Consider the following 55,050-nt stretch of genomic DNA (forward strand, 5'->3'; position numbering starts at 1 on the left):
GACTTCTGCCAGGATCGCCGCGAAGAGGTGATCCGCTATGTGCAGGAGAAATACGGGCGCGATCAGGTTGCGCAGATCATCACTTTCGGAACCTTGCAGGCCCGCGCCGTGCTGCGTGACGTCGGTCGCGTGCTGGAAATGCCCTACGGTCAGGTCGACCGTCTTTGCAAGCTGGTGCCGCAGAACCCGGCCAATCCCGTGTCGCTGGCGCAGGCCATCGAAACCGAACCGAAGATCAACGAGGAGCGCGAGAAGGAGCCGGTCGTCGGTCGTCTTCTCGATATGGCGCTCAAGCTGGAAGGGCTTTACCGCCACGCATCGACCCACGCCGCCGGTATCGTCATCGGCGACCGCCCGCTGTCGGAACTGGTGCCGATGTATCGCGATCCGCGTTCCGACATGCCGGTCACTCAGTTCAACATGAAATGGGTGGAGCAGGCGGGGCTGGTGAAGTTCGACTTCCTCGGCCTCAAGACGCTGACGGTGCTTCAAACGGCGGTCAAGCTCGTCGCGCGCAAGGGGATCGACATCGATCTGTCGCATGTGCCGCTCGATGACGAACTGACCTATGAAATGCTGTCGCGCGGCGAGACGGTCGGCGTGTTCCAGGTTGAAAGCGCGGGCATGCGCAAGGCGCTGCTCGGTATGCGCCCGGACCGGATCGAGGACATTATCGCGCTCGTGGCGCTCTATCGCCCCGGCCCGATGGAGAACATACCCACTTATAATGCGCGCAAGAACGGTGAGGAGGAGATTGCCTCCATTCACCCCAAGATCGACTATCTGGTGAAGGAAACGCAGGGCGTTATCGTTTATCAGGAACAGGTGATGCAGATCGCGCAGGAGCTTTCCGGCTATTCGCTCGGTGAAGCTGACCTTTTGCGCCGCGCGATGGGCAAGAAAATCCGCGAGGAGATGGACAAGCAGCGCGTTCGTTTCGTGGATGGCGCCATTGAGGGCGGCGTCGACAAGGCGCAGGCGAACATGATCTTCGATCTGCTCGCCAAGTTCGCCGACTACGGCTTCAACAAGTCGCATGCCGCCGCCTACGCCATCGTCTCCTACCAGACGGCCTATATGAAGGCGCATCATCCGGTCGAGTTTCTCGCCGCGTCGATGACCTACGATATGTCGAACACCGACAAGCTCAACGATTTCCGCCGCGAGGCCAACCGTCTCGGCATCGAGGTCGTGCCGCCTTCCGTCCAGACATCGTTCCGTCCGTTCGAAGTGGGCGAGAAGCAGATTTTCTATTCTCTTGCCGCCATCAAGGGCGTTGGCGAGGCCGCCGTCGATCACATCGTGGAAATGCGCAGCCAGAAGCCTTTCGAAAACCTTGAGGATTTCTGCGAGCGGATCGATCCGAAGATCGTCAATCGCCGTGTGCTGGAAAGCCTGATCAATGCTGGCGCGATGGATTGTTTCGGACGCGATCGTCCCGCAATGAGCGCGGGCATGGACCGCATCATGGGGTTTGCCCAGCGCACGCAGGAAAATGCGGCCAGCGGTCAGTCCGATATTTTCGGCCTGTCCGGCGCGCCCAGGGAAACGCTCATTCTGCCGCAGGCAGCCCCCTGGCTACCCTCGGAAATGCTGCATCGCGAATTCCAGGCCGTCGGCTTCTATCTGTCGGCGCATCCGCTCGATGAATATCGCGCCGTACTGGACCGTATGCGCGTTCAGAACTGGGCCGATTTTTCTGCCGCCGTCAAACGCGGCGCGAATGCCGGCCGTCTGGCAGGCACCGTGACGGCGCGGCAGGAGCGCAAGACACGCACCGGCAACAAGATGGGTATCGTGTCCTTGTCGGATGCGAGCGGGCAATTCGAGGCCGTGCTGTTTTCGGAAGGGCTTGCGCAATATCGCGACCTGCTGGAAAGCGGTAAGTCGGTGGTGATCACGGTTCAGGCGGAAAACCGGCCCGAAGGCATCGGCCTGCGTATCCAGACGGTTCAGTCGCTGGAAGACGAGGCCTGCCGGATGCAGAAGGCCATGCGGCTTTATCTGCGTTCGGCGGAAGCTGTTCGCCATATCGCGCCGCATTTCAACACGCGGGGCGACGGGCAGGTGAGCCTCATCGTCATCAAGGATAACGGGCAGCGTGAAGTCGAGATCGAGTTGCCGCACCGTTATCGCGTCAGCCCGCAGATCGCCAGCGCCATGAAAGCCATTCAGGGCGTGGTGGACGTCGAGCTGGTTTGAGGTAATTAAGGCAAAACGGGGGCACACCCGTTTTGCGGTCTGTTTGTACGAAAGAACCGGTGGAGATACGTCTGTTTCACCACCGATATTGTGTCAATCTCGTGTCAAAAGCATGGCATTTGTGTGGCTGATACTCAATAGGCGACCGTGAAGCGCTTGCGGATGTGCTTGCCCTGTTCGGCTTCATCGACAATGGCAGCAGCCAGGTCGGCAACGGAAATCTTGCTTTCTCCCTTGTCGTCGAAGACCGGTTCGTCCGTTCCGAGGCGATATTTGCCGGTTCGTTCGCCGGGCTGGAGAAGGATCGCCGGAGAAACGAAAGTCCAGTCGAGATCGTTTTCGTTGCGCAACGCGTTGAGCGCTTCGCGTGCGCCGAGCGCGCCTTCTTTCCATTCCGCCGGAAAATCCGGCGAGTCGACAAGCTGCCTGCCATTGATCGAGAGGCTTCCCGCCCCGCCGACAGCGATGAGACGCCCGATGTCGGCCTTCCGGGTTGCCTCCGTTATGGAGCGGCTGCCCCTGATGTGATTTTCGCGAATATTGGGATCGCTCCAGCCCGGATTATAGGCCGAGATGACGATGTCGTGTCCTGCCAGAAGCCTTGCAAGCGCGTCGGTGTCGGACACATCTGCCTGCACGGCGGTTACATTGTCGAGTTTCTCGACTGTTTCCGGGTGGCGGACGAGCGCCGTAACAACATGCCGACGCGCTGCGGCTTCCTTCAGAATTGCGCTGCCCACGAAGCCGGTTGCGCCGATCAGTGCGATTTTAGCCATGGCATTTTCCTTTCCAGCCCTTTTCGTTGCGGGCGATACAAGGTATGTTTCATAAGTAGGTTATTTATGGTAACTGCATTACGAAATGCTGCCGAACTTGTGAAGAACGCACTTTTACATGGTCAGGATACATGGAAGTAACCGCCTGCAAGGCAAGGCAGACAGGTGCGAATGACGGGCGGCCGGTATCCGGTATGCCCGTATTCAGTTTTTCGGAGACAGAATGACGATGCCGACGCGCCCGGAAGGGGATATGCCTTTGCTTTCTTCGACGCCCGCCTTCGAAACGGACGATGGAGGTTCTTGTCCGATCCGCGAGGTGCTGGACCGTATCGGCGATACCTGGAGCATTCTTGTCATTTTCAATTTGCAAGGCGGTTCGATGCGCTTCAACGCGCTGCGCCGCGCTATCGAAGGCATTTCGCAGCGCATGTTGACGGTTACGCTGCGGTCGCTGGAACGCGACGGCCTTGTTTCGCGGCATGTGCGCCCGACCTCTCCACCGGAAGTGGAATATGCCTTGACCGATCTGGGGCACTCCCTGGCCGGACCGGTCGATGTTCTGGGGCAGTGGGCCGTCAGGAACCGCGCCGCCCTTCGGGACGCACGTTCACGTTTCGATGGACATGACGAATAGAAAGGAACCGGCCAACCCTGTTTGCGTTTGCTTGTCAAACAGGAGAAAATCCCATGCCCGCAAAATCCCAGGCTCAGCAGAAAGCGGCTGGCGCCGCACTTGCCGCCAAGCGCGGCGAAATGAAGAAGAGCGAACTCTTCGGCGCGTCGAAGGAAATGTATGAATCGATGAGCGAAAAGGAACTGGAAGAATTCGCCGGAACCAAGCGCAAGGGCTTGCCGCAACATAAGGAAGACGGGAAGAAACATTGACTGGCTGGCGAGCGCCTTCCACGAGAACTCGCCAGACTGGCCGCAGAGGCCTTATTTGCCGACCGTGTTCGGCACCAGTTCTATGGCTTTGAGCTTGCCGTGGGCGATGCCGCAGCGAAGCACGATGCTGTCCCATTTCGCGGATGCATTCCTGTTCCGCGCTTCGCCGGCGACAGAAATAACCGCCGACATCTTGCGCGCGTCGCCGGTGCTGAATTTCGATGGTTTATCATTGGTTTTGGCGCCAGAAATATCGTCCTTGGTGAAGCCGAGACGATCATATTTCTTGCTTTTCTTCACATAGTCATAGGCGCTGGCGATGCAGTCGGCGATCCGTGGGGCGGCTTGCTGGTCCTTGACGAGTGTCTGATAGTTTCCCGCAAAATCTTTCGAATGCGTGGGAACGGCGTCGGCGTGAGCGACGGCGGAAAAGCCGAGCGCGAAAATGGATGTAAGTATGATTTGGGTCGATTTCATGCCTTATGTCCTTCTAAAGTCCGCCGCTTGCCGGCGGATGGCGTAATCGAATCGATAAACGGTGGCAGAATATAAGTCCGATTTTGATTTTTTAATGAATTTCCGATGCTTACGATATCTTATTGGCAAATGCGTGCAAGACAGGATTTGCCATGGCATCCCTGATCGAGATGCATGTTCGTGCTATGCGCGGCATCGCCGTCCGGGCCGATTACGGTCATGAAAAGCCCGCAGCTTGCGCCATGCACCGCACGCCAGAAGGTCTTTTCCTTGTCCGATCCGTTCCAGCCGGTTTCAAGCTCCGTTTTGCTGCCGTCCGAGAATTTGAATGACATGATATCGAGGGCATTGGCGAATGCATGTTCCGAAACGCGGCCCGTGGCCCCGCCATTGACCTTGCGGCACTGGTAATCCGAACCCGTGCCGATTTCGCTGATCTTCACGTCAGTCCCGTAAACGTCCCGCACGGCCTTGTTCACTTCGACGCTCCACTGCGCCAGCGTCACGGCCATGGCGCAATTCGTGGTGATCGCATTGGCGAGTTTCAGCGGTTCTTCCTTGCCGATGGCGGTCAGGGAAAGCGGAGAATGCGCACCGCATTGCTCTCCATCCTCGATTGGCGGCAGCAATTTGCCCGCCACATCGCCCGAAATCAGCGCAGGACAAGACACCTGATAGACCCGCTCGTCCTTCTCCGGCTTCGCCTGCGGCGGCGCAGGCTCGGTCGTCGGCGCTTCGGGCTTTTCCGCCCGGCGCGGTGGCTCGGCGGGAACCGGTGCTGTTTCCCTTTCCTCCGGCTTTTCCGGTGTATGGGCGGGGCGAGGGGCAGGGGTTGAAACAGGTACGGTCCCGGGACCGGTATCTCTTTTTTCGACCGTCTGGCCGCGTCTCCTGACCGGTGCCTTGCCGCTGCGTTCTGCCGATGGGGCCTTGCTGCGCTGCCTTGCCTTGTGTGCATCCTGCTTCAGCATCTTTTCGATAAACGTTTCGGCCTGCGCGGCGTCGCCGGATATATGCGGTATGGGAATAAAGCCCAGTATCAACAGAACCGCCAACAGAACCCCCAACAGGACCATTGCCATGCGCTTGAGGGGGGTGAAGGAGAAGACAGCCATGAACGCCTCTTGGATGATAAAGCCTTGTCACTAATGATAAAAAGGCCGAGACGTTCCTTCACGCTTGATGGCAGTTCGTTGCAAATGGTAGGAAAAGCATAGGGCAGGCCGGTTTTTCCGGCTTTTGCGGCACTGCGATCTTGACAAGATGACAGTTGCACGACTAAACACCCGCCATCGCTGGTGCGCATTCGCGCCGGTGGTTCATTTGACGTGTCCCGTGGATGAAGTTGCGCTCGCGCGCTTTCATCCTGTCAGTCCTCGAAAACGGAGGGCAGAGGAGGGCGCGTTTCCTCCAGCGTCTTCGGGCGCTATAACTTTTTGAAGGAAATGCGATGAGCAAGCGCGAATCCGCTAAGTACAAAATTGATCGCCGTCTCGGCGAAAACATCTGGGGCCGTCCGAAGTCCCCGGTCAACCGTCGTGAATATGGCCCGGGCCAGCACGGCCAGCGCCGCAAGGGCAAGCTTTCGGACTTCGGCGTGCAGCTGCGCGCCAAGCAGAAGCTCAAGGGTTTCTACGGCGACATCTCTGAAAAGCAGTTCCGCAAGACCTATGAAGAAGCTGCTCGCCGCAAGGGCGATACCGGCGAAAACCTGATCGGTCTGCTGGAATCGCGTCTGGACGCCGTCGTTTACCGCGCCAAGTTCGTTCCGACGATCTTCGCTGCCCGCCAGTTCATCAACCACGGCCACGTGAACGTGAACGGTCGCCGCGTCAACATCCAGTCTTACCGCCTGAAGGTCGGTGACGTTGTTGAAGTCCGCGAAAAGTCGAAGCAGCTCGTCATCGTTCTGGAAGCTGTTCAGCTCGCCGAACGCGATGTGCCGGACTACATCGAAGCCGATCACAACAAGCTGGTCGCGACCTATTCCCGCGTTCCGACCCTTTCGGATGTGCCTTACGCCGTCCAGATGGAACCGAACCTCGTGGTCGAATTCTACTCGCGTTAATCCTGAGCGCGTTCAGGCGCGCCGGATATATGCCGAAATCGAAAGCCGCGCTGTATATGCAGCGCGGCTTTTTCTTTACGCGGCATCTCCGTGCAAAGAATTGCGGTTTGCCGGTTTTCCCTGCGGCCAGTTTTCGCTATTAAGCCTTCAACATCCTCAATTTTTCGGGAAGCACCATGAACGCTTTCGATCCTGATATTGCCGAAGATACCGACGGCAGCGGCTGTCACCCGCTATTTCGCGATGTGCCGGCCACGGTGGAATTCAACAAGCTGCGCAAGCGGCTCCTGCGTCTGACACGTCAGGCCATCGAGGATTTTTCGATGGTGAAGCCCGGTGAGCGCTGGATGGTCTGCCTTTCGGGCGGAAAGGATTCTTATGGCCTGTTGGCGCTTTTGCTCGACCTGAAATGGCGCGGCCTGTTGCCAGTCGAGTTGCTGGCGGTCAATCTGGATCAGGGCCAGCCCAATTTTCCGAAGCATATTCTGCCGGATTTTCTCAATCGTTATGGGATCGAACACCGGATCGAATATCAGGACACCTATTCCATCGTCACTGACAAGCTGCCGGAAACGAGCACCTATTGCTCGCTCTGCTCGCGGCTGCGTCGCGGCAATCTTTATCGTGTCGCGCGTGAGGAGGGCTGTTCTGCGGTCGTTCTGGGCCATCACCGGGAAGACATTCTCGAAACCTTTTTCATGAACCTGTTCCATGGCGGACGCCTTGCCGCAATGCCGCCGAAGCTGGTCAATGACGAAGGCGACCTGATGGTGTTCCGTCCGCTGGCCTATGCCGCGGAGGAGGATCTGGAAAAATTCGCCATGGCCATGCAGTTCCCGATCATTCCGTGCGATCTGTGCGGCAGTCAGGACGGCTTGCAGCGCAACGCCATGAAGGCGATGCTCGCCGACATCGAAAAGCGTATGCCGGGCCGCAAGGATACGATGATCCGCGCCATGACCAATGTGCGCCCCAGCCACCTGCTCGATCGCAAGCTGTTCGATTTCGCGGGGCTGACACTGAATGACGGGGGCGATGATGCGCTTTGATGAAGGAAAGATCGATTGGCTGGCCGACCTGCTTGCGGAAGCGGCCGGGCGGGAAATCATGCCACGTTTTCGCCAGTTGGGCGAAGGCGACATTCGCCAGAAGACATCGCCTGCCGATCTCGTTACCGAGGCCGACATCAATGCTGAGCGCTTCATTACGGACCGGCTGAAGGAGACTTTTCCAGACGCAGTGATCGTGGGCGAGGAGGCTTGCTCCGATAATCCGGCTCTGCTGGCCGGGCTGGGCGATGCGGAACTTGCATTCACCATCGACCCTGTTGACGGGACGTTCAATTTCGCTTCCGGCGTGCCGCTCTTTGGCGTCATGCTGGCGGTCGTGTCCAGAGGAGAGACGGTCGCGGGCATCATTCACGACCCGGTCGGCAAGGACTGGATCATGGCCGTGAAGGGAGGCGGCAGCTACATCCGTCATGCCAACGGACAGCGCAGCAAGGTCAATGTCGCCCCTTCGGTCGATATTTCGCGCATGACCGGCGGCGTTTCCTGGCAGTATACGGAGGAGCCGTTGCGCTCGCGTCTGGCACGCAATCATACCAGGTTTCTTTCGCAGATCGGTTATCGCTGCGCCGCACACGACTACCGTATTCTCGCGACCGGCGGCGCGCATTTTCTGGTCTATAACAAGTTGATGCCGTGGGATCATCTTCCCGGCGCGCTCATCCACCGCGAAGCAGGCGGCTATTCCGCCCGCTGGGATGGTAGCGAATATCTGCCGTCGCATACCGGAGGCGGGCTGCTGGTCGCCCCGGACAGGGAAAGCTGGAACGCCATACAGGCGGCGCTCTGGGAGGAGTAGCAGGAAGTCCGCCAGCTTGCATTTTTGGTGCTTGGGCATTATGTTGGCGGAGTGGGTTGGAAGCGCGAACTCCCAACCCGTTTCGCTTACGTAAAGAATGTGACCCGCACGTAGCATTGCCAGCCCGTGCGGGTTTTCTTTATCGTCAGCGTGATACTAACGGGCATGAAACCCATTTGTGTCACTCCGGTTCGACGGCAAAGCCCTTGCCGAGGTCGGAGTGGCTCATCCTCTCCGATGCGCCTGCTGGCGGGCGCGTTCTGCTTTTCCCGTTGAAACACCAACTGATAGCATGTGCATGGCATAATAAAAGCCCACTAACTATGAGCGGGCTTTTATTGTTTATTCCTGATTTATAATCAGATCACGTGATCGGCAGGAGGGTTCTGGACCCGGAACAACCGGCCGCGTTCGGCGATGAGGACGCATCCAAGGGCGATAAAGCCAAGCACGCAATAGCCGGTCGCGACCGGCGTGGTCGTGCCGTCGAACGCCTGGCCGATAATCGCGCCAAGTGCGGCGCCGATCACCGTTTGCGCAAATCCGAGCACGGAAGAGGCGGTACCGGCGACCTCACCGAGCGGCTCCATGGCCAGCGCGTTGAAATTTGCGGTCACGAGGCTGAACGAGAACATGATCGTCATGTAGATCGCCATAAGGATCGGGAAGGGTACCGGGCCTTCCACCGTGACGGACAGCACCATCCATAGCAGGCTGAAGCCGGTGAAGACCAGGAGCATGGTCTGCGAGATCCTGCGCATCCCGTAACGGCCCACAAGGCGCGAATTCAGGAACGAGGCAAGCGCCAGCGTCATGGCAACGGCGGCGAAAGCCAGCGGAAACAACGCGCCAAGCTTGTAGATGTCGACGAAAATCTGCTGTGCCGAATTGATATAGCCGAACAGCGCTCCGAGGATGAAGGAGGTTCCGAGCATGTAGAACAGCGCGACGCGGTTGGAAAGAACGATGCCGAAGCCGCCAAGCACACTTTTCACCGTCAACGGGCGGCGGTGGCTGGCGGGCAGGGTTTCGGGCAAGCGGACATAAGCCCATATGCCGACGACCAGCGCCATGAGGGCCATCGACAGGAAGATGAGGTGCCATTCGCCAAACAGCATGATGAGCTGGCCGGTGGCGGGCGCAACGACGGGCAGGATCATGAAAACCATCATGACGAGCGACATGACCTCGGCCATCTGGCGCCCGGCGAACTTGTCGCGAACGACGGATACGGCGATGACGCGCGTCGCTGCCGCGCCCAGCCCCTGCAACACGCGCAGGACGATCAGCGCTGTGAAGTCGGTCACGACAGCCGCGCCGAGAGCCGCAACGATATAGATTGCCAGTCCGCCGAAAAGCGGCAGGCGGCGACCGAAACGATCGCTCAGCGGCCCATAGAACAGCTGCGAAACACCGAAACCGAGCAGATAGGCGGTAATGACGAACTGGACGTGATTCTCGGACTGGACACCAAGGCTTGCGCCGATCTGCGGCAAACCGGGCAGCATGATGTCGACCGCCAGCGCATTGATGGCCATGATGGCGGCGATGAGAGCGATGAACTCACCCCTCCCGTGCATGGAGGTCTTCTGGTCCGGCGAACCGTTCTTGATGTCGAGCGGCATGACTGGCATTCCCTGGCAAAGTGGTGCTTCGCGTCTGAAAGACACGATGCAAGAAACAGATTAGAAAGCAGAAGCCGACAGATGAAAATCTGTCGCACAGCATCTAGCAAATACAAAAGGCGCCGCGGAACGGCGCCTTTGAAAAAAGTGAGGCTAAAGCCGTATAACCGGCAATTAATCCTCAAGCAGCCTTGGTGGCAATACCCTTATCGGTAAAAAGTGCCTGCAATTCGTTGGACTGGAACATTTCACGCACGATATCGCAGCCGCCGACAAACTCGCCCTTCACATAGAGCTGAGGGATGGTCGGCCAGCTCGAATATTCCTTGATGCCCTGACGCAGGTCGTCGGAGGAGAGGACATTGACGCCCTTATAATCCACGCCGAGATAGTCGAGAATCTGGACCACCTGACCGGAGAAACCGCATTGCGGGAAACCCGGCGTGCCCTTCATGAAAAGCACGACGTCGTTGGTCTTTACTTCATTATCGATGAAATCACTCATGCCAGCCATTTTGTGGTCCTTTCATAACGCCGAGGCAAGTTTCGGCGCAAAAAACGAGAATATGCTCCCAATATAGTCACTGGAATGGTGGTAACCACCCCGTCGCGTTGAAAGCAAGTCAAATGCGCGGGAAGAAGGCTGCCAAGGAAGCATCATCTTGCCGCAGCAGGTTTTCCTCACTCCGGTACGCTTGTCTGCAATGCGAGTGCGTGCAGTATGCCGCCCATATTGCCCTTCAGCGCATCATAGACCATCTGGTGCTGCTGCACACGGGACTTTCCGCGGAAACTTTCCGCGACCACCTCGGCGGCATAATGGTCTCCGTCACCGGCAAGGTCGCGGATCGTCACCTTTGCGTCGGGAATCCCCTCGCGTATCAGTTTTTCGATCTCATGTGCGTCCATAGCCATGTAAAATCTCCTGCCGTTTCCGGCTTTTTCTTATTGCTTTGTCGAATCGTAACGCACCATCGTGGTACGTCAACAACCATCTGTCTAACCTTTAAATGGCAGACAATCAAACGCCCGGACGGTGACCGTCCGGGCGTTTATCATGGAGCATTTTATAGCGATCAGTTGTCGCTGACAGGTTCACTGCTCATGAAACCGGGGAACCAGCCTTCGAATGCCTGGGTCAGACCGGCAACGCTGACATCGACAATGCTGCCGAATTTCACGCGGTCGCCGCTGACTGTGCCAAGCACGCGGAATGGAACGCCGGCGCCTTCGGCGTTGAGGGCGACCAATCGCGCCATTTCCGGCGTGGCGGCAACGACATAACGCCCCTGATCCTCGCCGAAGAGAAGCGCGTGCGGAAGGCCGTCGCCCGCGTCGAGTGCCGCGCCCTTGCCGGATTTGATGGCCATTTCGGCAATCGCGACCGCCAATCCGCCATCGGAAAGATCGTGGCAGGCCGTGACCTGATTGTTGCGGATGGCCGAGCGAACGAAGTCGCCATTGCGCTTTTCAAGCGCGAGATCGACCGTCGGGGCCGGGCCGTCGGCGCGGTCGAACAGATCGCGCAGATAGACCGACTGGCCAAGATGCGTACCGTCACCGCCGAGAAGCAGCAGCGTATCGCCGTCCTGCATGCCGCCGATCTTCGCCGTCTGCGACCAGTCCGGGATCAGGCCGACACCGGCAATGGTCGGAGTGGGGAGAATGGCCTGACCGTTGGTTTCGTTATAGAGCGAGACATTGCCCGAAACGATCGGGAAATCGAGCGCGCGGCAGGCTTCCCCAATGCCTTCGATGGCCTTGACGAGCTGGCCCATGATTTCCGGCTTTTCCGGATTGCCGAAATTGAGATTGTCCGTCGAGGCTAGCGGTTCCGCGCCGGTGGCGGTGATATTGCGCCAGCATTCGGCGACGGCCTGCTTGCCGCCTTCGAACGGGTCGGCCTCGCAATAGCGCGGCGTGACGTCGGAAGAGAAGGCCAGCGCCTTTGTGTCATGGCCTTCAACGCGGATGACACCGGCATCGCCACCCGGAATTTGCAGCGAATTGCCCTGAATGAGCGTATCGTACTGCTCATAAACCCAGCGGCGCGAGGAAAGATCGGGCGAACCGACCAGTTTGAGAAGCGCTTCGGAATAGTCCTCCACCTGCGGAACATTGGCAGCGGGAAGCGGCGCGTGTTTGCCCGGCTCCATCCATGGGCGATCATATTCCGGCGCCTGATCGCCAAGATCCTTGATCGGCAGGTCGGCGACTTCTGTGCCCTGGTGAATGACGCGGAAACGCAGATCGTCCGTCGTCTTGCCGACAATCGCGAAATCGAGACCCCATTTGCGGAAAATGGCTTCGGCTTCGGCTTCCTTTTCAGGCTTGAGAACCATGAGCATACGCTCCTGGCTTTCCGAAAGCATCATCTCATAGGCGGTCATGTTTTCTTCGCGAACCGGAACATGATCGAGATTCAGCTCGACGCCGAGGTCGCCCTTGGCGCCCATTTCGACCGCCGAGCAGGTGAGACCGGCCGCGCCCATGTCCTGAATGGCGATAACCGCGCCCGAAGCCATCAGTTCGAGGCAGGCTTCCAGCAGGCATTTTTCGGTGAACGGATCGCCAACCTGTACGGTCGGGCGCTTTTCCTCGATGGACTCGTCGAATTCGGCCGAGGCCATGGTTGCGCCGCCAACGCCGTCGCGGCCCGTCTTCGCGCCAAGGTAAACCACCGGCAGGCCGACGCCCTTGGCTTCGGACAGAAAGATGCCGTCCGTCTTCGCCAGACCGGCAGCGAATGCGTTGACGAGGATATTGCCGTTATAACGCTTGTCGAAATTCACTTCGCCGCCAACGGTCGGTACGCCGAAGGAATTGCCATAGCCGCCGACGCCCGAAACGACGCCGGAAACGAGATGACGGGTCTTCGGGTGGTCAGGCTCACCGAAGCGCAGCGCATTCATCGCCGCAACGGGGCGCGCGCCCATGGTGAACACGTCACGCAGGATGCCGCCAACGCCGGTCGCCGCACCCTGATAGGGCTCGATATAGGACGGGTGGTTGTGGCTCTCCATCTTGAAGACCACGCAGTCGCCATCGCCGATGTCCACGACGCCCGCATTTTCGCCCGGACCCTGAATGACGCGCGGACCGCTGGTCGGCAGTGTGCGCAGCCATTTCTTGGAGGACTTGTAGGAGCAATGCTCGTTCCACATGGCCGAGAAAATGCCGAGTTCGGTGAAGGTCGGCTCGCGCCCGATCAGCTCAAGGATGCGCTGATATTCGTCCGGCTTGAGGCCATGCGCTTCGATCAATTCCGGCGTGATGTCTCGCGTATTGGAAATAGTCATGGAAATGGGGAACCCCGTCGCAGGCTGCGGTACCCGAAAGCCTTCTCCCGAAGGCTGGCACCTAAGGTTTCAAGGCGCCTCTTTAACCCATGTTTCCAAGAAGTGCGATAGGAAAATGCCAGTTTCCCAGCCTCATTCGGCGATGAATCGTCATTGAGTGCTAGCATTACAGTTGCAAATTCGTCAGGCCGTGGTGAAAAGAGTGATTTTCGAGTACCGGAGCGGAGCGTACTTGAAGGTACGTGAGCGCTGGAACACAGACAAATTGCTCTTTGCAGCCCGGCATCACGAAGAATGCAACTGTAGTGCCAAAACATCGAAGCTTCACACCGTACCCTCATATCCGGCCTGTTCATTTTCCAGAAGCCTGCGCAGCGTGAGGAAAGCATTTTCGACGATGTCGCGGTTCGATGGCGACGAAAATGCAATGCGGACACGGTGATAAATCTGGTCAACGCGTCCGGCTTTGAATTCGTCCTCGTCGTCGATCAGTATGCCGCTTTCGTAGGCTGCGGCCTTGAACGTTCCCGAGAGCCAAGGCTCGGGGAGGCTCATCCAGAGAAACGGAATATTTGGCCGGGAAACGAAATCGAAACCGGCGAAAATCTGCCGCGCCATTTCTTCACGCGCCTGCGTCTCCGTCCGGCATTTCTGGTGGATCATATCGGCTGCGCCCGAAAGCACGAGCTGTGCGCCCGTTTCAGCCAGAAGAAAGGGCGCGCCGCCCGTCATCATCTTGTGTGTCACCCGCACACGCTGCGCGCAGTGCGCCGGGCAGGCCACCCAGCCGCTGCGGACCCCGGCTGCGACGGCTTTCGACAGGCCGGATACGACGAAAGTCCTTTCCGGGGCGAATGTGGCGAGCGGAGCGATGTCGTTTTCCGACATGACGCCGTAAATGTCGTCCTCGATCAGCCACACATTGTAACGCCGGGCAATTTCGGCAATCTGCTGGCGGCGTTCCTGCGGCATACAGGCGAGGGTAGGGTTGTGCAGCGTGGGCATGAGGAAGGCGAGCGTGGGATGCTGCTGGCGGCACACGCGCTCGAACTCTTCCGGGATCAGGCCGTACGCGTCATTCGCAGCCTGTATGGTGCGGCGACCGAGCAGCCGGACCGAACGGCTGATCTGCGCATAGGTGAGGTTCTCAAAGAGGATACGGTCGCCGGGATTGGTGAAGGCGGTGATGATGGCGATGCTCGCGGCCTGTGCGCCATTGGTGACGACAATCGTGTCGAGGCCGGGTTTCCAGTCGTTTCGCGAAAGCCATTTCTGCCCGGCTTCCAGCCAGTGCTGCGGGAAATAGCGCGAATAGCTCGCAATATCCTGCGGAAAGTCGCGGTGAATATCGGCGCTGATTCTGGCGAGCACTTCGTGTTGCCCGACATCCGGGGCAGCCGTCGTGTCGAACCGGACCTTGCCCGTCGGAACGTCCGCGTGTTTCGTGCCCGCAAGCGAGGAAGCGCTCAGTTCCGTTTCGGTCGTTTCGTCGCCGAGGACATAGGTGCCGCGACCGACTTCCCCGGTCACGAGACCGCGTTCGTGCGCAAGCGCATAGGCGCGCCCGATTGTACCGATTGTCACCTTGAGATCGAATGCCAGATTGCGCTGCGGCGGCAGCTTCATTCCGGCGGGCAGCGACCCGTTGCCGATGGATTCTTCGATGGCATCCGCCAGTTGCAGGTAAAGCGGGCCAGTTTTGCTCGAAAGATCAGGTATCCAATTTGTCATGGTGACAACTTATAAATTGTATCCATTGTTCGGTCAATTATAGAGTCATTCCAGCGTCAGGAAGTGTCGCCTGTACGGCGAAACTCCATCTTTCGACAATGAAAGGACCCGGTTATGTTCTACTTCAGGCCACAGACAGAGACAATAGATACAATTTTGCCCATGCCGAGCGCCGATCGTTTCAGCGATCTGCCGAAAGGGCTGCATCCCCATCTGATGTCCGCGCCGGAGGCTCCCCATTCCCTTGGACTGCTGATGCGGTTCTGGAACTGGCTGGCCTATCGCCTGATGCTTCGGCGCAGCCGTCTTGCATTATTCGATCTGACGGATGACCAATTGCGGGACATCGGCCTGCGGCGGTCCGAGGCGGAGCGCGAAGCGCGCAAGGTGCGCTTCCATCTGCGATAGAATTTTTGGTGGGCCGATTACTGGCAGTCCTTCCGGCCGGATGCCCAGCGATTGACGTCGCTTGCAATTCGGCCGCCATGGCTTTCCTGCATCATCGGGCCGAAGGCTTCGACCTTGGCCGGGTTGCCCTGAGCCTGAACGACGAGCAGCGGACGCGAGGCCGGATTGCGGGCGGGAACGACCAGAATACGCGGGCGACCGGTAAAGGAATTCAATTCCGGCGCCAGCGAATAACCGCGGAAATCCTTGTCCCCGGATTTGAACCAGCAGCTATTGGCGGACAACGCAATCCGCTCCATTGTCGGCAGCGCCGCCTTGCTGGCGTCAACGGAAATGGGACCGGTGGGCTTGCCGGACATGCAGGCGGAAAGAAACGCCAGTGCTGGCAAAGCCAGAAACGCGAGGGTCTTTTTCGTCAAGGAGTGGCTCCGAAAAAGCATGTCTCCCCCTCCCACCACGGGGGAGCCTGTTCCCAAAGCCGCCACATGTGCCGCTTTTGAACTCAGGCTCCGGGGATTTGCAGGAGACATGCGCAGAAAACAGATATTTGTGGGATCAGGCAAGTTGGGGCATGAAGGCTTTCAGGCCGTCGCTCATTTCATTCCAGACGCGCTCGAAGGCCGGATGTTGCTTCGCCTTTGCGGCATATGCATCGAATTTGGGGAACGCGTCCAGCAAATCCGTCCGGCCCGACAGTTTTTTCAGCGGTTCCATCAGAAAGCGCACCGGCAGCAGCCAGCAATCGGCAAGTGTCGGCTCAACGCTGACCGCATAAGCCCCGTCCGACAGCCGCGCCTCGATCACGGTCAGGCCCGTATGCAGTCTCTCGAACAGGCGGTCGATCGTCGTCCGGTCCTGTTCCGGTTTGCTCAGCAGGATGAACAGCTTCATCGCCGGACCGAGAATTTCCAGTTCGGTCACCCGCGCCACAAGCCGGATCAGCGCGCGCTCGCGCGGCGTACCGGGCAGAAGGGCCGTTTCGGGGAAATGGTCTTCCAGATATTCGGCAATGACCGTCGCTTCGAACAGCGTTTCGCCCGAACCGGTGATGAGGACGGGGATGCGGCGCAGCGGTGTCACGTCACCGAAATCGGCGGGAAACGGATAGGGCAGGCTCATCGGCTTGAACGGCAGGTCTTTCAGATAGAGAACGCCGCGCACGAAAGATGAGTAGGGGGAGAGAGGCCTGGAATAAAGCTGCATCGTGTTATTCCCCTGATTCGCTTTTCGCTGAAAATTCTATAGGCAAAGCTGCCATGAAAACGGGCGGTGAACAACATCACAAGAAGCAAAAAGGGCGCCCCGGCCGGGACGCCCTTTCAGTTCGTTCATTTTCGTCAGGTCAGGCCGCGATGCCCAGCGCACCGGCAAAAAGAGCGCGGCCATCGTCGCCGCCATGGGCCGATTCAATCAGGTTTTCGGGATGCGGCATCATGCCGAGCACATTGCCGCGCGCATTGACGATACCGGCAATGTCGTTGACCGAACCATTCGGATTGGTGCCCTCCGCATAGCGGAACACGACCTGGCCCTCGCCTTCGAGGCGCTTCAGCGTTTCCGCGTCGGCAAAGTAGTTGCCGTCATGATGCGCGACCGGGCAGCGAATGATCTGGCCGGGCTTGTAGCCGCGAGTGAAGGCGGTATTGGCGTTGGAAACTTCCAGCTTCACTTCACGGCAGACGAATTTCAGCGATGCGTTGCGCATCAATGCGCCGGGCAGGAGGCCTGCTTCCACGAGTATCTGGAAGCCGTTGCATACGCCCATGACCATGACGCCCTTGTCAGCCTTCTCGCGCACGGCCTGCATGACCGGCATACGCGCCGCGATCGCGCCGCAGCGCAGATAGTCGCCATAGGAGAAGCCGCCGGGGATGAGGATCATGTCCACATCGTCTGGAATGCTCGTATCGGTCTGCCAGACGGTCACCGGCGCCTGACCGGTGATCTTGGTCAGCGCCGCGATCATGTCGCGGTCACGATTGAGGCCGGGAAGGAGAATGACTGCGGATTTCATGGCTTCTGCTTTCCGATGGGATTAGCTGATGGCGATGGAGAAGTCTTCGATCACCGTATTGGCGAGCAGCTTTTCGCACATGGCCTTCAGGTCGGCTTCCGCTTTCGCCTTGTCCGAGCCTTCCAGTTCAAGATCGAACACCTTGCCCTGACGCGCGGAGCTGACGCCTTCGAAGCCGAGGCTGCCGAGGGCTCCGACGATGGCCTTGCCCTGGGGGTCGAGAACGCCGTTTTTCAGTGTAACGGTGACGCGTGCCTTGATCACTCTGTAGTTCCTGTCGCTTCTGGATTGGATCGCAAATAAAACAGCCCGGAACGTTTATTCTAGCACGTTTCCGGGCTGAGTGTTTTTCACTTCACAAGCGTGGGACCGGAAGGGCGGGGCGTGTCGTTCTCGTTCATGATGCCGAGACGGCGCGCGACTTCCTGATAGGCCTCGACCAGCCCGCCCATATCGCGGCGGAAACGGTCCTTGTCGAGCTTGTCGTTGGTGGTGAGGTCCCAAAGACGGGCGGAGTCCGGCGAGATTTCGTCGGCGACGACGATACGCATCATGTCGCCTTCCCACAAGCGCCCGCATTCCATCTTGAAATCGACAAGCTGGATGCCGATGCCGAGAAAGAGGCCGGTGAGGAAGTCGTTGACGCGGATGGCAAGCGCCATGATGTCGTCGATTTCCTGCGGGCTTGCCCAGCCGAAAGCCGTGATGTGCTCTTCGGTGACCATCGGGTCGTCGAGCGCGTCGGCCTTGTAGTAGAACTCGATGATCGAGCGGGGCAGGATAGTGCCTTCCTCGAGGCCGAGACGCTTTGCAAGCGAGCCGGCGGCAACGTTGCGCACGACCACTTCAAGCGGAATGATTTCCACTTCCTTGATCAGCTGCTCACGCATGTTGAGGCGGCGGATGAAGTGCGTCGGGATGCCGATGCGGTTGAGCTGGTTGAAGATGTGCTCGGAAATGCGGTTGTTGAGCACGCCTTTCCCATCGATGACTTCGTGTTTCTTGGCGTTGAACGCGGTTGCGTCATCTTTGAAGAACTGGACAAGTGTGCCGGGCTCTGGGCCTTCATAAAGAATCTTGGCCTTGCCCTCGTAAATACGGCGGCGACGGTTCATGGTTTTTCTCGGATTTCCATATCTGATGGTCGGCTTCAAGCCGCTATTCTCGCGGGCTACCTATAGCAATTGTGGGCTTTTAACAATCCTGCTTTGTGCCCGTCCCCCTGTTTTCGCTGTTTCTGATGCGAGATTATGCTCGAGTCGCAAGAAAGTGGGCTTTATCCCTTGTATAATCTTGCGCTCCTTGCCAGCTTTAGGCAAGAGAACGGATGACGATCTCTTCTAACTTGGAAGTCTGGGAGCTTTATGAATGACCACTGGCATGGATGATCGCCGCGACGCTTTTGAAAAGAAATTCGCACTGGATGCGGAGTTGCGTTTCAAGGCCGAAGCACGTCGTAACAAGCTTCTGGGGCTCTGGGTTGCCGAACAGCTCGGCAAGAAGGATACGGATGCCGAAGCTTATGCGAAGGAAGTCGTTGCCGCGGATTTCGAGGAAGCGGGCGACGAGGACGTTTTCCGCAAGGTGCGCGCCGATATCGACGCTGCCGGCGTCAGCGTGACGGATGAGGCAATCCGCGAAAAGATGCTCGCTTTCCTTGAGGAAGCGGTTCGTCAGGTGAAGCAGGATTGACGAAATACGGGGCGGAGAGACGAAAGTTTCTCCGCCCTGGTCTTATGAAATGAAGGAAATACCCATGTCGTTGTCTTCGCGCCTTCGCGCAGGCGAGACTTTGCTTTCCGCATGGTCTTCCCTGCCTGAACCCCTGACGGTAGAAATTCTCGCGCACAGCGCCTTTGACGCGGTTACGCTGGATATGCAGCACGGAGGGCACGATGAAGCCAGCATCCTGCGCTCGCTCGGCCTCATCCTCAATGCTGGCAAGCCGCCGGTGGTGCGTATTCCCGTCGGACGGTTCGATATGGCCAGCCGTGCCCTGGATTTCGGAGCTGAAGCAGTGATCGCGCCGATGATCAATTCGGTCGAGGATGCACGCAGATTTGCAGCGGCGATGAAATATCCGCCGGTAGGCGAACGCTCTTGGGGTGTATTCCGGGCCAAGGCCGATTATGGCGCGCCGGGGTCCAACGATTATCTGACCACCGCCAATCGCGACACGCTGGCTTTTGCGATGATCGAAACACGCGATGCCTATGACGCGCTGGACGCCATTCTGGACGTTCGCGGCATTGACGGCGTTTTTGTCGGCCCTGCCGATTTCTCCATCGCCTGGAGCAACGGGCGCGAGGCCAACCCGCATTCGGATGCAATCGTGGAACCGGTTGCCAACATTGCGCGCAAGGCTGCCGCTGCGGGCAAGTTTGCAGGCATCTATTGCCCGTCGCCGGAATTTGCGCGGCGCTATATGCCGCTTGGCTTCCACTTCCTGACGCTCGGCAACGATAGCAGCTATATCCGGCTTGCAGCGGAAACGCTGACAAAGGCAGTCCGCGATTGATGCGATAAAAAAGGCAGGGTTTGACCTGCCTTTTTGTTTTGACTGACCTTCAGTGTTGCTTTGGGGCCTGCAACTGCGTCATGAATTCGGCAAAGACCATCGAGCCTTCCGGCCATGGGCCATGGCCGGAATCCGAATTGATGTGACCGGATTCGCCTGCATCTATCAGCATCGCGCCCCAGTCTTTCACGACGTCTTCTGCCGCTTCGAAGCTTGAGAAGGGGTCGTTGCGGCTGACCACCGTGATGGCCGGGAATGGCAAGCGCTCACGCGGATAGGGGCCGAAAGTCATCAGATGTTTGGGGCGAATTTTTTCATTCGAGACATCCGGCGGCGCCACGAAAAATGCCCCCGCAATCTTGTGCTGGATATGCGGCAGGGCATGAACGGCGGTCGCCACCCCAAGCGAGTGCGCCACCAGAACGATAGGCTTGGTTGCCGCATTTGCGGCCTTGACCAGTTCCCCCACCCAGTCGTCGCGTACTGGTTTCGACCATTCGGCCTGCTGCACGCGCCGCGCCGTGGAGAGCTTGCTCTCCCAGCGTGTCTGCCAATGATCGGGGCCGGAATTGGTGTAGCCGGGGATGATGAGGATTTCAGCGTCTTTGACTTTCATGGCCCTCATTTAGAGGGCATTTGTGTCTTCTTCAAGCATCCCCCCGTATTTTGAAACCGGCGCAGGGCATCGGAACGATGAACAGCCTGTTCGATGATCGCGGTCTTGTGAACAGGGCCTTGAACAGCGATTTTGAGCGGGAAATGGTCGCGAAGGAGAAGGAAATGACCGAGAAATTGAAAACTGTAGCGAGCAGCGCTGCATCTCCGGTTGCGCCGTTACCCTTTGCTATGACGACGCCGGTTCGTGTGGCCCGTGTCGGTCTCAAGGCCCGCGATGCGGAAACGCTTGCCGAATATTATCGCGATGTGGTGGGCCTGCATGAAATGGCGCGCCGTGGCGCATCGATCGTTCTCGGTGCAGGTGATCGCGAACTGATGGAGATCGAACAGTTTTCCGCCGCAAAGCCGGACGATCCGCGCAGTGCCGGACTTTATCACACCGCATTTCTGTTGCCGACACGCGGCGATCTGGCGCGCTGGTCGCGCCGCGCCATCGACAGGCAGTTTTCTGTGAGTGGCGCTTCCGATCATGATGTCAGTGAAGCGATCTACCTGACTGACCCGGAAGGCAATGGCATCGAGATTTATTCCGACCGTCCGCACGATACATGGACATGGAATGCGGGACGAGTGAAGATGGGTACCGAGGCGCTTGATGTCTGCTCTCTTCTCGATGTCTTGAAGACAGAAGGCGGCGAATGGCAGGGCGCGCCGCAAAACACGGTAGTCGGGCATGTGCACTTGCGCGTTGGCAATGCTCATGAAGCCGAAACCTTCTGGCACGATGAACTCGGTCTGGAGACGGTGCAGACCTATGGCGACCGGGCGGTGTTCATGTCCACTGGACGTTATCACCATCATATAGCAGCCAATGCCTGGCAGAGTTCAGGTGCCGGAAAACGCGACATGGATCGCACAGGATTGGCCAGGGTCGAACTGGAAGATACACGCGGCGGCAACGATAGTTCGTTCGTAGACCCTTGGGGCAATGCGATCAACACGATCAAGACCAAGGCCTGACAAATACCATAAAAAAGCCCCATGCTTTCAAAAGCATGGGGCTTTTTTTTAATCTCTATGCTTGCCCCCCTCATCCTGAGGTGCGGAGCGAAGCGAAGCCTCGAAGGACGAGGGCAAGTGCGGAGCGTTTTCCCTCAGCCCTTCGAGACGGTTTCCTTCGCCATGCTCAGGTCACCTCCTCAGGATGAGGGAAGGGATGGGCAGCGCTGCTTTAGAGCGCGTTTCGATCTGATTGAATCAGATCGGCGCTCTAACGCTTTCTATTTTAAGCATAATCTTATCGATCCTCGTTTCACTCCGGTCGGATTATGCTCTAGCCGAAGACGCGCTTGAAGATGGTATCCACATGCTTGGTGTGATAGCCGAGATCGAATTTTTCGCGGATCTGTTCTTCGGAAAGCGCGGCGCGTACTTCCGCGTCACCCAGCAGTTCCTCAAGGAAGTCGGCACCCTTTTCCCAGACTTTCATCGCGTTGCGCTGCACGAGACGATAGGAATCCTCACGCGATACGCCAGCTTGCGTCAGCGCCAGAAGAACGCGCTGCGAATGCACCAGACCACGGAACTTGTTCATGTTTTTCAGCATGTTGTCCGGGTAGATGACCAGCTTTTCGATCACGTTGGCCAGACGGTTCAGCGCGAAATCGAGCGTGATGGTAGTGTCGGGGCCGATGGCGCGTTCGACGCTCGAATGCGAAATATCGCGTTCGTGCCAGAGAGCCACGTTTTCCATCGCTGGCGTTACCGACATGCGCACCAGACGGGCGAGGCCGGTCAGGTTTTCGGTCAGAACCGGGTTGCGCTTGTGCGGCATGGCGGACGAACCCTTCTGGCCGGGCGAGAAGAACTCTTCCGCTTCCAGAACTTCGGTGCGCTGCATGTGACGGATTTCGATGGCGACGTTTTCCATCGAGGAAGCAATGACGCCGAGTGTCGCGAAGAACATCGCATGACGGTCACGCGGGATGACCTGCGTGGAAACCGGCTCCGCTGCAAGACCAAGCTTGGCGCAGACATATTCCTCGACGCGCGGGTCTATATTGGCGAAAGTGCCGACAGCGCCGGAGATCGCGCCGGTGGCGATTTCGGCGCGTGCCGCGACGAGGCGCGCGCGGTTGCGCGTCATTTCGGCATAGAAGCGCGCGAAGGTGAGGCCCATCGTGGTCGGTTCGGCATGAATGCCGTGACTGCGGCCGATGCGTACCGTGTCCTTGTGCTCGAAAGCGCGCTTTTTGAGCGCTTCCAGCACGCGATCCATATCGGCGAGCAGCAGATCGGCGGCGCGCACGAGTTGGACGTTGAGCGTCGTGTCGAGCACGTCCGAAGAAGTCATGCCCTGATGCACGAAACGGCTGTCCGGGCCGATGAATTCGGCCAGGTGGGTCAGAAACGCGATGACGTCATGCTTGGTGACGGCTTCGATTTCATCGATGCGGGCGACGTCGAATTTCGCCACGCTGCCCTTTTCCCAGATGGTCTTGGCCGCTTCCTTCGGGATGACGCCAAGCTGAGCCAGCGCTTCGCAAGCATAGGCTTCGATCTCGAACCAGATGCGGAATTTCGTTTCCGGTGACCAGATGGCGACCATTTCGGGCCGGGAATAGCGCGGGATCATTGGCGTATCCTGTAGAGAGTGTGTTTAATTTTTGCGAGCGGCTTCTGCCGCTGCACGAATGGCGTCGATATTGGCGCGATAGGACGCGACCGAATTGCCCTTATAGACGGCGGAACCGGCGACGAGGATATTCGCTCCGGCAGCGGCCACCAGACCGGCGGTTTCGGGCGTGATGCCGCCATCCACCTCGATGTCGATGGGGCGGTCGCCGACCATTTCGCGCACGCGGGCGATTTTTTCCAGCATGGACGGAATGAATTTCTGTCCGCCGAAGCCCGGATTGACCGTCATGATAAGGATCAGATCCACATCGTCCAGCACATTGGATAGCGCCTCGACCGGCGTGGCCGGATTAAGCGAAATGCCCACTTTCTTGCCAAGCGCGCGGATGGATTGCAGCGAGCGGTGCGTATGCGCGCCAGCTTCGGCATGAACCGTAATCAGGTCGCAACCTGCATCGGCGAAGGGCTCCAGATAGGGATCGCAGGGGGCAATCATCAAATGCGCGTCGAAGAATGCTTTCGTGCGCGGACGGATCGTTTTCACCACCTGCGGACCGAAGGTGATGTTCGGCACGAAATGACCGTCCATGACGTCGATATGGACCCAGTCGGCACCGGCTTCCAGCACGGCATCGACTTCCTCACCAAGTCGCGCGAAATCGGCGGAAAGAATGGAAGGGGCGATGGCGATGGGGCGCATGAAAAAAAACTCCGTGGAAGCTGGGCTTGCCCTAACATAAGGGGAGAAAAAGTCCTATCCCCAGCGCTTGTGGAACCACATCCACTGGCCGGGATATTCGCGCACCCATTGCTCGACCGTGTCGTTCAGCAATTGCGCCGTAGCGTCGATGTCGATCTGGCCCTTGTCATCGCGGGGCAGTTCCATGCGCTCATGGAGTTCCAGCCGGTAGCGTCCGCCGGGCAGACGGATGCAGCGCGCCGGATAAACGTCGCAATCATATTGCCGCGCCAGCTTGGCCAGAAGCGGATTGGTCTTTACGGGACGATTGAAGAAGGTGGACGGAATGCCGCGCGAAAATTTTTGATCCACCAGCATGCCGACATTGCCGCCATCGCCAAGAATACCGGCCAGCGCCCAGGCCGCGCCCGCCTTGGAAGGGACGAGATGGCCCATATTGGTGCGGCGGGCTTTCAGAACCTTCTTGGCGACATAGGGATTGTTTGGCGGACGAAACAGCGCCGTGACATTGAGGCCAAAGGTGGCGGCGCAGATCGGCAGAAGCTCGAAATTGCCGGTATGGGCGGTGAAGAAGATATGCGGCTTCTTTTCATCGCGCAGGCGCTCGAAGATCGGAATGCCATCCACTTCGATCAGGCCGGGCTTGGCGGCATGGGGATCGAAATCGAAAATCGCGTCGAGGAAAATATATTCCGCGAGGAGGCGCGCCATGGAATCCCACATGTCGCGTGCGATGTCTTCGATTTCCGCTTCGCTTTTTTCGGGATAGGCCGCGCGTATATTATTGGTGGCTACCTTGTGGCGCGACGTCAGCGGTCCGACAATGCGGGCCACTTTGGCCGTAAAGCTGATCGCAGCCCTGGCTGGAAACAGGCGCAAAAGGCCGAGCAGCACGAACACGGCCTGTGCCCAGAGCCAGTAATTGAACTGCTTGAACTTGCGCGACCAGCGAAAGAGCAGAAGCTTCAGTTTGAACATCATAGGCTTGGCAGGCTCACTCTATGGTCAGAATGATCTTGCCGAAGACGTCGCGGCCTTCCATGCGCTTCAGGGCGGTGTCGATGTCGTTGAAGCCGACCACCGTATCGATGACCGGATGCACGATGCCGCGCGCCATTTTCTGCATGGCGTCAGCCATGTTTTCCATGCGGCAGCCAAAAGAACCGAAAATCTTGAGCTGCTGCTGGAAGAGCTGCATCAGGTTCATGTTGGTCGAAACGCCCGAGGTCGAGCCGCAGGTGACGAGACGCGCGCCACGCTTCATGCACAGCATCGAGCCCGCCCAGGTATCCGCGCCGACATGCTCGAAAACCACGTCCACGCCTTTTTTCTTGGTGAGCTTGCGCACCACGCCTTCAAAACGGTCTTCGCGGTAATTGATGACGTGATCGGCACCCAGCGCCTTGGCTTTTTCGATCTTGTCGTCGGAGCCGACCGTGGTGATGACGGTGCAGCCCATCTTTTTGGCAAGCTGGATGGCTGCCGTGCCGATGCCGGAGCCGCCTGCCTGAACGAGAACGGTTTCGCCCGGCTGGAGTTTGGCATTGTCGAACAGCATGTGCTCGACCGTGCCGAAGGTGACGGGCGCAACAGCGGCAGCGATGGCATCCACACCGGGAGGGGCTGCGACCAGCAGGCGGGCAGGCAAGTTCACCGCTTCGCAGGCAAAGCCGTCGAGGTGGAAACCGTGCACGCCGCCGACATGTTCGCACAGATTGTCACGACCTTCACGGCAGGCGTGGCAGAGGCCGCAGGTGCGTGCGCCATAGATCGAAACGAGCTGGCCGGGCAGCAGATTGGAAACGCCTGGACCGACCGCATCGACAATGCCCGAGGCTTCCGCGCCGATCACCAGCGGCATCTTGCGCTTGGCGAATGCCATGCCGCGCCAGCCCCATACGTCGATATGGTTGAGCGCGACGGCCTTGATCTTCACGGTCACTTCGCCAAGGCCGGGCGGCGGCGGGGGCGCTATATCGGTGATTTCAAGGCGGCGGTCATCGAGAAGCTGCAAGGCGCGCATTGGCTCTTCCTTTCATGGCATGATCCCGGACAGGGTTCGCCATCCGGGATCATCAGGAAAATTAAATAAGTGTCGGACGGATTAATTCGGTTCCGCCGTCAATACAAGGCTCGTATTCTGTCCGCCGAAGCCGAAGGAATTGGAAAGCACGGCCGAAACTTGGCTCTCACGCTTCACATTCGGCACGACATCCAGCGTCATGGCCGGATCGGGATTGTCGTAATTGATGGTCGGGGGCAGGGTGCCGATCTCAATCGTCAGAAGCGAGAACACAGCCTCAATCGCACCGGCAGCGGTCAGCGTATGGCCGATCATTGACTTGTTGGATGAAACCGGAATGGAACTGATGGCGTCACCGAACACGGTGGACATGGCCAGAAATTCCATCTTGTCGTTTTCCGGCGTCGAGGTGCCGTGGGCGTTGATGTAGGAAATCTGGCTTTCGTTCAGCCCTGCATCGGCCAGAGCGGCGCGCACCGTGCCAATGGCGGGCGAGGCGTCCGGCTTGGAACGGGTACGGTGGAAATCGTCGGCCTTTTCGCCGCAACCGGCCAGAATGCCCAGCACTTTCGCGCCACGCGCCACAGCGCTTTCCAGCGATTCCATGACCAGCGCGCCCGAACCTTCGGCCATGACGAAACCGTCACGATCCCTGGAGAAAGGCTTTGACGCCTTTTCCGGCTTGTCGTTCTGGGTGGAAAGTGCCGACAGAAGCGAGAAGCGGATCAGCGCTTCGGCTGAAACCGAACCATCGGTGCCGATGGCCAGCACATGATCGCTTTCGCCGCGACGGATGGCTTCGACACCAAGCTGGATCGCGGTCGCGCCCGATGCGCAGGCCGTCGAAAGCGTGATCGGCAGGCCGCGTGTTCCGAATGCTTCGGCGAGGCGCTCGGCGATATAGCCAAACTGCGTCGTGTTGAACAGCGCATCATGGCGAGCACGGCGGCAGGCTTCGAGAAGAAGCTGATAGCTTGCCGGACCTTCGTTTTTCACGCTGGCGTCGAGTGCAAAACGGCTCTTCCAGTCGAGTTCGACCGGAGGTGCGGCCAGAAATAGAGGACCGCCAAAATTGGTAGTGGACAGACCGGATTGGGCCAGCGCTTCTTCGCCTGCCAGACGCGCCAGCGCTTCCGACAATGCCGATGCGCCAATGTCGCTTTCCGGCAGGAAATCGACGGTGCCCGCAAAGCGTGTCTTGAGGTTTTCGGTCGGAAAACGGGTGATCGTGTGCAGGCCCGACTGTCCGCCGGTCAGCGCTGCCCAATTGTCTTCCTTGCCCTGTCCAAGCGCGGAAACAACGCCAGCGCCCGTAATGGCAACGATGGGACGGCCCAGATGGTCTTGATATTTGGTCATCTTATGCTCTCACCAGCTTTGCAGCACCTTCGGCGCGGGTAGCTCCAACCGTTGTGACGATGGCTTCGCTGATTGCGCCGCCAGCGGCTTTCTCCGATGCGTCGAGCGGTGCGAAAGCTTCGCCCTTCGATACCGAAATGGCGGCCAGCGCCAGCGCCAGCGGGAACTGTGCTTCGCGCATATGGCCGGTCAGGCCTGAAATGCCGCGATAGGCAGCGGAGATGCCGTCAAGCGCCGATTTCTCGGCTGCTGTCGCTTCATGCGCGCCTGATGCGCCAGAAACGATGTAAGTTGCTTCCTTGCCGCCATTCACGGTCAGAACCAGATCGCGAACGGTTTTCGCAAGGTCGTCCTGATCGCGGCGGATCTGGGCGCTTTCGATGCCGGTAATTTCGGCATAGGCGCGCGCGGCGCGCTTTTGCGCATGATCGGCATTTTCCAGCACGAGAAACACGCCGCCCGAACCGGAAACCATACCGCCGCCAGCCGAACCCTGCCGCTGCCACAGTGGCGCCCAGCCGTCATGCTTGAGCAGGCCGCCCAGTTCGTGACCGAGAATCATGTCGAAATGTTCGGCATTGTAGGAGCCGCCCACCAGCGCATGGGTGCTCTGGCCGGAGCGGATACGGGCCGCAGCCGTCTCGACGGCTGAAATGCCGGAGCCTTCTTCGCCCATGAAGGTGCGCGATGAGCCGGTCACCTTGTGCACGATGGAAATATTGCCTGCGAGCAGGTTGGAAAGCTGGGCCAGAAACAGTGTCGGACGCAGTTCGGTGGAGAGTTTTTCGTTCAGCATCACGCCGCGATCGTTTCGCGTGCGGCCTTCTTCGAGAATCTGCATATCGACGGTGATGTCGCGTTCGCCGCCGCCTGCACCCACGATCATGTCCATGGTCGCGCAAAGCGTTTCGTCGTCCTTTATGCCCGCATCCTGCAAGGCAAGACCGGCAGCATAGGTGCCAAGCCGCTGCCAGGTCTCCATCTGGCGCTGGTCGCCGCGCTTGGGAATTTGCAGGCTCCAGTCCACTTCACCGATCGGGTGAACGGTGTAGGGCGCAAAGGCTTGCGCTTCGAGGCGCGGCTGCGCGCCAGCCCCTGAAAGGGCGTTCCAGTGCGCATCGCTCCCTTCGCCGAGCGAAGAAAGAATGCCGATACCGGTGATGACGACTTTATTGTTCTGCATGAGTTGCGTTCTGCCCGTGCTGGTGAAACCGCTCCAGAAACGGCATCAGGGCGAACATTTCTGCCCACCCTTGAATACCGTCATATTGTGCGCCCTGGCTCAGGCCTTCTTGGCTGCAACCAGTTCGTCGATCTTGGCGCAGAGATTCTTCAGAACGAAATATTCTTCCGTCGGAACCTTGCCTTCGTTCACTTCCTGCGTCCACTGTTCAAGCGGAATCTTGATGCCGAAAGCCTTGTCGATAGCGAAAACGATGTCGAGGAAGTCGAGGCTGTCAATGCCCAGATCGTCGATGGTGTGGCTATCCGGCGTGATGGTGTCACGGTCGATTTCACTGGTTTCGGCGATAATGTCGGCGACTTTGTCAAAAGTAGAGGACAAGTTTCGATTCCTTTATTTCTGGCGATGCCGCGCGTGGCGAACATCTGACTATCTGCGCGTATCTAGCGTTTTTCCGGCGTAAGGGAAAGTCATATTGCTTTCAAAATCACCGTGGATTGATAGCGCATATAAGGTACACAACCGGAAAAGCGCAACACAAAGACAATCGCAATTTCTTGAAACCTGACCAGATTGATGGTTCAGCCGTGTCGGGCAGAAAGATTGGCAGGCGGTCGGTTCGGGCTGTCAAGCCTCTTGCCACCTGCACTTCGTTGCGGCTTGATGCGGGTAAATCAATCATCCTTGATGAGAGGCGGTAAAAGGTGACTTCGGATATTTTCGGGACAACGCCGGACGGGCAGGCGGTGCATCGGCTGACCATTGCCAATGGGGGGCTTACGGCCAAAATCATCACCTGGGGCGCGGCCATTCAGGATCTTCGGATCGAGGGGCATGAAGCGCCTCTTGTCATCGGCTATCGGGACTTTGCCGATTATCCGGCGCATTCCCCGCATCTGGGGGCGATTGCGGGGCGGTCGGCCAACCGCATCAGGGATGCGCGCTTTGTGCTCGATGGCGAGACCTATGCGGTGGAGCCGAATTATCTGGGACGTCACAATCTTCATGGCGGCAGCAAGGGGCTGGGCAACCGCGTCTGGAAAATTACCGGCACAGGTCCCGATTTCGTAACGCTTGCCACGGTGGCCGCGGACGGCGAAATGGGTTTCCCCGGCAATCTGAACGTGAGCTGCACCTATATGCTCAACGCTGACGGAACGCTCATCGTCCGGCTTGAGGCCGTGACGGACAAGCCGACCGTCTGCAATCTCCTTCACCATAGCTATTTCAATCTCGATGATGGCGGCGAAGGCGATATTCTCGACCATCTCCTGAAAATCGATGCCGACGCTTATATGCCGGTCGATGAGGCGCTTATCCCCGACGGGCGGATTCTTCCCGTCACTGGCACGCCATATGATTTTCGTGAATTCCGTCCGATTCGTTTCGAGGAAAACGGCGAGCAGGTGCAGTATGACAGCAATTTCTGTCTGGCTGCGGCACGCGGGCCTCTGCGTCCGTGCGCTTCTGTCAAGGGAGCAAAGTCCGGCATCAGAATGGATGTTTCAACCACCGAGCCGGGTCTCCAGTTCTATGCCGGAAACACCATGGCCAGCGATTGCATCGGCCTGACCGGCAAACCCTATGGCAAACATGCCGGATTTTGTCTGGAGCCGCAAATGTGGCCGGGGTCGCTCGAATATCCATATTTTCCGCAAGCGATATTGCGTCCGGGCGAAATTTACGCCCAGACCACTCATTTCACGTTCACGCGTGAGCGGGATTGAATGCCGATTGGTCCTAACCGGTAAAGGCGGCGCGCGCGGTCTCCATGGGGGCAAGCGCGCCGCGAATCTCGACGACGCGCGCAGCGACCTGATGCGCCTTCCTGGCGGCTTCGACCGGCGCCAGTCCGCTGAGCCGGGCAGCGAGATAGGCGCCGTTGAAACTGTCGCCGGCGCCGGTTGTGTCCACCGGCTGCGCGACGACCGACGGGACAAACGTCCGTTCAGCATCCACAACGACCAGAGCGGGTTCGGTTCCGTCCTTGACCACGATTTCGCCGACGCCCAGCGACGCCAGACGATCCGCGCAGGCGCTTGCGTTCTCGTCTCCGAAAAGCGCCTGTTCGTCCGGGAATGTGGGGAGTGCGATATCCGCGATGCTCATTGCCTCGCTGATCGTTCCCTGGGCGGCTTTCCGATCGGGCCAGAGCTGGTGCCGGAAATTGGGATCGAACGCGATTCGCGACCCGGCGGCGCGGCATTGCCGCAGGACATCGAAAAAGGTTTCCCGATGTTCCGGGAATATGATGGCGACCGAAATGCCCGAAAAATAGATGATGTCGCGACCGGCCAGACTTTTTTCCAGCGCCTGCCTGTCGCTGGCAAGGCGGCGGGCGGCGGCGTCGTTGCGCCAATAGGTAAAGGAGCGTTCGGCCCCGTTCAGCGTGATTGCATAGAGACCCGGATGCTGCCCGGCGATGATGGGGCTATGGGCGATGCCGATGCCGTTGGACGTCAGGAACACGCGCTGCTTCTGGGAAAAGCTGTCTTCGCCGAAGGCCGTCACATATTCCACAGGATAGGATTTGTCCGTCAGCGCCCGCATGTACCAGGCGGTGTTCAGCGTATCGCCCGCAAAGCCCATGCGCCATTGATCGCCTTCATTGCCCGAAAGCTCGATCATGCACTCGCCGATAGATGCAAAACCGCTCATCTCTGTCTCCTTGCTGTGATGGCGCTACGCCTATACCAATTTGCTGCTATGTAAAATTGGTTTGTCGATGATACGGTGACTGTCACCCTGCCTTTATCGAGTTGCCACATTCATTGTGTAAGCATCCGCCGACCGCATCGATCTCAAGGTTGCGACTTATGGCGCACGATGCATTAACTGATATTTTGGAGTTCCGCTGACGTCGTGTAGCGAACCTCAGCCAAGGATTTGACATGCGTTATGCGATTTATTTCACCCCGCCGTCCAACGATGCACTTCTGAAGGTCGCGGCAAACTGGCTTGGCCGCAGCGCCTTCAGCGGCGAAGCGGTGAAAATGCCTGCGATTCGCTCTCTTGCGACCGATGAAGTCGCCCGACTGACGGAAGAGCCGCGCCGTTACGGTTTTCACGCGACGATGAAGGCGCCGTTCCGTCTGGATGAAAAACATTCCGAAAGCGACCTCCTGTCGGCATTGATGCATTTTTCGTCATCGGCTGCGCCTGTTGTCATTCCCCGGCTCAAGCTTCATGCGCTCGGCCCGTTTTTCGCTCTCGTGCCGGACGAACCGGTTGCGGCGTTGAACCAATTGGCGAACGACGTCGTCGTTGCCTTCGACCGGTTTCGCGCACCGCTCAGCGAAGTGGAAATTGCAAGGCGACGGCCGGAACGTCTCAGCGAGGCGCAGCGTCACAATGTCGAGCGCTGGGGTTATCCCTATGTTTTCGAGGAATTCCGCTTTCATATGACGCTGACCGGGCCGGTGGAGGAAAAAGATCGCGCTCGCGTGGAGAGAACGCTGGACGAATTTTTCACGCCGCTTCTGGACGATGCAGTCGAGGTCGCCAATCTTGCCCTGTTCGTGGAACCGGAGCGGGGCGCTCCATTCGAAATTCACTCGCTGCATCCGCTGACGGGCGGCAAGATGACATCGGGACGGACCTCACGAGCGGTCGGGAGGCCTTGAGCGATGGCGAATGAAACCATCCTGCGCAATGCCCGCATCGTGCTGCCCGACGAAGTGGTTCCAGGATCGCTGAAACTGGTGGACGGCAGGATTGCCGATATTTCTACCGGTTCCTCCGCTTTCGGCGAGGACATGGAGGGCGATTTCCTGACGCCGGGGCTGGTCGAACTGCATACGGATCATCTCGAAGGGCATTATGCGCCGCGTCCGAAAGTGCGCTGGAACCCCATCGCCGCAGTACAGGCGCATGACGCGCAGATCGCCGCGTCGGGCATTACGACCGTTTTCGACGCATTGCGTATCGGTTTCGACGACGATGCGGAAACCGGCATCGACGATATGACCAAGCTTTCGACGGCGATTGCACAAGGTCGCGATGCGGGCCGGTTGCGCGCCGACCATTTCCTGCATCTGCGCTGCGAGGTCTCCGCACCGGATTGTCTTCCGGCCTTCGAGCAATTCGGCGACCGGCCGCTGGTCCGGCTGGTGTCGCTGATGGATCATGCGCCGGGGCAGCGGCAATTCATGGATATCGAGAGTTACAAGACTTATTTCATCCGCAAGTTGAAGCTAACCGAGGAAGAGTTCCGGCTTTACTGCGAGAAGCGCATGGGGCAGTCGCAGCAATATTCCGCTCCGACCCGCAAGGCTATCGCGGAGCAATGCCATGCGCGCGGCGTCATTCTGGCAAGCCACGACGATGCGACCGAAGACCATGTCGCGGAAGCGCGGGAGCAGGGGATCAGGGTGGCTGAATTCCCGACGACGCATGTTGCGGCACGCGCGTCGAAGGCAAATGGCATGTCGGTGCTCATGGGGGCGCCGAATGTCGTGCGCGGCGGGTCGCATTCAGGCAATGTGTCGGCCCGCGAACTGGCGGAAGCCGGAAATCTCGATATCATCTCGTCGGATTATATTCCGGCGAGCCTGATGCAGTCGGCGTTTTTCCTCACGGATGTGGTGGAGAACATTTCGCTGCCTCAGGCCATCCGTCTGGTTTCCGCCAACCCGGCTGAAGCTGTGGGACTGAAGGATCGCGGCGAGATCGTCGAAGGCAAGCGCGCCGATCTGGTGCGCGTGCAGGTCGCCGATCACATTCCTGTCATCCGTACCGTGTGGCGGGAAGGGCGGCGGGTTATCTGACCTGCCGTCTGCCTTGTTCTGCCCTGATCACCCCACCGACATCGGCGTCGCGTGCTCCAGACGGAGCTTTCCACTCTCCGAAATGCTGAGTTGCAGCGACCGGTAGCTTTCGATGCTGTGGTGGGATGTCTGCGGCGAGTGCGGATGCGTTGCCGTCACCACCACGACACGGGCTCCCGCCGTTTCTCCAGCAACGATACCGGCTGGCGCGTCTTCGAAGACCAGACAGTCATGCGGGTCGAAACCCAATCGTCTTGCACCGAGCTGAAAGCATTCGGGGCTGGGCTTTCCGCGCTCTACATCCTCCGCCGATACGATGGTTGCGGGCATTGGAAGGCCAGCCGCGGCGATACGGCGCCGCGCAAGCTCCAGCGGTGCCGAGGTCACGATTGCCCACCGCTCTTCCGGCAGCGATTTCAGGAATTCGCCTGCGCCTTCGATGGGGGCAATGCCTTCCAGGTCGGCCATTTCAGCCTGCATCAGGATTTTGGCTTCGCGGACGGGGTCCACGCCCGGAAGCGCCAGCCTGCGGACGGTTTCGACGGCGCGCACCCCATGGATCGTGGGCAGGAATGTCACCGGATCGATACCGTGTTGCTTCGCCCATTCGGCCCATACGCGTTCCGTCGCTTCGATGGAGCTTAAAATCGTGCCGTCCATATCGAAGAGGAACGCGTCGAATGATTTGCCGAAGGGGGAGAAGGAGGTCACGCCGGATTTCCTTGAATTGCAGGGATGAGAATCGGAAAGACGTTTCTGCTGTGATCATAGTATGTTCTGGCGAAGAAGACAGTGTATCGTCGTCACGAAACGACGTATCGCCTGCATGAGAAGCGTGAAAATTCAGTCTGAAATATTATATTGATGTGAAAGGTGCCGATCATACCGGAACTTGATCGTTGCTTTCATTTGTGGCTTTTTGCGCCGTTCCGGGACCTGGCGAGTATTGAACCGGGCGACAGTGACAGAATCGCATTCTCAGGATTGTTCTTTAAATGACTGAAACAAAAGAAAAAAGCAGAAACTATCCGGGGATTCGTTTTGCCGTTGCTCCCATGATCGACTGGTCGGACAGACATTGCCGTTATCTTCACAGGCTGTTTTCGAAACGGGCGCTTCTCTATACCGAAATGGTGGTGGCGGATGCCGTTATCCATGGGCCGCGTGACCGCCTGCTGGGTTTTGATGCGATGGAACACCCGGTTGCCCTGCAACTGGGGGGCTCCGATCCGGCAAAGCTGAAGGAAGCCGCGAAGATCGGCGCGGACTACGGCTATGACGAGATCAATCTCAATGTCGGCTGTCCATCAGATCGTGTTCAATCGGGCACGTTCGGCGCCTGCCTGATGCAGACACCCGACATTGTCGCCCGATGCGTTGCCGCGATGAAGGAAGCGGTTTCCGTTCCGGTCACGGTCAAATGCCGTATCGGCGTGGACGATCAGGACACGGAAACCGCTTTGGATAATGTGGCCGACATGACGCTCGACGCCGGGGCGGACGCGCTCTGGGTCCATGCCCGCAAGGCGTGGCTCAAGGGGCTGTCCCCCAAGGAGAACCGGGAAATACCACCGCTCGACTATGATCGCGTTTACCGCCTCAAGGAGCGTTTGGGCGGTGTTTTCGTGGGGATCAACGGCGGCATCGCAACACTGGACGAGGCCGCGCAGCATTTGCAGGCCGTCGATGCGGTGATGCTCGGTCGCGCAGCTTATCACAACCCGGAATTGTTGGGCGATGTGGATGCCCGTCTTTATGAGGACGGCCGACCGTCGGTCGCGATGGATGCCATCATCGATGCAATGAGTGCGTATATTGACCGGCATATCGCTGCGGGCGGCAGGCTTTCGCACGTAACCCGCCATATGGTCGGGCTTTTCACCGGGCAGCCCGGCGCGCGCCGCTGGCGGCAGATACTTTCCACCGACGCGACGAAGCCGGGCGCAACCAGCGAAGTGCTGCGCCAGGCTTATGCCGCCGTCACGGAAGCACGCGCCGAAGCGGCCTAGAGTGCGTTTCGATTGGATCAGGTATACGATCTATCTATTTGTTTTAAAAAGAATATTTCCCGAAAACTGTTTCACACTTTCGGGGCGTGTTCTAATCAATCAGGATGAGCTGATCGCCGCGCACGGTGAAACCGCCGAGCGTCTGTAGAAAATTCATGCCAAGCAGGCTGCCGGTCATGAGACCTTCCCTCGTTACCATGGCCCGCACATTCTGGCGCTCGATATCTCCGACCTTCAAAGTTGCAATGGTGATGGTCGCGGCGCTGGCTGTGCCATTTGCAGTCATCACCGGAACGGAATAGTTGAGCGAAGCCGTATCGATACCGGCACGTTCGGCGTCCTGCTGCGAGAGGACGACGGAAGATGCTCCGGTATCGACCAGAAAATGGACCCTTGCGCCATTCACGCGTCCGCTGACCTCGAAATGACCATTTGCGGATTTCGCAAGCGTAACCGTCAGCGCGCCGTCGGCCCCGCGACCTGAAATCGGACTGCCGGGGATGAGGCCTGCCGTGATTCGGCTGGCTGCATCCTGCAATTCGTATCGGTACTGATAACCGGCGACGAGACCGAGAACGATCACCGCCCACATCGCCATGTTGCGCGCAAAATCGGTAAGCTTGATGCCGGAGCCAAGCAGCCCGGCGGCGAGGACGACGCCCCATATGCCGAGATAAGCGGCACGGGCGAACACATCGTTGTCGAGGCCAAGCGTCGAACCGCTGTCATTGTTCGACATCAACAATAGTGCGACGATGGCAATTGCCGCGATGATAAGCCAGAAGAAGCGCCCCATCAGCCATTTCTCTTTTCAACGATGATTTCGTGTCTGTCTGCCAGAAGCGCCCAGACCGCCATGCGCTCGTCGGCGCTCATGCTGGACCACTGCGCGATTTCGTCCAGCGTTCGCGCGCAACCGAGGCAGAAACCGGTTTCGGCATCAATCGTGCAAATCAGGATGCACGGGGATTCGATTGTCGTGTCCATGGATGCAATGTGGTTGCGTCAAAGGGCCATGACAAGCCCGGCCAGAAGTGCAAGACAGCCGATCTGCTGGGCAGCCCCCAGGCAATCCCCTGTCTGGCCGCCGATCTTCGCCACGCAAAGTCTGGCAAAGCCGAACAACAGAACGGTGGCCAGCGCCAGCCCATTGACGAGTGACAGAAAACCCCCGGCAGGCAAGAATGCGACGGTGAGCACGATCAGCCCGATCCCGCAGCCGAAGACGACAGTCTCCCATTGCGGACGGCCCACGCTATCGGCAAGCCCGCCGGGCCGCGCCGAAGGGAGGGCGTGCCAGAATGCGAGCATTCCGGCGCGGCTTGCCGCTTCACAGCCGATCAGGGCAAGCGCCGCATAACCTGCTCCGGCATGTTCGATGACCGCCATCAGGAAGGCGGCTTTCAGTCCGACAGCGACGATCAGGGTGAGGGCGGCAAACGTCCCTATGCGGGAATCCTTCATGATTTCCAGTCGCCGGTCCGGCGTCGATGCTCCGAAGAAGCCGTCGGCGGTGTCGCCGAGGCCGTCTTCGTGCAGGGCGCCTGTCATTGCTGCGAGAGCGCCGATGGCCAGCAGTGCCGCCGCAAGCGGCGGCAGCTTCATCGCACAGGCGACCAGAAGGATGGCTCCAGCGAGAAGTCCCAGCAATGCGCCCGCAAGCGGAAAGGCCCGCGCGTTGTCGGGAAGCGAATCGCCGCTGTTTCCAAACCAACCCTGCGGAAGGGGCAGGCGGCTCAGAAAGCCGAGGCTTCGGATCGTGTCGCCAATCAGACTATTGTGCAGCAATTGACCGTTCCACTTTATCTGCCGCTCCAGCCATGCTTCGGGTGCGCTTTCGCGATATTTCGCCTCAATATTGCGTCAACTCAAAGAGGTGATTTGAAAATTCATGTGAGTGCTTATAGGACGAGCCCAGCGAATTTACACCTTCCATCATTGATTGGACTGAACATATGAGTGCCAGCGGCCTTCCCTTCGACGATTTCCGTGAACTGATCCGCAATCTTCCGGGCCCCGACCTGGGAGCGGAAAGAGCCGTTCGCGAGCGCGAAGCGACGCTGACCAAGCCTGCCGGTTCGCTTGGGCGTATGGAAGAGATCGTCGCATGGCTGGCCGCATGGACGGGCAAGCGGACACCGCAGATCAACCGTCCGCTGGTTGCGGTCTTCGCCGGCAATCATGGCGTTACGGCCAGGAACATCACGCCGTTCCCGTCCAGTGTGACCGCGCAGATGGTCGAGAATTTTGCCGCAGGCGGTGCCGCCATCAACCAGATCTGCATTGCGCACGATCTGGGGCTCAAAGTGTTCGATCTGGCGCTGGAGCATCCGACGGGCGACATTACCGAAGAAGCCGCGATGGACGAGCGGACCTGTGCGGCAACCATGGCCTTCGGCATGGAGGCGATTGCAGGCGGAACCGATCTGCTCTGCATCGGTGAAATGGGGATTGGCAATACCACGATTGCCGCTGCCATCGCGCTAGCGCTCTTCGGCGGTACGGCGGAAGACTGGGCCGGGCCGGGCACGGGATCGACAGGCGAACTGATGCAGCGCAAGCTTGCCGCCATTCGTCAGGCCGTGGCGTTGCATCAGGCGCATCTACAGGACCCGCTGGAAGTGCTGCGCCGTCTCGGCGGTCGCGAGATCGCGGCCATGGCCGGGGCAATTCTTGCAGCTCGCATGGAAAAAATTCCGGTTATCGTCGATGGCTTCGTCGCGAGTGCCGCCGCTGCGGTTCTCTATGCCGCCAATCCGGATTCCGTGGACCATTGCCTGTTCGGCCACGTTTCCGCCGAACCCGGTCATCGCAGGCTTCTGGAAAAGATGGGCAAGCAGCCGTTGCTCGATCTCGGGATGCGGCTCGGTGAGGGAACCGGAGCCGCGCTTGCCGCCGGTATCGTGAAGGCTGCGGCCCTGTGCCATTCCGGCATGGCGACCTTCGAACAGGCCGGTGTGTCGGCCTCAAGGTAACAAGCGTTTCACGGTCAAGACGAAGCCCGCCGAACGGCGGGCTTTTCTTTTAGATCAATGTCTTGAAGGCATCAGTTATTTTCTTTGTCGAGCACCATGTAGTCGAGCGGCAATTCGGTCGTGTACTTGATCTGCTCCATGGCGAACGAGGACGACACGTCGCGAATCTCGATCTTGCTGATGAGACGCTTGTAGAAGGCATCGTAAGCGGCAATATCGGGTACGGCCACGCGGAGCAGATAATCGACGTCACCGCTCATCCGGTAGAATTCGATAACTTCCGGAAATTCCTGAACCACTTCGGAAAAGCGCTTCAGCCATTCGTGGCTGTGCGAACTGGTGCGCACGGACACGAACACCGTGACACGCGCATTGACGCGAACCGGATCGAGGATGGCAACGCGGCGCTTGATGACGCCGTCTTCCTCGAGCTTCTGGATACGACGCCAGCATGGCGTCGTGGAAAGACCAACTTTCTTGGCAACGTCTGCCACTGCAAGTGTCGCGTCTTCCTGCAATAAGCGCAGTATCTTTCTGTCGAGCCTGTCCATGCGTTTCCGTTCCCGGTTTTAGAAATCGTTTCCCGAACTTTGCGAATGGGTGAAACGTCATACCTTATGGTTCGCAATCTCATTAAGTTACAGGAATAATATTCTGATGAAAACGCGCAGAGTAAAATTTATATGTCGTTCGTGAGAAGGTGGCGGACTTTTGCCTGCAAAACAGGCACGACCTCCGCGTCGAACCAGGGATTCCGCTTCAGCCAGCCGCTGTTACGCCAGGAGGGATGCGGAAGCGGCAGGACAATTCGACCGGCCTGATTGGGCGTTGTCATGAAATGTTCCCAGTTTCTGACGGTCTCGGTCAGGTTGCGCCCGCGGTAATCGGGCAGATGATAGGCCAGCGCATACTGTCCGACCACCAGAACGAATTCGAGCTGCGGCATCGCCGCGAAAATGCGGTCATGCCAGATATGGCGGCATTCGCGGCGTGGCGGGAGGTCTCCGCCGTGCTTGTCGTAACCGGGAAAGCAGAACCCCATGGGCACGATGGCAAAGCGTGATGGGTCGTAAAATTCCTCGCGGGTGACGCCCAGCCACTGCCGCAGGCGGTCCCCTGAAGGATCGTTGAAGGGCAGGGACGTGTTATGTACGCGAATGCCCGGCGCCTGGCCGCAGATGGCAATTCTGGCTGTACTGGAGACGATGCAGACCGGATTCGGTTCGTGGGGCAAGGGCGGAAGAAACTGCGGTGCGTCGCGACAGATGCGGCAATGCCTGATCGAGCGCCGCAGTTCGTCCAGTTGTCCTATGACGTCCATTCTGTGAGTCCGTTCAGTGTGTCCATTCAGTTCCGGGGCACGATCGTCCCGAGGAGGGCTTGAATATGCTCCCTTATATAGATGATCGCGCTGCCGATTACATCGTTCTGCTGCGTGTGATGGAGCATCCGGTCGTCTTCCTGATTGCGATGTTCCTTGCGCCAGAGCGAGGGTTGCTCGAACCGGCCATCCCATATGCCCCGCCGATTGCGGCGGGCATTGCTTTCCTCATGCTGATAGTCGCCGTAGGAAACTGCCCAGCCCTGTTCGACCATCCAGCGATTAAGCTCCGTCTCGCCGAGATAGCAGCGCGACAGTTCGCGCATGTACTGATCCCGCCCCTCCTTGTCGCACCGAATCGCGGATTTGCCGATCTTCGCTCGCAGGATGTTCCGGGCTTCCCGTCCGCAATCGTAGTTTCGCCCGGCCCGTTCGCACTGCTGTTCCATCTCCGGCGCATCCATACCCTTCAGACGGATATGGGTTTTGTCCATGATCACCGTATCGCCATCGATTACATAGACGGTTCCGTTCATCGCTTCCCCGGGCGGGGTCTGTTTCTGAAGCCAGACAACAAGCATTCCGAGGACTGAAAAGAGAAATATAGTCAACAGGATGCTTCTAAAACTTCCGGCGTAGCTTTTGCGTGTCCGGCGGTGATGGCGTCCATAGGGGCGGCGGTATCTGCTCATCGATGCCTGTCCGAATCCCGCTAAAATCAATGTGTTTCAAATTCCCGGTAGATTGGGAGGCTATGTCCTCCACGTCAACAAGTTGGGATAGGTGGCCGCAACAACCCCCAACTTGTTGTCAATCGGCAACAGTCTTCATCATTGCTTTAGGCTACAAAAGGGCAACGGCCCATTTGCCCATTTCCCGCCACAAACAGGCGTCACCGGTCATGGCAGGCAGAAGCCGTCAAGAATATCAGGAGCCGGAAAGCTCCCCAAAGGATAGGCAGGAATGGAAAAGGGCGTATCGTTATACGACAAAACGTTTGAGGGCAGGAACGCTCCTGTTCGTACGGCTCTTATTCTTTCCTATGATGGTAAGGCTTTTTTCGGCCAAGATCGGGTCGCAGTCTTGACGAAAACGGCGCGCATTCTGCGCTCCATGAATGTTTCCTCCAATGAATGTGAAAGACCGGCGTTGTGATGCGTATCCGCAGTTTTTCATATACCGCTATATTGGCTCTGGGCCTGGCCATTGCCTGCAACAGCGCCTTTGCCTTCGATCTGAATGACGACTCCGAAAAGTCGAGAAGCCCGTTCGAACTCTTCAAGTTCGGCTTTTCCGCTTACAAGAACGGCCACAAGGACGAAGCGATCAAGGCGTTGCGCTATGCTGCGGATCGCGGACATCAGGGCGCGAAGTGGAAACTGGCGCGCATGTACGCCGATGGCGACGGCGTGGTGGAAAACGATTACGAAGCCTACAAGATATTCGAACGAATCGTCCGCGACGGCGCGGAGCCGGGTTCGCAGAACGATTCCTATGTGGCTGACGCGCTGGTGGCGCTTGCCGGCTATATGAAGCGCGGTATTCCCGGTTCGCCGGTTCATGCCAATCCGGGCATGGCGCGCAATCTCTATGTGCAGGCCGCTTCGAATTTCGGCGACCCCGATGCTCAGTTCGAGCTTGGCAAGATGCTGCTGGACGGGGATGGTGGCGAACGCAACGCCATTCAGGCGGCGCGCTGGTTCCAGCTTTCCGCGAAGAAGGGTAATGCCGGTGCTCAGGCCATGCTCGGCAACATGCTATTTCAGGCAGGCAAGACCGTGCGTGGCCTTGCAATGATGACCGCCGCCTTTGAACGCTGCCCGGCGGAGGATTGCCCCTGGATACGCGATATACAGGAACAGGCATTCTCGATTGCCGGTGAAGCGGATCGCCGCAACGCGATAGCGCTTTCCAGCGATTATGCCGTCAAGGGCGATTTCTGATTATCGCCCGGCGTTGAGGGAACTCAGAGCGGTTCCGGTTGAAACCAATATTCTAGAGAGAAAGCCTTATCGTGACCGGCACATGGTCCGACGGTTTTTCCCACGCGCGCACATGCTTTTCCACGTCGCTTGCTACGAGATGATTGGCAGCTTCCGGCGACAGCATCAGATGGTCGATGCGGATCCCGTTGTTCTTCTGCCAGGCGCCAGCCTGATAATCCCAGAACGAATAGATGTCGTCTTCGTCGCTTGAAGCGCGAATAGCGTCGGTGAAACCAAGATTTTCCAGTCTGCGAAGCGCCTGACGCGATTGTGGCTGAAAAAGCGCATCATTGAGCCACGCACCCGGATTCCTGGCATCCACGGGTTCGGGAATGACATTATAGTCACCCGCGAGGACCAGAGGTTCCTCCAGTGCGAGACGCTCCTTCGCCCATTGTTCGAGCCGCTGCATCCAGGACAGCTTGTACGGGAATTTCTCGGTATCGATCGGATTGCCGTTCGGAAGATAGAGCGATGCGACCCGAATGACGCCCTTGCCGGTCGAATAGACGCCTTCGATAAAACGGGCCTGCTCGTCGCCATCATCGCCCGGAAGGCCGCGATTGACTTCATCGGGTGACTTTTTCGACAGAAGAGCGACGCCGTTAAAGCCTTTCTGGCCATGTGTTTCCACGTGGTAGCCCAAAGCTTCGATCTCGAGGCGGGGGAACTGCTCGTCAACCGACTTTATTTCCTGCAGGCAGGCAATGTCGGGTGATGATTCCTTCAGCCAGTGCTGAAGGTTGTCGATGCGCGCCTTGACGCCATTGATATTCCACGTAGCGATCTTCATGACGCAATGATTAGGCGCTTGACCGGGCAAGGGCAAGCATGGTCGATCTCGCACCACAGCTTTTCTGCCGCAATGACGGCATCCGACGATATTTGCGTCGGATGCGTTTGTATTGACGGTTTTTCATGCCTATCTCCTCAGGGACATTAGCCAAACAGGAGATCATCGAATGTTCGACGCCAGGAAACTTCTCGAACAGTTTCTGGGAGCGCAAGTGCCGGGAATGTCTGGCAGCGTCCGCGACAAGGCAGGGCAGGCCGCCGATCTGGCGAAAAAGAATCCACTGGCGACCGGAGCCATTGCAGCCGCCATACTCGGCACCAAGACCGGGCGCAAACTGGCGGGCAATGTGGCCACGGTTGGCGGTATCGCGGCAATTGCCGGACTGGGATATCTGGCCTACAAAAACTATAAATCCGGTCAGGCGCCGCAGGCACCGGAACAGCCTGAAACGAAGGAGCCCGAGCTTCTTCCGCCGCCAGCCGATTCTTCCTTCCATCCGCAGTCTTCCACGGTGAGCAACAGCTTTGCCCTGACGCTGGTTCAGGCCATGATCGCCGCTGCGAAAGCCGATGGGCATATAGACGATGCCGAGCGTGCCCGTATCATGGAGAAGGTGAAGATTTCCGGCCTCGATGACGAAGCGGAATCCTTTCTGGACAAGGAACTTGCCAATCCGGTCGATCTGGATGCGCTGGTCGCTATGGCGCAGACCGAGGAGCAGAAAGTCGAGCTTTATACGGCTTCCCGACTTGCAATTGATCCCGATAACAGGGCAGAGCGCGGATACCTCGACATGCTCGCCGGTCGTCTTGGCCTGCCGGACGCGCTGGTGGATCACATCGAAGCAACCATCGCTTCCGTGACGGTTTGACGAACAAAAACCGGCTGCTTCCCGCAGCCGGTTTTCATTTTTGCCCGTCTGTTTGTCTTGCCTGCTTGCCTTCTCGTCAGATGGCGAAACTCGTCCCGCAGCCGCAAGACGACGTTGCGTTCGGGTTTCGGATCTGGAACGACTGGCCCATCAGGTCGTCCACGAAATCGATTTCCGAACCGTCCATATAGGGAACCGATATGGAATCGATCAGGACCCTGGCGCCCAGCTTCTCGATGACGATGTCATCGTCAGCCTGCTCGTCAACCAGATCGTATTTATAGGAGAAGCCGGAACAACCGCCGCCTTCGACCGAAACGCGAAGCGCTGTCTTTCCCGGCTCCGATCCGAGGATTTTGGCGATCCGCTTTGCTGCGGAATCCGAAACGCTAATGCCTGTCATCTGCCTTGTTCCGTCTGCAGGTACGAAGATCGGCCCGGTGATTTTCCGGGTTTTCCGATGGTCGCATACTTGCCTTCATGATTAACTGATAGCTATGAACGCAGTCTGCGGAAGTCAATGTCCACTCTCATATAGTGTAATCATATTACAGTGAAGGAAGCATCGCAATGTCGCTGGAAGGAATAGGCTTCGGTTACCGCGAGCGCGCGCCTTATGCCTGTGATCCTGCTCTCAGCCGTGGGCGGCTGGTGCCGGAACCGGAAAGCCCGACGCGCACGCCTTTCCAGCGCGACCGTGACCGTATCATTCATTCCACGGCCTTCCGGCGGCTCAAGCACAAGACGCAGGTCTTCATTGCGCATGAAGGCGATCATTATCGCACGCGGCTGACGCATACGATCGAAGTTGCCCAGATCGCGCGCGCGCTTGCCCGTGCCCTGCGGCTTGACGAGGACCTCGCCGAAGCCGTCGCTCTCGTCCATGACTTCGGCCATACTCCGTTCGGCCACACGGGAGAGGAAGCGCTTGACGAGCGCATGAAGAATTTCGGCAGGTTCGATCATAACGCGCAATCGCTCAGGATCGTGACCAGACTTGAACATCGATATGCCGATTTCGACGGTCTCAACCTGTCGTGGGAAACCCTGGAAGGACTGGTCAAGCATAACGGTCCGCTGCTGGGAGCCTATGCCGCACACGCGGATGTTCCCGTTCCGCAGCCGATACTCGACTTCAATGACCGTTACGATCTTGAACTTTCGCGATTTGCAAGCATGGAGGCGCAATGCGCCGCGATCGCCGACGACATTGCTTATAACGCGCACGATATCGACGACGGGCTGCGCGCCGGTCTTCTGAGCCTCGATGCGCTTGACGAAGTGCCGCTGACGAAACGTCTGCTCGACCTGGTGCGGGAGCGCTACCCCGATCTCGATGCCGTGCGTACAGGCCATGAACTGGTGCGGCGCCAGATCACCATCATGGTGGAAGACGTGATCGAGGAGGCGCAGCGCCGCCTTGCGGCTGCAAAACCGCAAAGCCCCGAAGACGTGCGCGGCCAATCGCAGGCGCTGGTGGCCTTTTCCGGTTCCATGCGGGACGACGAGAAAATCCTCAAGCGGTTCCTTTTCAAGAACCTCTATTTCCACGAAAGCGTCGTCGTGCGCAGACATGCCGCCGACAGGATCGTCAAGGACCTGTTCGATGCCTGTTTTACCGATCCTTCCATCATGCCTCCCGAATGGCGATCGGGCTGGGAGACATTGAGTGAAGCTGCCCGTGCGCGACGCGTGGCCGACTATCTTGCCGGCATGACCGATAATTATGCCGTGCGAGAACACCGACGACTGTTTGACCATACACCCGATTTAGCTTAATCGGAGCCGAACGAAGCGGCATCTATCGGTTTATTGACCGGATTTCGCACTTTATTGGAACGCGCCTACACCGGAAAAGCAGGACAGAAACCGGCGTAAGCCTGACAGGACAGACCATGAATATCTTTGCAGATTTCGATGCGCGTATTAAAAAAACGTTGCAAGATATTGATCTGAAATCGAAAGACGGCGGCGAATTGGATCTTTCGCGCATCGGTGTGGAGCCGCCGCGCGATGCCTCTCATGGCGACATCGCAACCAATGCGGCCATGGTTCTGTCGAAGGCCGTTGGCCAGAATCCGCGTGAGCTTGCAACGCGCATTGCCGATGCGCTGTCGGCTGACGAAGACGTCGAATCTGTCGATGTTGCCGGTCCGGGTTTCATCAATCTGCGTCTCAAGGCCGGTTATTGGCAGCGCGAACTCTCGGCCATGCTGAATGAGGGGACGGATTTCGGCCGCTCGCGGCTGGGCGCAGGCACGAAGGTCAATGTCGAATATGTTTCGGCTAACCCGACCGGTCCGATGCATGTCGGTCACTGCCGTGGCGCAGTCGTGGGCGACGTTCTGGCAAATCTCCTGAAGTTCGCCGGATACGATGTCGTCAAGGAATATTACATCAACGACGCCGGTGCCCAGATCGACGTTCTGGCGCGCTCCGTGATGCTGCGTTATCGTGAAGCGCTCGGTGAAAATATCGGCGAAATTCCCTCGGGCCTGTATCCCGGCGATTATCTGGTCCCGGTGGGGCAGGAGCTTGCCGGAGAGTTCGGCGGCAGGCTTCTGGAAATGCCGGAAGCCGAAGCGCTCGCGCTCGTGAAGGACCGCACGATCGATGCCATGATGGCGATGATCCGGGCGGATCTGGAAGCGCTCAACGTGCATCACGACGTGTTCTTTTCCGAGCGGAAGCTGCATGTGGATCATGCGCGGGCGATCCGTAACGCGATCAATGATCTCACGCTCAAGGGCCATGTCTACAAGGGCAAGCTGCCGCCCCCCAAGGGGCAGTTCCCGGAAGACTGGGAAGATCGCGAACAGACCCTGTTCAGGTCGACGGAAGTGGGCGACGATATCGACCGTCCGCTGATGAAGTCGGACGGTTCCTTCACCTATTTTGCTGGCGACGTGGCTTACTTCAAGGACAAGTATGACCGTGGCTTCAATGAGATGATCTATGTTCTGGGCGCCGATCATGGCGGCTATGTCAAGCGTCTGGAAGCGGTCGCGCGGGCCGTTTCCGATGGCAGGGCGAAGCTGACGGTTCTGCTGTGCCAGTTGGTGAAACTGTTCCGTGACGGTGAGCCCGTCAGGATGTCGAAGCGGGCAGGCGAGTTCATTACGCTTCGCGATGTCGTCGATGAGGTCGGCCGCGATCCGGTGCGTTTCATGATGCTTTACCGGAAAAACGACGCGCCGCTCGATTTCGACTTTGCTAAGGTGACGGAACAGTCCAAGGATAATCCGGTCTTTTACGTGCAATATGCTTCGGCGCGTTGCCATTCGGTGTTCCGTCAGGCCGCCGATCAGCTTGGGCTGGCCGATCTTGAGCGCGTCAGCATGGCGGCCCATTTCGAAAAGCTGACGGACGAGAGTGAAATCGCACTTGTCCGCAAGCTCGCCGAATATCCACGCCTGATCGAAGCCGCAGCCGTCCATCAGGAGCCGCATCGGCTTGCTTTTTATCTCTACGACCTCGCCAGCGCGTTCCATTCGCAGTGGAATCGCGGTTCCGAGAACCCGGACTTACGTTTTATTAAGGTTAACGATCCAGACTTGTCCCTAGCCAGGCTAGGGCTGGTGCAGGTTGTTTCCGATGTGCTGACGTCCGGACTGACGATAATCGGTGCGGATGCTCCGACGGAAATGCGCTAGAGCATAATTCGAAGGTGCATACCTTTTGAGACGGATTATGCTCGAAGAATGGTCTCTGCGGCATACGAGGCGCGTGATGCGATTCGAGTGTTCTCAGAGACTACTTGGCTGCCAAGGAAGCTTTTCGGGTCGAAAGACTGGCTGAAGGTGGAAGTTGGCAAGTCGAGCGGATGGAAGGTCATGATGAATGCAAGTCATCGGTCCTTCTTCCGGCGCGGGAAGCTCCCGTCAACTTTTGCCCACATTGCCTCGCTAAATAAGCAATGTATGGAGACGTCTTTTGGCGTCCAGGGTTTGAGTTAGGAAAACACCATGTCGGACAGCAGTGCAAATCCCCGTAATTACGGCGAGCGTCCGTTGCACGAAGACGATCCGTTGATGGAACTGTCGCGGATCATGGACTTCGGTACGCCTGCTGATGATAACGTTGCTTCGAACGAGCATCGCCCTGGTCGCTTTGAAGATAATCGGACAGAGCCGGATTTTGATCCCTCGCTGGATCTGGAGCGTGAGCTTCTCGGCAGTTTCGACGATTATTCTCAGCCTTCGGGCGAGGCGCAAACCCCTGCGACCGCTTTGAACGACGATTCCTATCGCGAGCCTCATGCCCTGATGCAGGAAGACGAACTTGTTTCGGCGCTGGAAGAAGAGTTCGATCTCGAAATGGACAATAGCGACGAACAGGTGGCGGCGTTCGAGCCGCCCGTGTTCGAGGAAGCCGACCATGCGGAACCTGTTCCGCAATTCGAGTACAATGATTATTCGACGGCCCGCGCTTCGGCAGATGAGGCCCACACGGCATCCCCATCCGCTTATGGACGGCGCGAAACCGTCGAGGAAATCCATGTCGACGTGCACGACGATCCGGCAATCCATCAGCCTGCGGTCGAACCCCGTGACGATTACCGCGGCGCGCGCGATCACGACTGGAATGTTCAGGCCGTAGAATCTGCGGCCCCGTCCTTTGCCGCAGCCCCCACGCAGCAGCCGCTCTCGCTGGAAGACGAGCTGGAGAGCCTGCTTTTCGGTGAGGAAACCCAGCCTCCATCTTACGTCGACGCTCCGGCCTATGGGGCCGAACAGCCTGCGGCCTATCGGGCCGAGCCGGAAATCGACGGTCTGCATCTGGACGATCTGGAGATTGACGAGGGCGGGTTCGATGTACAGCACACGCCTGCACCTGCCGCGTCGGCCCATGCTCATGAGCAACATGCTGCTCCTGCGGGTTATCCCTATTACACGCGCGGCAACTTTTCCTCAGGCGTCGCAGCGCAGACTGCCGTGGAACAGGCTCCGCAGCCCGATCATGCATCCGCTGCGCCCTCGTTTGCCGCAGAAGAACCGGAAAATGACGCCGACGACTTTTCCTTCGATGACGATTTTTCGTTCGATCTGGATGAGCCAAGGGCAGCAATAGCTGCGGAAGCGACCGACGACGATCTTTCTGAACTCGACGATATCGGCCTGTCGGAAGACGATTTCTTCACCGAGGACGATCTCGACCTGAGCGTGGATGATGAGCAGGAGGCTCCAGCCTATGCCCATGCGGTGCATTCGGAAGACGATTATCGTTCGGCTCCCGTTTCGTTCCCGCAGTTCGGTAGCGCCCATTCCGCCGTCAGCGCGCCCGCGCCTGAAGTCGAAACATTGAGCGTGGCCGAAGAAAAGGTCGAGCAGACCCACTCCCTTGATCTGCCGGAAGTCAATTACGGCGAAGAGGCGCCGGGTGCGGCCTTTACCGATCTCGAAGCCGAATTTGCGGAAGTCTTCAACACGGTCGGCACGGATGACGGAACAAAATCCGACGCCCAGAGCGAAGCCGACAGGGCTTTCGAGGATATTTTCCGCGAAAGCGCTTCCAGCTACATGCCGAATGCCGATACCGGCCTTGGCGCTGCCGTGGGTGCAGCCGCAGTCGGCATTGGCGCAGCTACCGCTGCCGGAGCTTACGCCCGCCCGCAGGCCGCTACCCAGGCGAAAGAATCCGGGTCGCTCGGAAATGAAGACGACTTCTATAATCACTGGGCGGCTCAAGGTGCGCAGACGGTGGAAGGCGGCGATTACGGCGAGCGCGCCGCGATGCAGGCGGAGGACGATCTCGGCAGCGCTGCCGATGCATATCGCAATCGTCCGGTTCGCGGTCGGCGCGGCCTTATTCTGGCAAGCGTCGCCGGTGCGGTCGTCCTTCTGGGCGGGATCGGCTATCACTTCCTCGGCGGAGGTAATTCCGGCGAACCTGTTGTGATTCGCGCCGACACCAAGCCGATCAAGGTCCAGCCGGAAAATCCGGGCGGCGCTACCGTGCCGAATCAGGACAAGGCGGTCTACGATCGTGTTGCCGGTACTCTTCCGAACAGTCCTGAACAGAAATCCCTGATCACGTCCGGTGAGGAGCCGGTCGATATTTCGGGGACGAATGACAGCGAAAACATGGCCGACAACGCGCCGGACGAACCGGTTGTCGCCAATAATGCTCCTGCGAATAATCAGGATGCGAACCAGAACGCGCCGTTGATTCAGCCGCGCGAAGTGGAAACGATGATCGTTCGCCCGGATGGCTCCATCGTTCCGTCTGCGCCCGCACCGCAGGAAACGGCGCCCCAGCCGTCGCCTGCGGCTGAAAGTCAGCCTGCGGCGCCGGCCAATGGCGGCGATGAAATCGGCGCCCTGGTCGCGGGTAATGCACCTGCGGAGCCGGTTGCTCCGGCAACGACGCCGACACCTCAGGCCCAGCAGCCTCAGCAGGCGGCGGAAGCGCCGAGGCTTCCGGTGCGTGCTCCGGTGGTGCCGTCACGCCCGGCCGAACAGCCGGTCAATATTGTCGGCAACGTTCCGCAGCGCACACAGCAGGTGGCATCGGCGGCGGGCGCGGGCGGTTATTTCATCCAGATCGCATCGCAGCCATCCGCAGAACTGGCGCAGAAGTCCTATACCAATATGGCCCAGAAATATGGCAGCGTGATCGGCGGTCGCAGCGTCGACATCAAGCGCGCCGATATTCCAGGCAAGGGCACTTATTATCGCGTCCGGGTCCAGGGCGGTTCCAAGGAGGAGGCCATCGCACTTTGCGGACGCCTCAAATCCGCTGGCGGAAGCTGCTTCGTAACCCAGTAATCATCGGGATATCGAATCATGAAAGGGCGGCTTCGGTCGCCCTTTTTCATCGTTCACTACCACGCTCGTCTTTTTTCGGATAAACCGGGGCGAGAGATCATTCGAGGGAAAAGCGCATGAAACAGTGCAAGGCATGGATTGCCGGCGTATCGGGGACGAAGCTCACCCAGGATGAAATAGCGTTTTTCCGCGATGAGCGCCCGTGGGGCTTTATCCTCTTTGCGCGTAACGTCGAGAGCCTTGAGCAGGTCACTGAACTGACCGCTCATATGCGCGATCTGACGGGCAGGGACCAGACGCCGGTTTTCATCGATCAGGAGGGCGGTCGCGTGCAGCGTCTTCGTCCGCCTCTCGTGCCGAACTATCCTTCCGCGTCCGAAATCGGCGCGATCTATGCGCGTGATCGCGAAGCCGGTTTGCGCGCTGCCTGGCTTCATGCGCGTCTTCATGCCTTCGATCTGCTGAGGGTTGGGGTCAATGTGGATTGCCTGCCGGTGCTCGACGTGCCGGTGGAGGGTGCAAACGATGTTATCGGTGCGCGGGCCTATTCGAAGAATCCGCACGCGGTCGCGGAAATGGGTCGTGCGGCGGCGGAGGGCTTGCTCGCTGGCGGTTTGCTGCCGGTGGTGAAACATATGCCGGGTCATGGCCGGGCATTTGCCGATACGCACAAGGAACTGGCCCGTGTCGGCGTTCCGCTCAGCGAACTGGTCGCGCACGACTTTGTGCCGTTCAAGGCGCTCAACGATCTGCCCATGGCCATGACGGCGCATGTGGTGTTCGATTGCCTTGATCCGCAACGCCCGTCCACGCTTTCACCAACCGTCGTCAACACGGTCATCCGTAACATCATCCAGTTCGATGGCCTTGTCATGAGCGACGATATTTCCATGAAGGCGCTTTCGGGTGAGCTTGGCGATATAGCGGAGGGAATCATTGGCGCGGGCTGCGATATCGTTCTCTATTGCGCGGGCGTGATGGAGGAACTGGTGAAGGTCGCGGCCCGTGTCCCCGTTCTCGAAGGTAAATCGAAGCTTCGCGCCGATCTGGCGGAAGTCTATGCGGGTGAGCCTGATCTTTCGAACGAGGAAGAACTGCGCGCGGAGTTCAACGCAATGTTCGAACTGATAGCGTAATCGTCAAAACTTGATAAACTGGCGCCGTTGGCGGCAGCTATCGCAGGGAAACGGATTTGGCGGCATCGGGAGCAGACACAGGCGACAAGGGCGGCACCATCGTGCCGATGGATGTGCTGTGGCAGGGCGCTTCCGAACGCGGCGAGAGCGAGCCCTCCCTTCTCATAGACGTTCAGGGTTTCGAAGGCCCGCTCGACCTGCTCCTGCATCTGGCGCGAAGCCAGCGCGTCGATCTCTCCCGTATTTCGGTTCTGGCTCTTGCCGAGCAATATCTTGAGTTCGTTGAACAGGCGCGAGCGCTGCGTCTTGAACTTGCCGCCGATTATCTCGTCATGGCCGCCTGGCTCGCTTATCTTAAATCCAAGCTGCTGATCCCGAAGCAACAGGGCGAAGATGGAGAGACAGGTGAAGAACTGGCAGCTTCGCTGCATTTCCGCCTGAAAAGGCTGGAGGCGATGCGCGACGCTGCCGGGGCGCTCGTCAATCGCAACCGGCTGGGCCGGGATGTCTTTGCGCGGGGTATGCCGGAAATCGTCATGGTGGACAAGACGAGCCGGTTTTCCGCAACGCTCTATGATCTCCTGACGGCCTACGCCTCGCAACGACAGCGACAGGCCGTTTCGCATGTCGAGATCGCCAAGCGGGCGGTCTGGTCGCTCAAGGAAGCCCGCGCCGCGCTGGCGCGGATGGTGGGCGCGGTCGGCGACTGGATTTCACTGGATCGTTTCCTGATCGATTATGCCCTTTCGCCGCGTGAAAGGGCGTCGGCCCTTGCCAGTTCCTTTGCCGCCAGCCTCGAACTCGTGCGAGAAGGCAAGCTTGAAGTCAGGCAGAATGCGGCCTTCGATCCGATCTACATACGCGCGAAGGGCGATCTGGGCGAATTGGATGAGGACGAGGATGTCTGAGGCGGAGCATCGAAATCTGGTCGAAATCGACAGCGAGGAATATGGCGCGGACAGCGAGCCGTCCATTCCGGCTGAAGGGCTGGCGGAGCTTGCACGTATCGTGGAAGCCATCGTCTTCGCTTCGTCGGAGCCGGTTTCCGAACGGCTGCTGGCCGAGCGTTTGCCGGCGAATGTCGATATCGCGCCTGTGTTGAATCACTTGCAGAAATTATATGAGCCACGCGGCGTGCATTTCGTTCAGGTCGGCAATGCCTGGGCTTTTCGTACCGCGCCCGATCTTGCCTTTCTGATGAGCCGCGAGGCCGTTCAGCAGCGAAAACTGTCCCGTGCCGCGATGGAGGTGCTTGCCATCATTGCATACCACCAGCCGGTGACGCGGGCCGAACTTGAGGATATTCGAGGGGTTGAAACCTCGAAGGGCACACTGGATGTGCTCATGGAAACAGGCTGGATCAAGCTGCGCGGCCGCCGTCGCACACCCGGCCGCCCGGTCACTTATGGAACGACCGACGCTTTTCTCGACCACTTCGGCCTGCCCGAAATCCGCGATCTGCCCGGACTTGAGGAATTGCGCGGGGCAGGGCTGCTTTCTGCGCGAATGCCGTCAGGCTTTGCTGTTCCGGTTCCGAATGTGGACGCGGATGAGCTGACAGAAGAAGAAGAGCCGCTCGAGGACATCGACCTTGAGGAACTCGGCCTTCTCGCTCCGCGTGGTGAATAGTCCGGCGCTTGCGCCATGCGCCAATTTATTTTGCCGCAAAGCGGTTCACCGTCACACTTCTGTTTGAAAGATTTGTTGAAAGCGCTTAAATCGTAATTGGCATTGCAGGAACATGCCGCGCATCGCGGCGATGAGAGGAATAAAATGGGTAGCTTTTCCATCTGGCACTGGTTGATCGTCCTGGCGGTTGTCCTTCTTCTTTTTGGCCGCGGCAAGATCCCCGAGCTGATGGGTGATGTTGCCAAGGGCATCAAGAATTTCAAGCAGGGCATGTCCGACGAAGACGCCAAGGACGATGTCAGGGACGCAGGTCGTACCATCGACGCCAAGGCCGACGAAACCGTCAAGGACGTGAAGAAGACGACCAAGTCCTGATCTAGCGGATAAAGAATGCTGCGCGCCTTGATTGGCGCGCAGCATATTTTGCCATTACAAGTGCGGTTTTCCGCCGAAAGACGGGACGTGCGCGCCAAATTGCGCGGGGTGCAAGAATATGCTCGACATCGGTTGGTCTGAACTTCTGGTTGTCGCGGTCGTGATGATCGTGGTGGTCGGACCCAAGGATTTGCCTAAGATGCTGAGGGCATTCGGTAAGGCGACCGCGCGTATGCGTGCGACCGCCAATGAATTCAAGCAGCAGTTCAACGAAGCTTTGAAAGAGGCTGAACTCGACGACGTAAAGACCATCATCGACGAAACCCGCAAGCTCGATCCGCGCTCGAAGATCACGCAGGTTTTCGATCCGATTCGCAGCGCGGGCGAGGATTTGCGTTCGGGTCTCCAGTCAACGACGTCCACTTCTTCGGTGTCGACGTGTCCGGCCACGCCCGAAAAAGCTGCCGAGGCGGCCGATACAAGCGGCGCGCCAGTGCCGCCGGTCGAACCGAAGAAACCTGCGCGCAGGGCAGCTTCAAAGGCGCCCGGCAAGGCAACCGAGGCGAAGGGTGTCGCCGCTTCGAAGAAGCCTTCTCCCAGGAAGCCCGCCGCCGCAAAGCCGGAAGCAGTGAAGACCAGGGCTGCAAAAACCGCTGCGCCCGCCAAAAAGACCACGGAAAAGACAGGAACCAAAGCGTGACACGCGACGAGGACGAAATCGAACAGAGCGCAGCGCCTCTGCTTGAGCACCTGATCGAACTGCGCCGCCGCCTGATCTGGGCAATTCTGGCATTTTTCGTGGCATTCGTATTGTGCTTCATCTACGCCAAGCAACTCTTCAATCTGCTGGTGGTTCCCTACCAGTGGGCGATCGACTGGGCCGGAATGGATCGCAGCAAGGCGGAACTGATCTATACCGCGCCGCAGGAATTCTTTTTTACCCAGGTGAAGGTAGCGATGTTCGGCGGGGTGGTTCTGGCCTTCCCGGTGATCGCCGCGCAGATTTACAAATTCGTGGCGCCGGGCCTCTACAAGCACGAGCGCATGGCTTTCCTGCCGTTTCTGATCGCATCGCCCCTTCTGTTTTTGCTGGGCGGCGCGCTTGTCTATTTCTTCTTCACGCCCATGGTGATGTGGTTCTTCCTTGCCATGCAGCAAACTGGCGGCGACGGTGAAGTGCAGATTTCGCTCCTGCCGAAAGTCTCGGAATATCTCAGCCTCATCATGACGCTTATCTTCGCGTTCGGTCTGGTGTTCCAGCTGCCGGTCGTCACCAGCCTGATGGCGCGTGTGGGGCTGGTGACTTCCGCCGGTCTGAGAGACAAGCGCAAATATGCCATCGTTATCGCTTTCGTGGTCGCCGCCGTGCTCACGCCGCCAGATCCGGCGAGCCAGATCGGCCTTGCCTTGCCGACGATCCTTCTCTACGAGATTTCCATTATTGCGGCTCGCATGATCGAAAAGAAGCGGAATGAGGCGCAGGCTGCGACCGACGCCGAGAATAACGCTTCATCGTCCTGACTTGTCGCGGTGATTCTTCGAGGTCGCAATCTGTGCGACCTCGCTTGTGTTCAATTTCACGAAACGGCTTTTCCCATGCTCGACATCAAATGGATACGCGAAAACCCTGAAACCCTCGACAATGCGCTCGCCAAGCGCGGGGCTCAGTCGCTGTCGTCCGAGCTGATCGCGCTTGACGAAAAGCGTCGCGAACACGTCGGTAAGGTCCAGGCCGCACAGGAGCGCCGCAATGCCGCCTCGAAGGAAATCGGCAAGGCTATGGCCGCAAAGGATACGGCCACCGCTGACAGGCTGAAGGCGGAAGTCGGCGAGTTGAAGGACTTTCTCGCGCAGGCCGAGGACGAAGAGCGTCGCCTGACCCGGGCCTTGACCGACGCATTGTCGACCATTCCCAACATTCCGCTCGAAGATGTGCCGCTTGGCAAGGACGAGAACGACAATGTGGAAGTCCGCCGCATCGGCAATCAGCGCAATTTTTCCTTCCAGCCGAAGGAACATTTCGAACTG

Annotated in this window: 59 protein-coding genes (2 of these 59 running past the window's edge); 28 read left to right on the forward strand and 31 right to left on the reverse strand. The window is 58.6% G+C overall.

Annotated elements, in window-relative coordinates; all coding sequences use genetic code 11:
• On the forward strand, positions 1-2,202 hold the 3' portion of the coding sequence (gene dnaE / locus FHS76_RS06865) for a DNA polymerase III subunit alpha (protein ID WP_183649886.1). 1,287 nt of this gene lie to the left of the window's left edge; the window shows 2,202 of its 3,489 coding nt (coding positions 1,288-3,489); the start codon falls outside the window, past its left edge; its stop codon occupies positions 2,200-2,202.
• Between the two features lie 134 nt (positions 2,203-2,336).
• Here dnaE and FHS76_RS06870 read toward each other — a convergent pair whose 3' ends face one another.
• Complete coding sequence (locus tag FHS76_RS06870; protein ID WP_183649889.1) at positions 2,337-2,978, reverse strand: NAD(P)-dependent oxidoreductase; 642 nt, start codon at positions 2,976-2,978, stop codon at positions 2,337-2,339.
• A 223-nt stretch (positions 2,979-3,201) separates the two neighbouring features.
• Between FHS76_RS06870 and FHS76_RS06875 the strand changes: the two genes are divergently transcribed.
• Positions 3,202-3,615 carry a winged helix-turn-helix transcriptional regulator gene (locus FHS76_RS06875; protein ID WP_183649892.1) on the forward strand — a complete coding sequence of 138 codons (414 nt, stop codon included), beginning with the start codon at positions 3,202-3,204 and terminating at the stop codon, positions 3,613-3,615.
• Between the two features lie 53 nt (positions 3,616-3,668).
• On the forward strand, positions 3,669-3,866 hold the full coding sequence (locus FHS76_RS06880; RefSeq protein ID WP_183649895.1) for a DUF3008 family protein: 198 nt from the start codon (positions 3,669-3,671) through the stop codon (positions 3,864-3,866).
• A gap of 51 nt (positions 3,867-3,917) precedes the next feature.
• Here FHS76_RS06880 and bspC read toward each other — a convergent pair whose 3' ends face one another.
• The gene (bspC, locus tag FHS76_RS06885; RefSeq protein WP_183649897.1) at positions 3,918-4,343 is read right to left on the reverse strand and encodes a type IV secretion system effector BspC; all 426 of its coding nucleotides are present in this window, start codon (positions 4,341-4,343) and stop codon (positions 3,918-3,920) included.
• Between the two features lie 119 nt (positions 4,344-4,462).
• On the reverse strand, positions 4,463-5,458 hold the full coding sequence (locus tag FHS76_RS06890; RefSeq protein ID WP_407924991.1) for an extensin-like domain-containing protein: 996 nt from the start codon (positions 5,456-5,458) through the stop codon (positions 4,463-4,465).
• 335 nt (positions 5,459-5,793) lie between these two features.
• Between FHS76_RS06890 and rpsD the strand changes: the two genes are divergently transcribed.
• From rpsD to FHS76_RS06905, 3 genes are all read left to right on the forward strand, one after another.
• Positions 5,794-6,411 (forward strand): 30S ribosomal protein S4, encoded by a 618-nt coding sequence (gene rpsD, locus FHS76_RS06895; protein WP_183649899.1) that lies wholly within the window; start codon positions 5,794-5,796, stop codon positions 6,409-6,411.
• Positions 6,412-6,587: 176 nt separating this feature from the next.
• Complete coding sequence (gene ttcA, locus FHS76_RS06900) at positions 6,588-7,460, forward strand: tRNA 2-thiocytidine(32) synthetase TtcA (RefSeq protein ID WP_183649901.1); 873 nt, start codon at positions 6,588-6,590, stop codon at positions 7,458-7,460.
• Positions 7,450-8,277, forward strand: a complete 828-nt coding sequence (locus FHS76_RS06905; protein WP_183650169.1) for an inositol monophosphatase family protein — start codon at positions 7,450-7,452, stop codon at positions 8,275-8,277. Before ttcA ends, FHS76_RS06905 begins: the two co-directional genes overlap by 11 nt.
• Positions 8,278-8,636: 359 nt before the next feature.
• On the opposite strand, the gene FHS76_RS06910 is transcribed toward FHS76_RS06905, so the two are convergent.
• From FHS76_RS06910 to FHS76_RS06930, 5 genes are all read right to left on the reverse strand, one after another.
• Positions 8,637-9,902 (reverse strand): multidrug effflux MFS transporter, encoded by a 1,266-nt coding sequence (locus FHS76_RS06910; protein WP_183649904.1) that lies wholly within the window; start codon positions 9,900-9,902, stop codon positions 8,637-8,639.
• 181 nt (positions 9,903-10,083) lie between these two features.
• On the reverse strand, positions 10,084-10,416 hold the full coding sequence (gene grxD, locus FHS76_RS06915; RefSeq protein ID WP_183649907.1) for a Grx4 family monothiol glutaredoxin: 333 nt from the start codon (positions 10,414-10,416) through the stop codon (positions 10,084-10,086).
• Positions 10,417-10,583: 167 nt separating this feature from the next.
• Entirely contained in the window at positions 10,584-10,817 is a 234-nt protein-coding gene (locus tag FHS76_RS06920) for a BolA/IbaG family iron-sulfur metabolism protein (RefSeq protein WP_183649911.1), read from the reverse strand.
• Between the two features lie 161 nt (positions 10,818-10,978).
• Positions 10,979-13,201: a phosphoribosylformylglycinamidine synthase subunit PurL gene (purL, locus tag FHS76_RS06925; protein WP_183649913.1), complete on the reverse strand. Its 2,223-nt coding sequence runs from the start codon at positions 13,199-13,201 to the stop codon at positions 10,979-10,981.
• Between the two features lie 324 nt (positions 13,202-13,525).
• Positions 13,526-14,932, reverse strand: coding sequence for an aminotransferase-like domain-containing protein (locus FHS76_RS06930; RefSeq protein WP_183649916.1), 1,407 nt, complete (start codon positions 14,930-14,932; stop codon positions 13,526-13,528).
• A gap of 162 nt (positions 14,933-15,094) precedes the next feature.
• Here FHS76_RS06930 and FHS76_RS06935 point away from each other — a divergent pair, with 162 nt between their 5' ends.
• Positions 15,095-15,340 (forward strand): DUF1127 domain-containing protein, encoded by a 246-nt coding sequence (locus FHS76_RS06935; protein WP_235992598.1) that lies wholly within the window; start codon positions 15,095-15,097, stop codon positions 15,338-15,340.
• A 17-nt stretch (positions 15,341-15,357) separates the two neighbouring features.
• Here the strand turns inward: FHS76_RS06935 and FHS76_RS06940 are convergent, their stop codons facing one another.
• The 5 genes from FHS76_RS06940 to purC form a co-directional block, all read right to left on the reverse strand.
• Complete coding sequence (locus tag FHS76_RS06940) at positions 15,358-15,759, reverse strand: hypothetical protein (RefSeq protein WP_183649921.1); 402 nt, start codon at positions 15,757-15,759, stop codon at positions 15,358-15,360.
• Between the two features lie 136 nt (positions 15,760-15,895).
• On the reverse strand, positions 15,896-16,543 hold the full coding sequence (locus FHS76_RS06945) for a glutathione S-transferase family protein (RefSeq protein WP_183649924.1): 648 nt from the start codon (positions 16,541-16,543) through the stop codon (positions 15,896-15,898).
• A gap of 139 nt (positions 16,544-16,682) precedes the next feature.
• Positions 16,683-17,354, reverse strand: a complete 672-nt coding sequence (gene purQ / locus FHS76_RS06950) for a phosphoribosylformylglycinamidine synthase subunit PurQ (protein ID WP_183649927.1) — start codon at positions 17,352-17,354, stop codon at positions 16,683-16,685.
• A 21-nt stretch (positions 17,355-17,375) separates the two neighbouring features.
• Positions 17,376-17,618 carry a phosphoribosylformylglycinamidine synthase subunit PurS gene (gene purS, locus FHS76_RS06955; protein WP_183649930.1) on the reverse strand — a complete coding sequence of 81 codons (243 nt, stop codon included), beginning with the start codon at positions 17,616-17,618 and terminating at the stop codon, positions 17,376-17,378.
• 86 nt (positions 17,619-17,704) lie between these two features.
• Positions 17,705-18,469, reverse strand: a complete 765-nt coding sequence (purC, locus tag FHS76_RS06960; protein ID WP_183649933.1) for a phosphoribosylaminoimidazolesuccinocarboxamide synthase — start codon at positions 18,467-18,469, stop codon at positions 17,705-17,707.
• Positions 18,470-18,722: 253 nt separating this feature from the next.
• Between purC and FHS76_RS06965 the strand changes: the two genes are divergently transcribed.
• Together FHS76_RS06965 and FHS76_RS06970 are read left to right on the forward strand one after the other, a co-directional pair.
• A complete protein-coding gene (locus FHS76_RS06965; RefSeq protein WP_183649936.1) occupies positions 18,723-19,046 on the forward strand; it encodes a DUF1476 domain-containing protein in 324 nt (107 codons plus the stop codon).
• 58 nt (positions 19,047-19,104) lie between these two features.
• Positions 19,105-19,872, forward strand: a complete 768-nt coding sequence (locus tag FHS76_RS06970; protein ID WP_183650172.1) for an HpcH/HpaI aldolase family protein — start codon at positions 19,105-19,107, stop codon at positions 19,870-19,872.
• A 49-nt stretch (positions 19,873-19,921) separates the two neighbouring features.
• Here FHS76_RS06970 and FHS76_RS06975 read toward each other — a convergent pair whose 3' ends face one another.
• Positions 19,922-20,488: an alpha/beta hydrolase gene (locus FHS76_RS06975; protein ID WP_183649938.1), complete on the reverse strand. Its 567-nt coding sequence runs from the start codon at positions 20,486-20,488 to the stop codon at positions 19,922-19,924.
• A gap of 164 nt (positions 20,489-20,652) precedes the next feature.
• On the opposite strand from FHS76_RS06975, the gene FHS76_RS06980 reads away from it, so the two are divergent.
• Positions 20,653-21,510, forward strand: a complete 858-nt coding sequence (locus FHS76_RS06980; protein ID WP_183649941.1) for a VOC family protein — start codon at positions 20,653-20,655, stop codon at positions 21,508-21,510.
• A 313-nt stretch (positions 21,511-21,823) separates the two neighbouring features.
• Here the strand turns inward: FHS76_RS06980 and purB are convergent, their stop codons facing one another.
• From purB to FHS76_RS07015, 7 genes are all read right to left on the reverse strand, one after another.
• Positions 21,824-23,125, reverse strand: coding sequence for an adenylosuccinate lyase (gene purB, locus FHS76_RS06985; RefSeq protein ID WP_183649943.1), 1,302 nt, complete (start codon positions 23,123-23,125; stop codon positions 21,824-21,826).
• A 24-nt stretch (positions 23,126-23,149) separates the two neighbouring features.
• Entirely contained in the window at positions 23,150-23,827 is a 678-nt protein-coding gene (gene rpe, locus FHS76_RS06990) for a ribulose-phosphate 3-epimerase (RefSeq protein WP_183649945.1), read from the reverse strand.
• Between the two features lie 54 nt (positions 23,828-23,881).
• Positions 23,882-24,808 (reverse strand): lipid A biosynthesis lauroyl acyltransferase, encoded by a 927-nt coding sequence (locus tag FHS76_RS06995; RefSeq protein ID WP_183649947.1) that lies wholly within the window; start codon positions 24,806-24,808, stop codon positions 23,882-23,884.
• A gap of 13 nt (positions 24,809-24,821) precedes the next feature.
• Complete coding sequence (locus tag FHS76_RS07000; RefSeq protein WP_183649949.1) at positions 24,822-25,850, reverse strand: zinc-binding dehydrogenase; 1,029 nt, start codon at positions 25,848-25,850, stop codon at positions 24,822-24,824.
• Positions 25,851-25,931: 81 nt separating this feature from the next.
• Entirely contained in the window at positions 25,932-27,209 is a 1,278-nt protein-coding gene (locus tag FHS76_RS07005; RefSeq protein WP_183649951.1) for a beta-ketoacyl-ACP synthase, read from the reverse strand.
• 1 nt (position 27,210) lies between these two features.
• Positions 27,211-28,392 (reverse strand): beta-ketoacyl-ACP synthase, encoded by a 1,182-nt coding sequence (locus tag FHS76_RS07010; protein WP_183649953.1) that lies wholly within the window; start codon positions 28,390-28,392, stop codon positions 27,211-27,213.
• Positions 28,393-28,491: 99 nt separating this feature from the next.
• Entirely contained in the window at positions 28,492-28,773 is a 282-nt protein-coding gene (locus FHS76_RS07015) for an acyl carrier protein (RefSeq protein WP_121982570.1), read from the reverse strand.
• Between the two features lie 323 nt (positions 28,774-29,096).
• Here FHS76_RS07015 and FHS76_RS07020 point away from each other — a divergent pair, with 323 nt between their 5' ends.
• Positions 29,097-30,119: an aldose epimerase family protein gene (locus tag FHS76_RS07020; protein WP_183649955.1), complete on the forward strand. Its 1,023-nt coding sequence runs from the start codon at positions 29,097-29,099 to the stop codon at positions 30,117-30,119.
• A gap of 13 nt (positions 30,120-30,132) precedes the next feature.
• On the opposite strand, the gene FHS76_RS07025 is transcribed toward FHS76_RS07020, so the two are convergent.
• The gene (locus FHS76_RS07025; RefSeq protein ID WP_183649959.1) at positions 30,133-31,050 is read right to left on the reverse strand and encodes a sugar kinase; all 918 of its coding nucleotides are present in this window, start codon (positions 31,048-31,050) and stop codon (positions 30,133-30,135) included.
• Positions 31,051-31,283: 233 nt separating this feature from the next.
• Between FHS76_RS07025 and FHS76_RS07030 the strand changes: the two genes are divergently transcribed.
• Both FHS76_RS07030 and FHS76_RS07035 read left to right on the forward strand, forming a co-directional pair.
• Positions 31,284-32,015 carry a DUF1045 domain-containing protein gene (locus FHS76_RS07030; protein WP_183649961.1) on the forward strand — a complete coding sequence of 244 codons (732 nt, stop codon included), beginning with the start codon at positions 31,284-31,286 and terminating at the stop codon, positions 32,013-32,015.
• 3 nt (positions 32,016-32,018) lie between these two features.
• Positions 32,019-33,158, forward strand: coding sequence for an alpha-D-ribose 1-methylphosphonate 5-triphosphate diphosphatase (locus FHS76_RS07035; protein ID WP_183649963.1), 1,140 nt, complete (start codon positions 32,019-32,021; stop codon positions 33,156-33,158).
• Positions 33,159-33,185: 27 nt separating this feature from the next.
• On the opposite strand, the gene FHS76_RS07040 is transcribed toward FHS76_RS07035, so the two are convergent.
• Positions 33,186-33,869 carry an HAD family hydrolase gene (locus FHS76_RS07040; RefSeq protein ID WP_183649966.1) on the reverse strand — a complete coding sequence of 228 codons (684 nt, stop codon included), beginning with the start codon at positions 33,867-33,869 and terminating at the stop codon, positions 33,186-33,188.
• 284 nt (positions 33,870-34,153) lie between these two features.
• Here FHS76_RS07040 and dusA point away from each other — a divergent pair, with 284 nt between their 5' ends.
• Complete coding sequence (gene dusA / locus FHS76_RS07045) at positions 34,154-35,167, forward strand: tRNA dihydrouridine(20/20a) synthase DusA (protein ID WP_183649967.1); 1,014 nt, start codon at positions 34,154-34,156, stop codon at positions 35,165-35,167.
• Between the two features lie 91 nt (positions 35,168-35,258).
• Here dusA and FHS76_RS07050 read toward each other — a convergent pair whose 3' ends face one another.
• From FHS76_RS07050 to FHS76_RS07060, 3 genes are read right to left on the reverse strand one after another with little or no spacing between them, the layout of a single operon-like run.
• A complete protein-coding gene (locus FHS76_RS07050; protein WP_183649969.1) occupies positions 35,259-35,963 on the reverse strand; it encodes a TIGR02281 family clan AA aspartic protease in 705 nt (234 codons plus the stop codon).
• Complete coding sequence (locus tag FHS76_RS07055) at positions 35,963-36,154, reverse strand: DUF1289 domain-containing protein (protein WP_183649971.1); 192 nt, start codon at positions 36,152-36,154, stop codon at positions 35,963-35,965. Before FHS76_RS07055 ends, FHS76_RS07050 begins: the two co-directional genes overlap by 1 nt.
• An 18-nt stretch (positions 36,155-36,172) precedes the next feature.
• A complete protein-coding gene (locus tag FHS76_RS07060; protein ID WP_183649973.1) occupies positions 36,173-36,955 on the reverse strand; it encodes an adenosylcobinamide-GDP ribazoletransferase in 783 nt (260 codons plus the stop codon).
• 167 nt (positions 36,956-37,122) lie between these two features.
• Here FHS76_RS07060 and cobT point away from each other — a divergent pair, with 167 nt between their 5' ends.
• Positions 37,123-38,142 (forward strand): nicotinate-nucleotide--dimethylbenzimidazole phosphoribosyltransferase, encoded by a 1,020-nt coding sequence (gene cobT, locus FHS76_RS07065; RefSeq protein ID WP_183649976.1) that lies wholly within the window; start codon positions 37,123-37,125, stop codon positions 38,140-38,142.
• 71 nt (positions 38,143-38,213) lie between these two features.
• Here the strand turns inward: cobT and FHS76_RS07070 are convergent, their stop codons facing one another.
• The 3 genes from FHS76_RS07070 to FHS76_RS07080 all read right to left on the reverse strand — a co-directional run bounded on the left by FHS76_RS07070 (position 38,214) and on the right by FHS76_RS07080 (position 40,155).
• On the reverse strand, positions 38,214-38,693 hold the full coding sequence (locus FHS76_RS07070; protein WP_183649979.1) for an Lrp/AsnC family transcriptional regulator: 480 nt from the start codon (positions 38,691-38,693) through the stop codon (positions 38,214-38,216).
• A gap of 128 nt (positions 38,694-38,821) precedes the next feature.
• Positions 38,822-39,463 (reverse strand): uracil-DNA glycosylase family protein, encoded by a 642-nt coding sequence (locus tag FHS76_RS07075; RefSeq protein ID WP_183649982.1) that lies wholly within the window; start codon positions 39,461-39,463, stop codon positions 38,822-38,824.
• A 26-nt stretch (positions 39,464-39,489) separates the two neighbouring features.
• Positions 39,490-40,155, reverse strand: a complete 666-nt coding sequence (locus FHS76_RS07080) for a thermonuclease family protein (protein ID WP_183649985.1) — start codon at positions 40,153-40,155, stop codon at positions 39,490-39,492.
• A 271-nt stretch (positions 40,156-40,426) separates the two neighbouring features.
• Between FHS76_RS07080 and FHS76_RS07085 the strand changes: the two genes are divergently transcribed.
• Both FHS76_RS07085 and FHS76_RS07090 read left to right on the forward strand, forming a co-directional pair.
• On the forward strand, positions 40,427-40,618 hold the full coding sequence (locus tag FHS76_RS07085; RefSeq protein WP_183649987.1) for a hypothetical protein: 192 nt from the start codon (positions 40,427-40,429) through the stop codon (positions 40,616-40,618).
• Positions 40,618-41,406: a tetratricopeptide repeat protein gene (locus tag FHS76_RS07090; RefSeq protein ID WP_183649990.1), complete on the forward strand. Its 789-nt coding sequence runs from the start codon at positions 40,618-40,620 to the stop codon at positions 41,404-41,406. Before FHS76_RS07085 ends, FHS76_RS07090 begins: the two co-directional genes overlap by 1 nt.
• A gap of 52 nt (positions 41,407-41,458) precedes the next feature.
• Here the strand turns inward: FHS76_RS07090 and xth are convergent, their stop codons facing one another.
• The gene (gene xth, locus FHS76_RS07095) at positions 41,459-42,241 is read right to left on the reverse strand and encodes an exodeoxyribonuclease III (protein ID WP_183649994.1); all 783 of its coding nucleotides are present in this window, start codon (positions 42,239-42,241) and stop codon (positions 41,459-41,461) included.
• A 169-nt stretch (positions 42,242-42,410) separates the two neighbouring features.
• Here xth and FHS76_RS07100 point away from each other — a divergent pair, with 169 nt between their 5' ends.
• The gene (locus tag FHS76_RS07100) at positions 42,411-43,115 is read left to right on the forward strand and encodes a tellurite resistance TerB family protein (protein ID WP_183649997.1); all 705 of its coding nucleotides are present in this window, start codon (positions 42,411-42,413) and stop codon (positions 43,113-43,115) included.
• Between the two features lie 76 nt (positions 43,116-43,191).
• On the opposite strand, the gene erpA is transcribed toward FHS76_RS07100, so the two are convergent.
• The gene (gene erpA, locus FHS76_RS07105; RefSeq protein WP_183650000.1) at positions 43,192-43,518 is read right to left on the reverse strand and encodes an iron-sulfur cluster insertion protein ErpA; all 327 of its coding nucleotides are present in this window, start codon (positions 43,516-43,518) and stop codon (positions 43,192-43,194) included.
• A 167-nt stretch (positions 43,519-43,685) separates the two neighbouring features.
• On the opposite strand from erpA, the gene FHS76_RS07110 reads away from it, so the two are divergent.
• From FHS76_RS07110 to serS, 10 genes are all read left to right on the forward strand, one after another.
• Complete coding sequence (locus FHS76_RS07110) at positions 43,686-44,894, forward strand: deoxyguanosinetriphosphate triphosphohydrolase (protein WP_183650003.1); 1,209 nt, start codon at positions 43,686-43,688, stop codon at positions 44,892-44,894.
• A 116-nt stretch (positions 44,895-45,010) separates the two neighbouring features.
• Positions 45,011-46,768 (forward strand): arginine--tRNA ligase, encoded by a 1,758-nt coding sequence (gene argS / locus FHS76_RS07115; protein WP_183650006.1) that lies wholly within the window; start codon positions 45,011-45,013, stop codon positions 46,766-46,768.
• 312 nt (positions 46,769-47,080) lie between these two features.
• Positions 47,081-49,882: an SPOR domain-containing protein gene (locus FHS76_RS07120; protein ID WP_183650009.1), complete on the forward strand. Its 2,802-nt coding sequence runs from the start codon at positions 47,081-47,083 to the stop codon at positions 49,880-49,882.
• Positions 49,883-49,998: 116 nt separating this feature from the next.
• The gene (nagZ, locus tag FHS76_RS07125) at positions 49,999-51,018 is read left to right on the forward strand and encodes a beta-N-acetylhexosaminidase (RefSeq protein WP_183650012.1); all 1,020 of its coding nucleotides are present in this window, start codon (positions 49,999-50,001) and stop codon (positions 51,016-51,018) included.
• A 56-nt stretch (positions 51,019-51,074) separates the two neighbouring features.
• Positions 51,075-51,926 (forward strand): segregation and condensation protein A, encoded by an 852-nt coding sequence (locus FHS76_RS07130; protein WP_183650015.1) that lies wholly within the window; start codon positions 51,075-51,077, stop codon positions 51,924-51,926.
• Positions 51,919-52,647, forward strand: a complete 729-nt coding sequence (gene scpB / locus FHS76_RS07135) for an SMC-Scp complex subunit ScpB (RefSeq protein WP_183650018.1) — start codon at positions 51,919-51,921, stop codon at positions 52,645-52,647. Before FHS76_RS07130 ends, scpB begins: the two co-directional genes overlap by 8 nt.
• A gap of 144 nt (positions 52,648-52,791) precedes the next feature.
• Complete coding sequence (locus tag FHS76_RS07140) at positions 52,792-53,022, forward strand: twin-arginine translocase TatA/TatE family subunit (protein ID WP_183650021.1); 231 nt, start codon at positions 52,792-52,794, stop codon at positions 53,020-53,022.
• 118 nt (positions 53,023-53,140) lie between these two features.
• Complete coding sequence (gene tatB / locus FHS76_RS07145) at positions 53,141-53,722, forward strand: Sec-independent protein translocase protein TatB (RefSeq protein ID WP_183650023.1); 582 nt, start codon at positions 53,141-53,143, stop codon at positions 53,720-53,722.
• Positions 53,719-54,543 (forward strand): twin-arginine translocase subunit TatC, encoded by an 825-nt coding sequence (gene tatC / locus FHS76_RS07150; RefSeq protein WP_183650025.1) that lies wholly within the window; start codon positions 53,719-53,721, stop codon positions 54,541-54,543. Before tatB ends, tatC begins: the two co-directional genes overlap by 4 nt.
• Before the next feature lie 75 nt (positions 54,544-54,618).
• Positions 54,619-55,050, forward strand: the 5' end (the start) of a protein-coding gene (gene serS, locus FHS76_RS07155) for a serine--tRNA ligase (RefSeq protein ID WP_183650028.1). Its footprint extends 852 nt past the window's final position; only the first 432 of its 1,284 coding nucleotides appear in the window; the start codon lies at positions 54,619-54,621; its stop codon lies off the right edge, out of view.

Origin of the sequence: Brucella daejeonensis, from assembly GCF_014199265.1 — a bacterium.
Classification (GTDB): domain Bacteria; phylum Pseudomonadota; class Alphaproteobacteria; order Rhizobiales; family Rhizobiaceae; genus Brucella; species Brucella daejeonensis.

What these genes read in the sequence shown, in the direction of transcription:
- FHS76_RS06870 (WP_183649889.1), bottom strand. Translation starts at nt 2,978, where the DNA reads ATGGCTAAAATCGCACTGATCGGCGCAACCGGCTTCGTGGGCAGCGCA.
- FHS76_RS06875 (WP_183649892.1), top strand. Translation starts at nt 3,202, where the DNA reads ATGACGATGCCGACGCGCCCGGAAGGGGATATGCCTTTGCTTTCTTCG.
- FHS76_RS06880 (WP_183649895.1), top strand. Translation starts at nt 3,669, where the DNA reads ATGCCCGCAAAATCCCAGGCTCAGCAGAAAGCGGCTGGCGCCGCACTT.
- bspC (WP_183649897.1), bottom strand. Translation starts at nt 4,343, where the DNA reads ATGAAATCGACCCAAATCATACTTACATCCATTTTCGCGCTCGGCTTT.
- FHS76_RS06890 (WP_407924991.1), bottom strand. Translation starts at nt 5,458, where the DNA reads ATGGCTGTCTTCTCCTTCACCCCCCTCAAGCGCATGGCAATGGTCCTG.
- rpsD (WP_183649899.1), top strand. Translation starts at nt 5,794, where the DNA reads ATGAGCAAGCGCGAATCCGCTAAGTACAAAATTGATCGCCGTCTCGGC.
- ttcA (WP_183649901.1), top strand. Translation starts at nt 6,588, where the DNA reads ATGAACGCTTTCGATCCTGATATTGCCGAAGATACCGACGGCAGCGGC.
- FHS76_RS06905 (WP_183650169.1), top strand. Translation starts at nt 7,450, where the DNA reads ATGCGCTTTGATGAAGGAAAGATCGATTGGCTGGCCGACCTGCTTGCG.
- FHS76_RS06910 (WP_183649904.1), bottom strand. Translation starts at nt 9,902, where the DNA reads ATGCCGCTCGACATCAAGAACGGTTCGCCGGACCAGAAGACCTCCATG.
- grxD (WP_183649907.1), bottom strand. Translation starts at nt 10,416, where the DNA reads ATGGCTGGCATGAGTGATTTCATCGATAATGAAGTAAAGACCAACGAC.
- FHS76_RS06920 (WP_183649911.1), bottom strand. Translation starts at nt 10,817, where the DNA reads ATGGCTATGGACGCACATGAGATCGAAAAACTGATACGCGAGGGGATT.
- purL (WP_183649913.1), bottom strand. Translation starts at nt 13,201, where the DNA reads ATGACTATTTCCAATACGCGAGACATCACGCCGGAATTGATCGAAGCG.
- FHS76_RS06930 (WP_183649916.1), bottom strand. Translation starts at nt 14,932, where the DNA reads ATGACAAATTGGATACCTGATCTTTCGAGCAAAACTGGCCCGCTTTAC.
- FHS76_RS06935 (WP_235992598.1), top strand. Translation starts at nt 15,095, where the DNA reads ATGCCGAGCGCCGATCGTTTCAGCGATCTGCCGAAAGGGCTGCATCCC.
- FHS76_RS06945 (WP_183649924.1), bottom strand. Translation starts at nt 16,543, where the DNA reads ATGCAGCTTTATTCCAGGCCTCTCTCCCCCTACTCATCTTTCGTGCGC.
- purQ (WP_183649927.1), bottom strand. Translation starts at nt 17,354, where the DNA reads ATGAAATCCGCAGTCATTCTCCTTCCCGGCCTCAATCGTGACCGCGAC.
- purC (WP_183649933.1), bottom strand. Translation starts at nt 18,469, where the DNA reads ATGAACCGTCGCCGCCGTATTTACGAGGGCAAGGCCAAGATTCTTTAT.
- FHS76_RS06965 (WP_183649936.1), top strand. Translation starts at nt 18,723, where the DNA reads ATGACCACTGGCATGGATGATCGCCGCGACGCTTTTGAAAAGAAATTC.
- FHS76_RS06975 (WP_183649938.1), bottom strand. Translation starts at nt 20,488, where the DNA reads ATGAAAGTCAAAGACGCTGAAATCCTCATCATCCCCGGCTACACCAAT.
- FHS76_RS06980 (WP_183649941.1), top strand. Translation starts at nt 20,653, where the DNA reads ATGACCGAGAAATTGAAAACTGTAGCGAGCAGCGCTGCATCTCCGGTT.
- purB (WP_183649943.1), bottom strand. Translation starts at nt 23,125, where the DNA reads ATGATCCCGCGCTATTCCCGGCCCGAAATGGTCGCCATCTGGTCACCG.
- rpe (WP_183649945.1), bottom strand. Translation starts at nt 23,827, where the DNA reads ATGCGCCCCATCGCCATCGCCCCTTCCATTCTTTCCGCCGATTTCGCG.
- FHS76_RS06995 (WP_183649947.1), bottom strand. Translation starts at nt 24,808, where the DNA reads ATGATGTTCAAACTGAAGCTTCTGCTCTTTCGCTGGTCGCGCAAGTTC.
- FHS76_RS07000 (WP_183649949.1), bottom strand. Translation starts at nt 25,850, where the DNA reads ATGCGCGCCTTGCAGCTTCTCGATGACCGCCGCCTTGAAATCACCGAT.
- FHS76_RS07005 (WP_183649951.1), bottom strand. Translation starts at nt 27,209, where the DNA reads ATGACCAAATATCAAGACCATCTGGGCCGTCCCATCGTTGCCATTACG.
- FHS76_RS07010 (WP_183649953.1), bottom strand. Translation starts at nt 28,392, where the DNA reads ATGCAGAACAATAAAGTCGTCATCACCGGTATCGGCATTCTTTCTTCG.
- FHS76_RS07025 (WP_183649959.1), bottom strand. Translation starts at nt 31,050, where the DNA reads ATGAGCGGTTTTGCATCTATCGGCGAGTGCATGATCGAGCTTTCGGGC.
- FHS76_RS07030 (WP_183649961.1), top strand. Translation starts at nt 31,284, where the DNA reads ATGCGTTATGCGATTTATTTCACCCCGCCGTCCAACGATGCACTTCTG.
- FHS76_RS07035 (WP_183649963.1), top strand. Translation starts at nt 32,019, where the DNA reads ATGGCGAATGAAACCATCCTGCGCAATGCCCGCATCGTGCTGCCCGAC.
- dusA (WP_183649967.1), top strand. Translation starts at nt 34,154, where the DNA reads ATGACTGAAACAAAAGAAAAAAGCAGAAACTATCCGGGGATTCGTTTT.
- FHS76_RS07050 (WP_183649969.1), bottom strand. Translation starts at nt 35,963, where the DNA reads ATGGGGCGCTTCTTCTGGCTTATCATCGCGGCAATTGCCATCGTCGCA.
- FHS76_RS07055 (WP_183649971.1), bottom strand. Translation starts at nt 36,154, where the DNA reads ATGGACACGACAATCGAATCCCCGTGCATCCTGATTTGCACGATTGAT.
- cobT (WP_183649976.1), top strand. Translation starts at nt 37,123, where the DNA reads ATGAGTGCCAGCGGCCTTCCCTTCGACGATTTCCGTGAACTGATCCGC.
- FHS76_RS07070 (WP_183649979.1), bottom strand. Translation starts at nt 38,693, where the DNA reads ATGGACAGGCTCGACAGAAAGATACTGCGCTTATTGCAGGAAGACGCG.
- FHS76_RS07075 (WP_183649982.1), bottom strand. Translation starts at nt 39,463, where the DNA reads ATGGACGTCATAGGACAACTGGACGAACTGCGGCGCTCGATCAGGCAT.
- FHS76_RS07080 (WP_183649985.1), bottom strand. Translation starts at nt 40,155, where the DNA reads ATGAGCAGATACCGCCGCCCCTATGGACGCCATCACCGCCGGACACGC.
- FHS76_RS07085 (WP_183649987.1), top strand. Translation starts at nt 40,427, where the DNA reads ATGGAAAAGGGCGTATCGTTATACGACAAAACGTTTGAGGGCAGGAAC.
- FHS76_RS07090 (WP_183649990.1), top strand. Translation starts at nt 40,618, where the DNA reads ATGCGTATCCGCAGTTTTTCATATACCGCTATATTGGCTCTGGGCCTG.
- xth (WP_183649994.1), bottom strand. Translation starts at nt 42,241, where the DNA reads ATGAAGATCGCTACGTGGAATATCAATGGCGTCAAGGCGCGCATCGAC.
- FHS76_RS07100 (WP_183649997.1), top strand. Translation starts at nt 42,411, where the DNA reads ATGTTCGACGCCAGGAAACTTCTCGAACAGTTTCTGGGAGCGCAAGTG.
- erpA (WP_183650000.1), bottom strand. Translation starts at nt 43,518, where the DNA reads ATGACAGGCATTAGCGTTTCGGATTCCGCAGCAAAGCGGATCGCCAAA.
- FHS76_RS07110 (WP_183650003.1), top strand. Translation starts at nt 43,686, where the DNA reads ATGTCGCTGGAAGGAATAGGCTTCGGTTACCGCGAGCGCGCGCCTTAT.
- argS (WP_183650006.1), top strand. Translation starts at nt 45,011, where the DNA reads ATGAATATCTTTGCAGATTTCGATGCGCGTATTAAAAAAACGTTGCAA.
- FHS76_RS07120 (WP_183650009.1), top strand. Translation starts at nt 47,081, where the DNA reads ATGTCGGACAGCAGTGCAAATCCCCGTAATTACGGCGAGCGTCCGTTG.
- nagZ (WP_183650012.1), top strand. Translation starts at nt 49,999, where the DNA reads ATGAAACAGTGCAAGGCATGGATTGCCGGCGTATCGGGGACGAAGCTC.
- scpB (WP_183650018.1), top strand. Translation starts at nt 51,919, where the DNA reads ATGTCTGAGGCGGAGCATCGAAATCTGGTCGAAATCGACAGCGAGGAA.
- FHS76_RS07140 (WP_183650021.1), top strand. Translation starts at nt 52,792, where the DNA reads ATGGGTAGCTTTTCCATCTGGCACTGGTTGATCGTCCTGGCGGTTGTC.
- tatB (WP_183650023.1), top strand. Translation starts at nt 53,141, where the DNA reads ATGCTCGACATCGGTTGGTCTGAACTTCTGGTTGTCGCGGTCGTGATG.